At 58.9% G+C, this 56,787-nt stretch carries 51 protein-coding genes and 5 pseudogenes (1 of these 56 running past the window's edge); 41 read left to right on the top strand and 15 right to left on the bottom strand.

The window, feature by feature from the left end:
• Window positions 1-425 precede the first annotated feature (425 nt).
• A protein-coding gene (locus K3759_RS19320; protein ID WP_409202531.1) for an IS3 family transposase occupies window positions 426-1,579 on the bottom strand; the annotation gives its coding sequence in 2 pieces (ribosomal slippage) (window positions 426-1,318 and window positions 1,318-1,579; 1,155 coding nt in all).
• 80 nt (window positions 1,580-1,659) lie between these two features.
• Here K3759_RS19320 and K3759_RS19315 point away from each other — a divergent pair.
• Window positions 1,660-2,145: pseudogene (locus tag K3759_RS19315) on the top strand (transposase); the annotation flags it as partial.
• Window positions 2,146-2,859: 714 nt separating this feature from the next.
• Here K3759_RS19315 and K3759_RS19310 read toward each other — a convergent pair.
• The gene (locus K3759_RS19310; protein WP_259986252.1) at window positions 2,860-3,570 is read right to left on the bottom strand and encodes an IS6 family transposase; all 711 of its coding nucleotides are present in this window, start codon (window positions 3,568-3,570) and stop codon (window positions 2,860-2,862) included.
• Window positions 3,571-3,763: 193 nt separating this feature from the next.
• Here K3759_RS19310 and K3759_RS19305 point away from each other — a divergent pair, with 193 nt between their 5' ends.
• The 3 genes from K3759_RS19305 to K3759_RS19295 all read left to right on the top strand — a co-directional run bounded on the left by K3759_RS19305 (window position 3,764) and on the right by K3759_RS19295 (window position 6,626).
• Window positions 3,764-4,534: an enoyl-CoA hydratase-related protein gene (locus tag K3759_RS19305; protein WP_259986250.1), complete on the top strand. Its 771-nt coding sequence runs from the start codon at window positions 3,764-3,766 to the stop codon at window positions 4,532-4,534.
• Between the two features lie 3 nt (window positions 4,535-4,537).
• On the top strand, window positions 4,538-6,043 hold the full coding sequence (locus K3759_RS19300) for a 3-hydroxyacyl-CoA dehydrogenase (protein ID WP_311199024.1): 1,506 nt from the start codon (window positions 4,538-4,540) through the stop codon (window positions 6,041-6,043).
• A 61-nt stretch (window positions 6,044-6,104) separates the two neighbouring features.
• Window positions 6,105-6,626, top strand: coding sequence for a nuclear transport factor 2 family protein (locus K3759_RS19295; RefSeq protein ID WP_259986248.1), 522 nt, complete (start codon window positions 6,105-6,107; stop codon window positions 6,624-6,626).
• A 55-nt stretch (window positions 6,627-6,681) separates the two neighbouring features.
• Here K3759_RS19295 and K3759_RS19290 read toward each other — a convergent pair whose 3' ends face one another.
• Together K3759_RS19290 and K3759_RS19285 are read right to left on the bottom strand one after the other, a co-directional pair.
• Window positions 6,682-7,482, bottom strand: coding sequence for a flavin reductase family protein (locus K3759_RS19290; protein WP_259986247.1), 801 nt, complete (start codon window positions 7,480-7,482; stop codon window positions 6,682-6,684).
• A gap of 4 nt (window positions 7,483-7,486) precedes the next feature.
• Window positions 7,487-8,557 carry an LLM class flavin-dependent oxidoreductase gene (locus K3759_RS19285; protein WP_259986245.1) on the bottom strand — a complete coding sequence of 357 codons (1,071 nt, stop codon included), beginning with the start codon at window positions 8,555-8,557 and terminating at the stop codon, window positions 7,487-7,489.
• Window positions 8,558-8,663: 106 nt separating this feature from the next.
• Between K3759_RS19285 and K3759_RS19280 the strand changes: the two genes are divergently transcribed.
• Both K3759_RS19280 and K3759_RS19275 read left to right on the top strand, forming a co-directional pair.
• Window positions 8,664-9,572 carry a LysR family transcriptional regulator gene (locus tag K3759_RS19280; RefSeq protein WP_259986243.1) on the top strand — a complete coding sequence of 303 codons (909 nt, stop codon included), beginning with the start codon at window positions 8,664-8,666 and terminating at the stop codon, window positions 9,570-9,572.
• A gap of 80 nt (window positions 9,573-9,652) precedes the next feature.
• Window positions 9,653-10,279 carry a TetR/AcrR family transcriptional regulator gene (locus K3759_RS19275; protein WP_259986241.1) on the top strand — a complete coding sequence of 209 codons (627 nt, stop codon included), beginning with the start codon at window positions 9,653-9,655 and terminating at the stop codon, window positions 10,277-10,279.
• 152 nt (window positions 10,280-10,431) lie between these two features.
• Here the strand turns inward: K3759_RS19275 and K3759_RS19270 are convergent, their stop codons facing one another.
• Entirely contained in the window at window positions 10,432-11,409 is a 978-nt protein-coding gene (locus tag K3759_RS19270; protein WP_259986239.1) for a tripartite tricarboxylate transporter substrate binding protein, read from the bottom strand.
• Window positions 11,410-11,645: 236 nt separating this feature from the next.
• Here K3759_RS19270 and K3759_RS19265 point away from each other — a divergent pair, with 236 nt between their 5' ends.
• From K3759_RS19265 to K3759_RS19175, 18 genes and pseudogenes are all read left to right on the top strand, one after another.
• The gene (locus tag K3759_RS19265; RefSeq protein WP_409202530.1) at window positions 11,646-12,419 is read left to right on the top strand and encodes an enoyl-CoA hydratase/isomerase family protein; all 774 of its coding nucleotides are present in this window, start codon (window positions 11,646-11,648) and stop codon (window positions 12,417-12,419) included.
• 1 nt (window position 12,420) lies between these two features.
• The gene (locus K3759_RS19260; protein WP_259986237.1) at window positions 12,421-14,559 is read left to right on the top strand and encodes an acetate--CoA ligase family protein; all 2,139 of its coding nucleotides are present in this window, start codon (window positions 12,421-12,423) and stop codon (window positions 14,557-14,559) included.
• A complete protein-coding gene (locus tag K3759_RS19255; RefSeq protein ID WP_259986235.1) occupies window positions 14,556-15,740 on the top strand; it encodes an acyl-CoA dehydrogenase family protein in 1,185 nt (394 codons plus the stop codon). Before K3759_RS19260 ends, K3759_RS19255 begins: the two co-directional genes overlap by 4 nt.
• 3 nt (window positions 15,741-15,743) lie before the next feature.
• Complete coding sequence (locus K3759_RS19250; protein ID WP_259986234.1) at window positions 15,744-16,745, top strand: acyl-CoA dehydrogenase; 1,002 nt, start codon at window positions 15,744-15,746, stop codon at window positions 16,743-16,745.
• Window positions 16,735-17,481, top strand: a complete 747-nt coding sequence (locus tag K3759_RS19245) for an SDR family NAD(P)-dependent oxidoreductase (RefSeq protein ID WP_259986232.1) — start codon at window positions 16,735-16,737, stop codon at window positions 17,479-17,481. The genes K3759_RS19250 and K3759_RS19245 overlap by 11 nt, the downstream gene beginning before the upstream one ends.
• Entirely contained in the window at window positions 17,481-18,728 is a 1,248-nt protein-coding gene (locus K3759_RS19240; RefSeq protein WP_259986592.1) for an SDR family oxidoreductase, read from the top strand. Before K3759_RS19245 ends, K3759_RS19240 begins: the two co-directional genes overlap by 1 nt.
• A 41-nt stretch (window positions 18,729-18,769) precedes the next feature.
• Window positions 18,770-19,216 carry a tripartite tricarboxylate transporter TctB family protein gene (locus tag K3759_RS19235; RefSeq protein WP_259986591.1) on the top strand — a complete coding sequence of 149 codons (447 nt, stop codon included), beginning with the start codon at window positions 18,770-18,772 and terminating at the stop codon, window positions 19,214-19,216.
• Window position 19,217: 1 nt separating this feature from the next.
• Entirely contained in the window at window positions 19,218-20,744 is a 1,527-nt protein-coding gene (locus K3759_RS19230; protein WP_259986590.1) for a tripartite tricarboxylate transporter permease, read from the top strand.
• Window positions 20,737-21,621, top strand: a complete 885-nt coding sequence (locus K3759_RS19225; protein ID WP_259986589.1) for an SMP-30/gluconolactonase/LRE family protein — start codon at window positions 20,737-20,739, stop codon at window positions 21,619-21,621. Before K3759_RS19230 ends, K3759_RS19225 begins: the two co-directional genes overlap by 8 nt.
• Before the next feature lie 10 nt (window positions 21,622-21,631).
• Window positions 21,632-22,840 (top strand): CaiB/BaiF CoA-transferase family protein, encoded by a 1,209-nt coding sequence (locus K3759_RS19220; RefSeq protein ID WP_259986588.1) that lies wholly within the window; start codon window positions 21,632-21,634, stop codon window positions 22,838-22,840.
• 8 nt (window positions 22,841-22,848) lie between these two features.
• Entirely contained in the window at window positions 22,849-23,640 is a 792-nt protein-coding gene (locus K3759_RS19215; RefSeq protein ID WP_259986587.1) for an oxepin-CoA hydrolase, alternative type, read from the top strand.
• Entirely contained in the window at window positions 23,637-24,800 is a 1,164-nt protein-coding gene (locus K3759_RS19210; RefSeq protein WP_259986586.1) for an acyl-CoA dehydrogenase family protein, read from the top strand. The genes K3759_RS19215 and K3759_RS19210 overlap by 4 nt, the downstream gene beginning before the upstream one ends.
• Before the next feature lie 2 nt (window positions 24,801-24,802).
• Window positions 24,803-26,419, top strand: a complete 1,617-nt coding sequence (locus K3759_RS19205) for a GMC family oxidoreductase (protein ID WP_259986585.1) — start codon at window positions 24,803-24,805, stop codon at window positions 26,417-26,419.
• Window positions 26,416-27,609, top strand: coding sequence for a 3-oxoadipyl-CoA thiolase (pcaF, locus tag K3759_RS19200; protein WP_259986583.1), 1,194 nt, complete (start codon window positions 26,416-26,418; stop codon window positions 27,607-27,609). Before K3759_RS19205 ends, pcaF begins: the two co-directional genes overlap by 4 nt.
• Before the next feature lie 273 nt (window positions 27,610-27,882).
• Window positions 27,883-28,542: pseudogene (locus K3759_RS19195) on the top strand (IS6 family transposase).
• 534 nt (window positions 28,543-29,076) lie between these two features.
• Window positions 29,077-29,459, top strand: a pseudogene (locus K3759_RS19185) (hypothetical protein).
• Between the two features lie 253 nt (window positions 29,460-29,712).
• Entirely contained in the window at window positions 29,713-30,051 is a 339-nt protein-coding gene (locus K3759_RS19180) for a helix-turn-helix domain-containing protein (protein WP_259986582.1), read from the top strand.
• Entirely contained in the window at window positions 30,044-31,348 is a 1,305-nt protein-coding gene (locus K3759_RS19175) for a type II toxin-antitoxin system HipA family toxin (RefSeq protein ID WP_259986581.1), read from the top strand. The genes K3759_RS19180 and K3759_RS19175 overlap by 8 nt, the downstream gene beginning before the upstream one ends.
• Window positions 31,349-31,637: 289 nt before the next feature.
• Here the strand turns inward: K3759_RS19175 and K3759_RS19170 are convergent, their stop codons facing one another.
• Window positions 31,638-32,321, bottom strand: coding sequence for an IS6 family transposase (locus K3759_RS19170; protein WP_259986572.1), 684 nt, complete (start codon window positions 32,319-32,321; stop codon window positions 31,638-31,640).
• Between the two features lie 77 nt (window positions 32,322-32,398).
• Between K3759_RS19170 and K3759_RS19165 the strand changes: the two genes are divergently transcribed.
• The 6 genes from K3759_RS19165 to K3759_RS19140 all read left to right on the top strand — a co-directional run bounded on the left by K3759_RS19165 (window position 32,399) and on the right by K3759_RS19140 (window position 37,152).
• Window positions 32,399-32,782: a sulfatase/phosphatase domain-containing protein gene (locus tag K3759_RS19165; protein ID WP_259986580.1), complete on the top strand. Its 384-nt coding sequence runs from the start codon at window positions 32,399-32,401 to the stop codon at window positions 32,780-32,782.
• Window positions 32,783-33,097: 315 nt separating this feature from the next.
• A complete protein-coding gene (locus K3759_RS19160) occupies window positions 33,098-33,802 on the top strand; it encodes a CoA transferase subunit A (protein ID WP_259986579.1) in 705 nt (234 codons plus the stop codon).
• Window positions 33,802-34,428, top strand: coding sequence for a 3-oxoacid CoA-transferase subunit B (locus tag K3759_RS19155; RefSeq protein WP_259986578.1), 627 nt, complete (start codon window positions 33,802-33,804; stop codon window positions 34,426-34,428). The genes K3759_RS19160 and K3759_RS19155 overlap by 1 nt, the downstream gene beginning before the upstream one ends.
• A gap of 96 nt (window positions 34,429-34,524) precedes the next feature.
• Window positions 34,525-35,283, top strand: coding sequence for an electron transfer flavoprotein subunit beta/FixA family protein (locus K3759_RS19150; RefSeq protein ID WP_259986577.1), 759 nt, complete (start codon window positions 34,525-34,527; stop codon window positions 35,281-35,283).
• Complete coding sequence (locus K3759_RS19145; RefSeq protein ID WP_259986576.1) at window positions 35,283-36,209, top strand: FAD-binding protein; 927 nt, start codon at window positions 35,283-35,285, stop codon at window positions 36,207-36,209. Before K3759_RS19150 ends, K3759_RS19145 begins: the two co-directional genes overlap by 1 nt.
• A gap of 64 nt (window positions 36,210-36,273) precedes the next feature.
• Window positions 36,274-37,152, top strand: coding sequence for an IS1595 family transposase (locus K3759_RS19140; protein ID WP_259986575.1), 879 nt, complete (start codon window positions 36,274-36,276; stop codon window positions 37,150-37,152).
• A gap of 86 nt (window positions 37,153-37,238) precedes the next feature.
• Here K3759_RS19140 and K3759_RS19135 read toward each other — a convergent pair whose 3' ends face one another.
• Window positions 37,239-37,829 (bottom strand): hypothetical protein, encoded by a 591-nt coding sequence (locus tag K3759_RS19135; protein ID WP_259986574.1) that lies wholly within the window; start codon window positions 37,827-37,829, stop codon window positions 37,239-37,241.
• A gap of 175 nt (window positions 37,830-38,004) precedes the next feature.
• Here K3759_RS19135 and K3759_RS19130 point away from each other — a divergent pair.
• The 10 genes and pseudogenes from K3759_RS19130 to aroQ all read left to right on the top strand — a co-directional run.
• Window positions 38,005-38,541 (top strand): annotated as a pseudogene (locus K3759_RS19130) (IS30 family transposase); the annotation flags it as partial.
• A gap of 177 nt (window positions 38,542-38,718) precedes the next feature.
• Window positions 38,719-39,402: an IS6 family transposase gene (locus K3759_RS19125; protein ID WP_259986572.1), complete on the top strand. Its 684-nt coding sequence runs from the start codon at window positions 38,719-38,721 to the stop codon at window positions 39,400-39,402.
• A 47-nt stretch (window positions 39,403-39,449) separates the two neighbouring features.
• A pseudogene (locus K3759_RS19120) lies at window positions 39,450-41,180 on the top strand (bifunctional sugar phosphate isomerase/epimerase/4-hydroxyphenylpyruvate dioxygenase family protein); the annotation flags it as partial.
• On the top strand, window positions 41,177-41,560 hold the full coding sequence (gene pcaC, locus K3759_RS19115; RefSeq protein ID WP_259986570.1) for a 4-carboxymuconolactone decarboxylase: 384 nt from the start codon (window positions 41,177-41,179) through the stop codon (window positions 41,558-41,560). The pseudogene K3759_RS19120 and the gene pcaC, both read left to right, overlap by 4 nt.
• Window positions 41,557-42,279, top strand: a complete 723-nt coding sequence (gene pcaH / locus K3759_RS19110) for a protocatechuate 3,4-dioxygenase subunit beta (protein ID WP_259986568.1) — start codon at window positions 41,557-41,559, stop codon at window positions 42,277-42,279. Before pcaC ends, pcaH begins: the two co-directional genes overlap by 4 nt.
• A gap of 2 nt (window positions 42,280-42,281) precedes the next feature.
• Window positions 42,282-42,881, top strand: a complete 600-nt coding sequence (pcaG, locus tag K3759_RS19105) for a protocatechuate 3,4-dioxygenase subunit alpha (RefSeq protein WP_259986567.1) — start codon at window positions 42,282-42,284, stop codon at window positions 42,879-42,881.
• Window positions 42,882-42,888: 7 nt separating this feature from the next.
• The gene (locus K3759_RS19100) at window positions 42,889-43,758 is read left to right on the top strand and encodes a 3-keto-5-aminohexanoate cleavage protein (RefSeq protein ID WP_259986566.1); all 870 of its coding nucleotides are present in this window, start codon (window positions 42,889-42,891) and stop codon (window positions 43,756-43,758) included.
• Window positions 43,755-44,534, top strand: coding sequence for a 3-oxoadipate enol-lactonase (gene pcaD, locus K3759_RS19095; RefSeq protein WP_259986565.1), 780 nt, complete (start codon window positions 43,755-43,757; stop codon window positions 44,532-44,534). The genes K3759_RS19100 and pcaD overlap by 4 nt, the downstream gene beginning before the upstream one ends.
• Window positions 44,531-45,592 carry a 3-carboxy-cis,cis-muconate cycloisomerase gene (locus K3759_RS19090; RefSeq protein ID WP_259986564.1) on the top strand — a complete coding sequence of 354 codons (1,062 nt, stop codon included), beginning with the start codon at window positions 44,531-44,533 and terminating at the stop codon, window positions 45,590-45,592. Before pcaD ends, K3759_RS19090 begins: the two co-directional genes overlap by 4 nt.
• The gene (gene aroQ / locus K3759_RS19085; protein ID WP_259986563.1) at window positions 45,589-46,041 is read left to right on the top strand and encodes a type II 3-dehydroquinate dehydratase; all 453 of its coding nucleotides are present in this window, start codon (window positions 45,589-45,591) and stop codon (window positions 46,039-46,041) included. The genes K3759_RS19090 and aroQ overlap by 4 nt, the downstream gene beginning before the upstream one ends.
• Window positions 46,042-46,129: 88 nt before the next feature.
• Here the strand turns inward: aroQ and K3759_RS19080 are convergent, their stop codons facing one another.
• From K3759_RS19080 to K3759_RS19070, 3 genes are read right to left on the bottom strand one after another with little or no spacing between them, the layout of a single operon-like run.
• A complete protein-coding gene (locus K3759_RS19080; protein ID WP_259986562.1) occupies window positions 46,130-46,891 on the bottom strand; it encodes an ABC transporter ATP-binding protein in 762 nt (253 codons plus the stop codon).
• Window positions 46,885-47,952 carry an iron ABC transporter permease gene (locus K3759_RS19075; RefSeq protein WP_259986561.1) on the bottom strand — a complete coding sequence of 356 codons (1,068 nt, stop codon included), beginning with the start codon at window positions 47,950-47,952 and terminating at the stop codon, window positions 46,885-46,887. The genes K3759_RS19080 and K3759_RS19075 overlap by 7 nt, the downstream gene beginning before the upstream one ends.
• Window positions 47,953-48,012: 60 nt before the next feature.
• Complete coding sequence (locus tag K3759_RS19070) at window positions 48,013-49,149, bottom strand: ABC transporter substrate-binding protein (RefSeq protein ID WP_259986560.1); 1,137 nt, start codon at window positions 49,147-49,149, stop codon at window positions 48,013-48,015.
• A 121-nt stretch (window positions 49,150-49,270) separates the two neighbouring features.
• On the opposite strand from K3759_RS19070, the gene K3759_RS19065 reads away from it, so the two are divergent.
• Complete coding sequence (locus tag K3759_RS19065) at window positions 49,271-50,029, top strand: class I SAM-dependent methyltransferase (RefSeq protein WP_259986558.1); 759 nt, start codon at window positions 49,271-49,273, stop codon at window positions 50,027-50,029.
• A 253-nt stretch (window positions 50,030-50,282) separates the two neighbouring features.
• Here K3759_RS19065 and cysG read toward each other — a convergent pair whose 3' ends face one another.
• The 5 genes in view from cysG to nirB are tightly spaced (at most 12 nt apart) and all read right to left on the bottom strand, a layout consistent with a single transcriptional unit that may run on beyond the window.
• Window positions 50,283-51,707, bottom strand: coding sequence for a siroheme synthase CysG (gene cysG, locus K3759_RS19060; protein WP_259986556.1), 1,425 nt, complete (start codon window positions 51,705-51,707; stop codon window positions 50,283-50,285).
• Between the two features lie 12 nt (window positions 51,708-51,719).
• On the bottom strand, window positions 51,720-52,622 hold the full coding sequence (locus K3759_RS19055) for a glycosyl transferase family protein (RefSeq protein ID WP_259986555.1): 903 nt from the start codon (window positions 52,620-52,622) through the stop codon (window positions 51,720-51,722).
• Entirely contained in the window at window positions 52,619-55,249 is a 2,631-nt protein-coding gene (locus K3759_RS19050; RefSeq protein ID WP_259986599.1) for a nitrate reductase, read from the bottom strand. Before K3759_RS19050 ends, K3759_RS19055 begins: the two co-directional genes overlap by 4 nt.
• Window positions 55,249-55,578 carry a nitrite reductase small subunit NirD gene (gene nirD / locus K3759_RS19045; protein WP_259986554.1) on the bottom strand — a complete coding sequence of 110 codons (330 nt, stop codon included), beginning with the start codon at window positions 55,576-55,578 and terminating at the stop codon, window positions 55,249-55,251. Before nirD ends, K3759_RS19050 begins: the two co-directional genes overlap by 1 nt.
• Window positions 55,575-56,787 carry the final stretch of a nitrite reductase large subunit NirB gene (nirB, locus tag K3759_RS19040; protein ID WP_259986553.1) on the bottom strand. It continues 1,217 nt past the right edge of the window, so only the last 1,213 of its 2,430 coding nucleotides appear in the window; its start codon lies off the right edge, out of view — the gene reads right to left on this strand; the stop codon is at window positions 55,575-55,577. Before nirB ends, nirD begins: the two co-directional genes overlap by 4 nt.

Raw genomic sequence — 56,787 nt, 5'->3', positions numbered from 1 at the left:
CAAAAGGATCGAAGGACCACGCCGGCGAACTTGGCAGCGAGAGAAATTCACCGGGCGGTTTATATCGCTCCCGGCAGGCACAAGGTTTCCCGGCTACAAATGTACAAATAAACGCGATCATTTTCTCTCGCCGCAATCAACTCTCCGCGATTTCATGCCGACACGGCAGGGCCGATGTTTCGTATGCAGTCTTTGGAGATTATCGCTACATTTTGGTTTTCGAAGGTAAGTTCGTTACTGAACGGAACGCGGGCAATGGGTAAGACGTTGCCCGTCAATGTTTTTCAGAGGCGTTTCGCCGATGCCCAGTCAGTAGGATTGTCGTTTAGGTTTAATCAATTTAGTAGTAATAAATCATTACTGTACTCAGCGCGGCTATGCAGTTCTGAGCTACTCCCCATCTCTTGGACAGGATCTGGCGTAAATTAAGCTACTCTTTGCACCTGCTGACCGGGGTTGGTTGTTTCGTTTCTCTGCCAATAGACCACGGCAGGCGGTTGGCCGCCAAGAGCAGAATGCGGTCGCTTGTGATTGTAGAACTCGATCCACTTTCTGACGCCAGCCTTAGCTTCTGAGCCGGTTTCCCAAGCATGCAGATAGACGCACTCGTATTTCAGAGACCGCCACAGTCGTTCAACAAAGATATTGTCGAGAAAGCGACCTTTGCCGTCCATCGAGATGCGCACGGCTGATCGCCGCAGCCGAACCGTCCATGCGAACGATGTGAACTGGCTTCCCTGATCCGTATTCATGATCTGTGGCAGACCAAATTTGTGGATGGCCTCGTTCAGGGCCTCGACGCAGAACTCCGCTTCCAGCGTGTTTGATATGCGCCACGCCAACACCTTGCGAGTGTGCCAGTCCATGATGGCAACCAAATACAGAAAGCCTCGCCGCATCGGTAGATAGGTGATGTCAGCGCACCAGACTTGGTTGGGCCGGTCCACGCGCAGCCCACGCAGCAGATAGGGGTAAATCTTATGGCCGTTCGCAGCCTTGCTGGTGTTGGGTTTCTGGTATATCGGCATGAGACCCATCAACCGCATAAGGCGTCGGATGCGCTTTTCGTTCACCAGATGCTGTTCATTGCGCAGGTGCCACGTCATTTGGCGCACACCGTAAAACGGGGTTTCCAAGAACTGCTTATCGATGACGCGCATCAGATCGAGGTTCATCTCGCTCTCACCCTTGGGTTCATAATAAAATGACGACCGCGAGATCGACAGCAGGGAACATTGCTTGCCAACGGACAGACCCGGAATGTTCGGCTCAATCATCTTGCACCTCACTTGCCGGTCCAGGGTTTGAGCTTTCTGGCCAAAAAATCGTTGGCGACGGCCAGCTCCCCAATCTTGGCATGCAGGTCTTTGACCTGCTCTTCATCGACTTCCGGTGCCTTCCGGCTACCTCGCTCGAACACACCAGATGCGCCCTCAAGCAATGCACGTTTCCATTGATGGATCATCGTCGGGTGAACCCCAAACCGACTGGCCAGCTCGCTGACAGTCTCTTCGCCTCTCAGCGCTTCCAACGCCACCTTGGCTTTGAATTCTGGGTGATGTTGCTTCCGTTTCGACATTCCTGATCTCCTTCGTGTTGAAGATCAGCAAACTACAAATCGCAGCTTACGTCAGTGTCCGATGTTCGGGGGGTAGCTCAGTGCTGGGTGCTACCATCCAGCGCTGCCGCGTCCACTTCATGCGCAATGCGCTGGCCTGCGTCGGCAAGAAAGACCGCCCCATTGTCACAGCTGCGCTCAGGGCGGCCTTTGATCAAGACATGCTGGCAGCCTCGAAAGAGCACTGGGCCAAGCTGATCGAGGCCTTCCAGCCACGCCATCCCAAGCTCGCTGAGCTGATGCTGCGCGCTGAAGACGACGTGCTGGCCTACAAGACTTTTCCGCAGGCTCACTGGCGGCAAATCCATTCAACCAATCCGCTTGAGCGCCTCAACAAAGAGATCAAGCGCCGTACCAATGTGGTCGGCATTTTCCCGAATGAAGCCGCCATCAGGCGCCTCGTCGGCGCGCTGATGCTGGAGCAGAACGATGAATGGGCCGTCACCCGTCGCTACATGACACTGGAAACCGTCGCCACCATCTGCGAGGATAACACCATGGACCCGGCGAAAATCGCCGCCCTGTAAACCGGCTCAACACCCAGCCGGAGAACAAATTACACCACCTCTCGGGGCACTATCAGGTCTCCCTGCTGCGTGGTCCAAGCAAGTTCTCGCAGTTAGTTCTAGGACAGCGGGTACCGTGGCCAATGTTTTTGCTGTTTAGAAACAATGCTGTCCATTCGGTCCAGTATGTCCAACATTAAAACAGGAATCTCACCGCGATTTGAGCACACTCTTGCGGGGATTTCCTGTTGCATCGTTATGGAACCTATATATAAATAAAAACATACACATAACCCGTAACAGATTCCATAACGGTGCTGTTACAGCGTTACGGCCCTTTTTCCTTATCAATGAACACTCTTGTCTGAGATAGTGACCGGCGGTCTCGACCGGTCACTACAGTCATTGAGCCTGTCTATAGGATGCGCCTTCGGGCGCGAAGCCTTGGCCCTTCGTGGCACATACACAAACAGATGCGGCCGTCAAAAGGCGGCCGCCCTTATCGCCGTGGACGCCATTTAGCTGATACGCCTGTACAACCGGTATGGCTATCGTCGGATCGCGCCTCTGCAGAGAGATGCGAACGGTAGGTTATTGACAAGAGTGGCGAAAGAAATTCAGATACCAACGAAAGTCTCTATGTCTGACTGCGTGAGGTCTTCTTCGAAAAACAGATCAACCGGGGGGATTGCCAACTTGTTTTCGCCTATTTGAGAGGGGCGAGACCTCTGCCTGTCAGGCGGTCATTACAGCAGCATAGCCTCTCCAGAGGTCGAAAGCATCGGACCTTGCGTGGCGGTATGAGACGACGGAGAGTTGATAGCGTCGTGGGCGAAAAACGATGTTGATCTGATCATGGGCAGCCAGAAATCTTTGTGCCTGCCGGGGAGATTTTAACCGCCCCATCAACTTCTCGCGTTTTCGTGTTGGCCTGTGTGATCCTTCGATCCGGTTGTTCGAGCCCTTGTGCGCGCGATGATCTACGCCTGGTGCCAGGTCCCGGATCGGCCTGAAATAACTGCGCAACTTGTCCGTGATGACGACACGGGGTTCACCGAACCGGTCGATCAGCCTTGTCAGAAAACGTCTTGCAGCCTTGGCATTGCGCTGTGGATGAACGAGAATGTCAAGGACGTCGCCGTTCGCGTCGACCGCCCGCCAGAGCCAGTATTTTCTGCCGTTGATTGGGATGACGACCTCATCCAAGTGCCATTTGTCGCCCGCGGCGGGTCTGTCGCGCCTGATGCAATCGGCAAAGTGGCGGCCAAAGCGGTTCACCCATTTTCGGATCGTTTCCCGGCTGACCATCACACTCCGATCGGCAAGAAGATCCTCGACGTCCGCCGTGCTGAGCGCGAAGCGATGGTAGACCCAGACGGCATATGCAACGATTTCACGAGGGAAACGGTAGCCTTTCAGGCGCGGCATGGAAGATGGTATATTCATATCCAACGCCTAACCAAGTGCCGCACCGCGAACAAGTTGGCAATCCCTTCTTATCGCACCAAGCAGTTTTTCGTTTCTTGATGTAATCGGCCGACCTTAGCCGTTTCGCCCGTGACGGTGCCAATCTATAAATGAAAACAACGCATTTGGCCCGTGTTGGTCAGGCAAGTCGTGACGAAAACAGGAGGGAAACATGTCATTGGTTCTTATCGAAAGAGGCGAAGATCGGGTTGCGATTATCCGTCTTAACCGCCCCGAGCGGCGCAACGCCCTATCCAGCGCCCTGCGCGCGGAAATCGCAGCGGCGGTGGCCGAACTTGATGCCGACCCAAAGGTGCGCTGTATCGTTCTGACCGGCGATGAAAAGGCTTTCGCGGCGGGGGCGGACCTTGGTGAACTGGCGGAGGCGCGGCCCATGGGCGAGGTGTTCGACCGCTTGTCTGCGGCCAAACGCGCGATCGAGGCGGCGCGTACGCCGGTGATCGCCGCGGTGCGCGGGCTGGCGCTTGGCGGGGGATGCGAGCTTGCCATGATGTGCGACATCGTGATCGCAGGGGATACGGCAAAATTCGGCCAACCCGAGATCAAGGTCGGGATCATGCCGGGGGCGGGCGGCACGCAAAAGCTGTTGCGCAGCGCGGGCAAGGCCAAAGCTTTGCGCTATCTGCTGACGGGCGACATGTTTTCTGCCGATGTGGCGATGGATATGGGCATTGTCTCTGAGGTGGTGCCAGATGCCGAGGTGATGTCGGCAGCACTTGGGATGGCGGCCACCATCGCGGCGCAACCTGCGCAAGCCGTGCGGGCGATCAAGGAAGCGGTGCACGAGGGCGGCAACGCGCCGCTCGACACCGCGCTGATGCTGGAGAACCGTTTGTTTCAGATGTTGTTCTCGACCGACGATCAAAAAGAGGGGATGCGCGCCTTTCTCGAAAAACGCTCCCCCGTATTTACAGGAAATTGACTCGTGGCCTATACATTTGAAGACATTAAAACGGTTGGCGTGATCGGCGCCGGTCTGATGGGCGCGGGCATCGCGCAGGTGTTGATGACATCGGGATACGACGTCATTTTGAACGACATGAACGCCGACGCCCTGAGCCGTGCGCGCAGCAGTATCGGGGACCGCATCGACCGTCTTGCGGAAAAGGGCCGGATCACCAGCAAGGCTGCCGCAGCCGCAAAAGGGCGGCTGAAGATTTCCGCCGATCTGTCCACATTGGCCGATGCGCAGTTGGTCATCGAGGCCATCATCGAGCGGCTGGACATCAAGCAAAAGCTGTTCACCGATCTTGAATCCATCGTCGGCGCGCAAACCATCCTGGCATCGAACACCTCGTCACTGTCGATCGCCTCGATCGCCAAGGCCTGCGAAAACCGCGGCCGCGTGGTGGGGATGCATTTTTTCAATCCGGTGCCGTTGATGAAGCTGGTCGAGGTGATCGGCGGCGCATCCACGGATCAGGCGGTGATCGACACCACGATTGCGCTGTCTGATGCGATGGGCAAAGTGCCGGTGTTGGCCAAGGACGGCCCCGGATTTATCGTCAACCTGGGCGGGCGGGCCTATTACACCGAGGCCCTGCATATCGAGAGCGAAGGCGTGGCCGCGCCGGAGCAGATTGACCGGATCATGAAAATGGCGGCGGGGTTCCGTATGGGGCCGTTCGAATTGATGGACCTGACCGGCATGGACGTCAATTTTCCCGTGTCGCGCCTGATTTTCGAAGGCTACCAGAGCGATCCGCGTCTGCGCACCACGGCCGGGCATGGCTATATGGTCGAGGCGGGGCTGTTGGGTCGCAAGAGCGGTCAGGGGTTCTATGATTACGCCGAAGATGGCCCCAAGCCGCCAAGCCCGATGCCGAGCCCGCCGGTGGCCGGACCGGTGACCGCGCTGCCCGTTGTGTTGCCCGAAGCCACCGACCGCTTTGCCGGGCTGGTTGAAAAGGGGCTTGTTGCCGGGACGGATGACGGAAAAATGCCCATTCTGGTCAGCCCGAACGGCGAGGATTGCACGGGCGTCGTCGCGCGTCTGGGTCTGGACCCGAAGCGCACGGTTGCGGTGGATCTGTCGGCGCTTGCCTTGGGGGTGGTCACGATCATGACCGCGCCCGGCGGTTCGGACGTGCTTGAGGATGTCGCGGCGTGGCTTGGCAAGGCCGGACTGCATGTCGAGGTGATCAGGGACAGCCCCGGATTTGTCGCGCCGCGTATCATTGCGATGATCGTGAACCTGTGCTGCGAGATGGCGCAGATCGGGGTCGGTAGCCCCGAAGACCTTGGCAAGGCAATGACTTTGGGTCTGAACTATCCGTTCAACCCGCTGGATCATGGCGATTTGTTGGGTGCGGGCAGGGTTCTGGAGACGATGGACGCGTTGCAAGACACGACCGGGTCCGACCGCTACCGTCCAAGTCTTTGGTTGAAGCGGCGCGCGCGGCTTGGCTTGTCGCTTAGCGCGGACGACTGACCACCGCACCGCCCGCACAGATGTCTGGGCGGTGCATCTTTGATCTTGAGGAGGAAATTCCATGAGCACTGGCATATCGACCGATGATCTGGCCGACCGCGAATTGATCCGGGACTGTTTGTTTCGCTATGCGCGCGGCATCGACAGAGCGGATGAAGCCGCCCTGCAAAGTGCGTATTGGCCCGGCGCATGGGACCAACACGGCGCGACCTCTGGTCCGGTCGAAGAGTTTTATGATCGGGTGCGGGGCGCTTGGGCGCGTGGGGCGCGTAATGTGCATCACATCAACAACATCCTGATTGATTTGCTTGGCGATGGCCGTGCGGATGTCGAAAGCTATTTCCTCGCGCTGCAACGCGGGGAGGGGGTCGATGGTATCACGCGACAAGCCATGCTTTCGGGCCGCTATTGTGACCGTTTCGAGAAGCGGGGCGGCGCGTGGCGCATTGCGCATCGTGTCGTGGTCTATGACTGGGTGGAACCGCAAGCGGTGCCGGAGGAGTCCGAAGTCGACCGTTTTGGCCTGCGGCAACCGATTGGCGGGGTGTTTCCCGATGATCCGGTCTATCGCATCGGGACATGAAAAAAGGCGATCCGTATAAGCGGATCGCCTTCTGGTCGAACCTGATAGGGAGGAATCAGGCTGCCCAGTTACCTTGGCGCAAGGCCCCGTTGTAGTTGAGCAGCGCCCCTTCCGTATTGCCGGAATAAGCGCCGATCACGCGGCCAACCAGAATGGTGTGGCTGCCGGAATGATGCTGGCTGTCGCTTGCGCAGATCAACGCGTGGTGGGCCGTTGTCAGAACCGGTGTTCTCAATGCATCCTGCTGCCAGACATCCCCGAAACGATCCGGCCCGTGGCGACCGCGTTGACCGGCAAACACCATGGCTTCCTCTTCCTGCTCGGCAGAGAGAATATTGACTGAGAAGGTTGCGGCGCCGGTGACGCATTCATGCGATCCGGAGGAGCGGTTGAGGCAGACCAGAACCATCGGCGGTTCAGCCGAAACCGACGAAAACGCCGATACGGTCATCCCGCAGCGGGCATCACCTTCGCCCGCGGCAACAATGCAGACACCCGATGCAAAACGGCGCATGGCATCGCGGAACGCATCCGCGTCCACGGGCGCCGGGGCTTTGATCCGTTCGATATGGGCGCGGATGCGGCCGGCCGCGTCGGTCCAACCCGAGCGTTCGGCAAAGCCGACCATCGCGTCGAACCCTGCCGCCCATGCTGTCTCTCCGGCGTGGGGCGTCAGGGCGCGGATCGCATCGGGGCGAACCCAGACATGCGCGCCATCTTCGGCCCGATCACCGATCGGCGCGACCAGCGCGTCCATGCCGTCCTCTGCCGCGGCCGGAACCGCGACGGAGAATCGTTTGAAGTCGTGGGCGCCCTCAAGCCTGGGCAGGGCACCGGGGGTGAGAACCAAGCGCATGGGTTTACTCCGCAGCGATCAGTTTGGTGCCGGCGCCGACCTCTTTCTGGATCGCCGGGATGATCTTGTCGCCCCAAACTTCCATTTGCTTGAGCATCGTCTTTTGATCGAAGTCACCCAATTGGGTTTGCAAGGCGATGTGATCGGGTTTGAGCACCTCGATCTCGGCCAGCAGGCGGTCGATGACCTGATTGACGCTGCCCACGGGCAGGTTCTTTTTCAGCTCTTCAAGGGTCGGATCGCTGTCGGTTGGCACCTCTTTCATGAGATAGCCATCGTCGGTCTGTTGGGTGCGGTTCTTGAGGCTGAACGACAGGCGACGCTGGAACAGGGCATTTTCGAGATAGTGATCGATTTCCGCCGTATTGTCGGAGGCATAGCCAACCCGCAGGAAGCCGAGGCGTGATTTGGATCCATCGGTGCCCGAAGCTTCGATCGCCTGGTCGACCTGACCGCGCACGTGTTTGATTTGGTCCATACCGCCCAAAAGCGCGGTCACGAACAGGTTCCAGCCTTCGCGGAAGGCGCGTTCGCGCAGTTTCGGGTTGCCGGTGGTGACCCAGATCGGCGGCATCGGATCTTGCATCGGACGGGTCGCAATCGACGACGGCGGGATGTCGAGATGTTCGCTGTGATGCTCGAAAATCTTCTCGCACAGCGCTTTGGGGATCACGTCGAGATATTCTTCGAAGATCTTGCTGGAATCGTCCAGATTGGTGCCGAAGCGCTGGAATTCGAAATCCTGATAGCCCGAACCGATGCCCAATTCGAGGCGGCCGTTCGACAGCGAGTCGACAAAGCCGACTTCGGCGAGAAAGCGCGGCGCATGGTAGAGCGGCAGGATGCAGACGGCCGATCCGAGGCGGATGGTTGTGGTTTTCGCCGCCGTATGGGCCACCATCATCAGGGGCGAGGGCGACAGCGAATAGTTGTTGAAGTGGTGTTCGGCATACCAGGCGTTCGAGAACCCGACCTGCTCGGCCATGACGGTTTGCTCGACCGCATTGGCGATAACCTCGTGCGAGGATTGATGATAGCCGCGCTGCTGCGCGAGAATGAATGCACCGAAATCCATGATAGTTCCTCCCTGATGAATGGTGAAACCAAGATACATTATTGCAATATTCGCGGGAAGATGATGAAAATGCAGTTCAGTTTTTCAAAATGTTGAAAGGTGGAGGATGGACAAGCTGCGCGCAATGGAGCTTTTCGTGGCGATTGCCGAAACCGGCAGTTTTTCTGCGGCGGGGCGGCGGTACGGGCTGTCTCCGGCTTCGGTCTCGCGACATGTCAGCGCGCTTGAAGACTCTCTGGGTGTCGCACTCGTCCTGCGTTCGACGCGGGCGCTGGTCCTGACAGAGAGCGGCGAAATCTTCTTGCATGACGCGGGCGAGATTTTGGCCAACCTCAAAATGGCCGAAACCAATGCCACCGCCCAACAAAACCTGGTTCAGGGTGTTCTGCGCGTGCATTCGCGGACCATGTTCGGGGTCTCAGTCCTTGCCCGGTTGCAGCCGGAATTTCAAAAGGCCAATCCGCAGTTGATCTTGGATTTGCATTTGTCCGAGGGGCCGGTGCGGTTGCGTGAGGACAAATTCGATCTTGATTTTCGCATCGCCCCCCCCGAAGAGGCGGGGTTGGTGCGGCGGCGATTGTTTCATTCGCGCCGCATCCTCGTGGCCTCGCGCGGCTATCTGGATGATGCCCCACCGCTGACCCAACCCGTGGATATTCATAACCATGCCTGTCTGACTTATTGGCTTAATACCGAACCGGTGTTCTGGCGGTTCCGGCGTCACGACGACGGCGCGGCCGAAGAGATCAGCGTGCCGACAGCCTTCATGTCGAACAACGGTCTGGTCCTGCTGGAAATGGCGCGGGCGGGCAGAGGCATCGCCCTGCTGGATGAATACACCGTGGCCGATGACTTGCGCGAGGGGCGGTTAGTGCAATTGCTGCCCGACATCCGCGTCACCAACACCACCTTTGACGAGGGCATTTTCGTGACCTACCTGCAAACGCCCTATGTGCCCGCCAAACTGCGCCACTACATTGATTTCGTCGTCAAAAATTGGGATAAGCTGCGGTAATTTAAGCGGTTTACCCAACTTGACCGGTTGGTCAGTCACGTGCGATGCTCGGTAAGCTGAAATGAGGCGGATAAGAACAAATGACAGATAGGTCCGCCGAAGGCGCCGCAACCGACGTAGATGAGTTGGTAAGCGAAAGGATGCAGTTCATCCTTGATAAGAGCACTTCGCTGTTCGCGGAAAAAGGCTATGACGCCACATCTATGCGCGATTTGGCCACCGCCGCGGGGGTGTCAAAAGCACTTTTGTATCACCACTTCACCAGCAAGGAAGACATCTATGCGCGCATCGCGTTTTCGGCGACGCGCCATTTGAATGCCTTTGTGCGCACACGTATCCCCGAAAACGGCAGCGCCGCCGAGAAATTGCGCGCCTACATGGGCGCGGCGGCGAAGTTCTACGCCGACCATCGCTCGGCGTGGGTGGCGGCGAGCAATGCGTTTTGGTCCGATCCCGACCGGCACCGGATGGAACGCCGATTGGCGCGCCGCCGCGAGTTCGAGAGTATGCTGCGCGAAATCATCAAGGAGGGAGTTCAGTCGGGCGAGTTTAACCCCGTCGATCCGGCGATGACCGGCCGCCTAGTGTTGTCGGGGATCAACTGGATGCACCGCTGGCATGATCCGGATAAATCGCTGACCCCCGAAGATATTGTCGATCAATACGCCGATATCATTCTGGGCGGTGTGCTTGCTAAACCCGGCTAGGCCACCCTTTTGGGCCATGCCCACCGAGGGCACGGCGCGTTGGGTCGATGTCCTTATGCCGTTGAAAACAATTTTGTTTTATCCCATGAAAAAGCGCCCCGTTCAGCAAGGAAGGGGCACTTTTGCGTTGCTATTTCAAATGGTCGCCCGTGTTATTCGAGGGTGATGTTGTTTTCTTTGATGACGCTGCCCCAGAAATCCTTGTCCCAATCAAGTTGGGCCTGCATCGCATCCACACCGCCCACTTCGGGGGTCATGCCAACGTTGTTCATCTTGGTTTGGATCGCTTCGTCTTGCATGGCGTTCTGCAATGCTGCCGACACGCGCACGATTTCGTTTTGCGGCGTGCCTTTGGGGGCTAGCAAACCGAACCAGAAGGACGACACCAATTCGGGATAGCCGAGTTCGGTCGTGGTCGGCAGATCTGGGAATTTCTCGTGGCGTTCGGGCGACGAAATGGCCAGCATCTTCACATCTCCGGCCTGTTGGTATTTCACCAGCGAGATCGGGGTCGAGAAGTTCAGATCGTTCAGGCCGCCAATCAGGTCGACAACCGCAGAGGGGTTGTCGGCGTAAGCCACGTCAACCATTTCAACGCCGAGCTTATCCTGAAGAACCTTGCCGAACAGATGCGTCACCGAACCTGGCCCGAGGGTTGCGTAGCGCAGGGGCTGCCCGAGTTCGATCGCATAGGCTTTCAGCTCTTCGAGTGTGTTGGCTTCGATCGACGCGGGGATGGTGACGGTGAGAGGGCCGCTCATCATGGTGCCAACCGGCTCGAAGCTGTCGAGGTCATAAGTCAACCCCTCGCGCAGCATGACATTGAGCGACAGCGGGCCAGTGGCCCCGATGAAATATGTTTGGCCATCAGGCTTTGCGGCGGCGGCATAGGTCGCGCCGATGATGCCGTTCGATCCGGGCTTGTTCTCGACGATAACCGGTTGGCCGAGATCTTCGGACATCATGTCGCCGATTTCGCGAACGAGGCCGTCAATCAGGCCGCCGCCACCATAAGGCACGACGAGTGTAATGGGGTCGCCCGAGTCGGCAAAGGCGCCGATCGGCGCGATCATTGCGGATGTTGCGAAGCCAACAGCAGCGATCAGGTTTCTTCGTGTGAATGTGGTCATTTCTGGTTTCCTCCCTGTGGGTGACAAAACGGCGTGTTCGGCCGAGTCGCTAGACGCTAGGTAGTGACCGGCCGGTCAGTCAAGACTTAAAACGCCCTAAAAACCCCTTGCGGAAGAAAATTCCGGTGTTTATCTTCTTTCGTGACTGACCGGCCGGTCAGGGGCTGATCCCCCCGATGCGGTAACGGTCCGGAATCGAGATCGCGGCCATGTCGGCGCGAGAGGGAGGATACATTATGATGGGTAAAGAACACGTTCGCGTGGAGATGCATGGTATGGTGGCGCTGGTGACTTTGGCACGCCCGCCAGTGAATGCGCTGAACCGTAAAATGCGTCACGAGATCGTAGAGATCTTTGACGAAATCTCGCAACGTGACGACGTTCGCGCTGCCGTATTGACCGCAGAGGGCAAGACATTTTGCGCCGGTGCGGACCTGAAAGACCGCCCGGATCCCGCAAGCCCCGGTGATTTTCTGGAACACAACCGGATCACCCGTGAAACCGGCAATTCGATTCGCGAATGTGCAAAACCCGTGGTCGCCGCCGTGAACGGCACTGCGCTTGGTGCGGGTCTGGGTCTTATGGCGTCTTGCGACATTTATTACGCTTCTGAAAACGCGGTTTTCGGGATGCCCGAGATCAATGTCGGATTGGCCGGCGGCGCGTCGATGCTTAACAGCCTGTTTGGCCGTTCGACAACGCGGCTGATGTTTTTCACCGGCAAACGCATGACCGCGCAAGAGCTTCTGGACCGGTCGATCATCGAAGCCGTGACCAAACCCGACGACCTTGTCGATACCGCTATGGCAACGGCGCAAGAAATCGCGTCCAAAGCGCCGCTTGCGATCAAATACGCCAAAGAAGCGGCCAATATGGTCGAGAACATGCCGCAGCGCGATGCCTACCGGCTTGAACAGAACTACACGATGGCACTGTCGAAAACCGACGATGCGAAAGAGGCGCGCATGGCGTTCCTTGAAAAGCGTGCACCGGTTTTCAAGGGGCGTTGAGATGAACAAAGCGCGCTCTTTGACCGGGTTGTCCGCAGTTTTCGAGCCCCGCTCTATCGCCGTGGTCGGGGCATCTTCAGATCCGCAGAAAACCGGAGGTCGTCCGATCCACATGCTGCTCAAGCATGGCTATAAGGGCGGCATCCTTCCGGTGAACCCAAAGGTGGATGAGGTTCAGGGGCTTAAGGCCTATGCGGACCTTGGTGCGTTGCCGCAGGTTCCCGACCTGGTTCTGATCCTTGTGCCGGGTGCTGCGGCGGTTGCCGTGCTTGAAAACGCGGCGAAGCTTGGCGTTGGCGCGGCTATCGTTCTGTCGGCGGGCTTTGCCGAAAACGGCCCCGACGGCGAAGCGCTTCAGGCTCCTATCACCGCCCTTGCGGATGCCAGCGGAATGCGGATTGTCGGCCCGAATTGCCTGGGGTCTGTGTCGGTCGCCAATTGTGCCATCGGGACGTTCTCTATTGCGTTGGAAAAGGAAATGCCCCGCGCAGGCGGTATCTCGATCGCCTCGCAAAGCGGCAATGTCGGCTCGGTCACCCTGGCCGGTTTGCGCCGCGAAGGTGCAGGGATCGCGCGGTTCATCGCGACAGGCAACGAGGCGGATATTCAGGCGGCGGACGCTGTTGAATGGATGGCGCAGGACGATGCGACACGGGTGATCCTTCTGGTGCTTGAAACCTGCCGCGACGGCGCGCGTCTGACCCGTGCCCTGACCAAGGCGCGCGAAGCGGGCAAACCCGTTGTGGTCATGAAAATCGGCACCAGCGAGGCGGGCCAGAAGGCGGCGCTGTCGCATACCGGTGGTCTGGCCGGCAGCGACCGCGTGTTCGATGCGGTGTTTGACCGTTATGGTGCGGTGCGCGTGCAATCTCTGGAAGAGCTTGTCGAGGTCGGGGTTGCCCTGGAAACCATGGGCACGCGCCGGATCGGTGCCGATCCTTCGGCGGCCATGGTCGCCGCATCGGGCGGCTTCGGGGTGATGATGGCGGATTCGGCTGCGGCCAACGGCATTGCGGTAAACCCCCTGACCGAAGCCACGCAAGCGCGTATCAAAGAGCGGCTTCCTCTTGCGTCGGCGGTCAACCCGATCGACGCCACAGCGCAGATGTCGGCCAATCCCGATATTCTGGAACATCTGGTGGATGCGGCGTTGTCCGATCCCGAAAATTCGACAGTCTGTCTGATGCTTGCGATGGGCATGGGCCTGCCGCGGCTGCGCTCGGTTTATACCGAAGCGCTGAAGAAAGTCAGCGCCGCGCACCCCGACAAGGCGCTTGTTGCGACGATCGGCGGGCCGCAGGATGCCATTGCCGAGCTGCGCGCCTTGGGGATCGTGTGTTTTTCGACCATCGACGCCACGATGCGCGGGATTGCCGCACTGGCACAGGCCGATGCGCTGCGCGATACCAAAATGGTCGCGGTCGAAGATGTGAGCCCCGCGCCGCTTATGGCGGGGGCTGAACGCAACGAGGCCACGGCCAAAGCGGCGCTGCGCGCGGCGGGTCTGCCCTTTGCCGAGGACGCTGTTGTGACAACCGGCGAGGAAGCGGCACAGGCGGCGGCGCGGATCGGCGGCAAACTGGCCATGAAGATTCTTTCGCCGGACATCCTGCACAAAAGCGACATCGGCGGTGTGGAGCTGAACATTTCCGGCGAAGCCGGTGCCAAAGCGGCCTTCAAACGGCTTGTGATTTCGGTTGAACTGTTCAAGCCCGAGGCGCGCATCGACGGCGTCATCATGGCCCCGATGACCAGCGGCGGCACTGAACTGATTCTTGGCACGACTCAGGATCCGACCTTTGGTCCGGTTATCATGGTCGGCCTTGGTGGTGTGTTTACCGAGGTGTTCGAAGATACCGCGCTGGCGCTGGCGCCGGTGACGGCAGACGAGGCCGAGCGCATGGTGCGCAGCCTGCGCGCCTTTGCGCTTCTTGACGGTGCACGTGGACGGCCAAAAGCCGATCTGGCGACGCTGACGCAGGCGATTGTCGATCTGTCACGCTTTGCCGTGACCCATGCCGCAGATGTGGCCGAAATCGACATCAACCCGATCCTCGTGAGGGGGGAAGGCAACGGCGCCGTGGCGCTTGATGCATTGATTGTGACCAAAGAGACAAATGCGGTGGAGGCGGCAGAATGACAACTCAGAACCCGAGCAAAAGCAGCTATGAGCCGGGCACCTATGCAGCGCAGACCCGCAAATGGATCGAAGCGAACCTGACCGATGCGCTGCGCACGGACCGCGCGTCCATCGAGGCGAGCCTCGAGGAAAAAGTCGGCTTCGAGGCCGAGCAGCACAAGGCCGGTCTTGTCGGTATCACATGGCCGGTCGAATATGGCGGCCACGGCTTGACCTTGCACGAACATCTGGAAGCCAACCGCGAGATCGGACTGTCTCCGATGCCCAATGCGGTGAACTCGATCGGCAAGGAACTTGCCGGACCGATCATCATGACTGTGGGCCGCGAGGACCAAAAGCTAGACCTGCTGCCGAAGATCCTGAACATGGAAAACATCTGGTGTCAGGGGTTCTCGGAACCCGGCGCCGGTTCCGACCTTGCGGCGCTGCGCACCCGTGCCGAGAAAACCGCCGATGGCTGGAAGGTGAACGGTCAAAAAATCTGGACCTCCGGCGCTTCGAAGTCGCAATACTGCCTGCTGCTGGCGCGATTGGGCGTAGCCGAAGACCGCCACAAGGGCCTGATGCTTTTTGCGGTGCCGATGGACACGCCGGGGATTGATGTGCGCGAGATCGTGTCGATCGACGGCGCGCGGTCCTTTTGCGAGGTCTTCTTCAACGACGTTATCGTTTCCGAAGACAATATGTTGGGCGCTCCCGACGAAGGCTGGGCGGCGGCAAGCCGCGTGCTTTCGATCGAACGGGCCAGCAACCGGATGTATCGCTCGTGGCGCTTCGAAAGCGAGATTGATCACCTTGTCGCGGCGTGCCGGTCGGACAATCGCGCCTATGCGGTGCTCAGGGGATACACCCGCGAGATCGCCGAAGCGCGGATTGCGGTCGAGAACCTGAAGGGGCATGTCGAAACGCTGGTCGGGGATATGATCAACGGGCAACAGATCGGCCCGCGCGGATCGCTGCCCAAACTGTATTGGTCCGAAGCGCACCAACGTTTTGCGCAAGTCGCCTATGAAATCGTTTCACGGTTCCCGCTGGACGGCGGGCAGGCTTTGGCCGATGCCCATGCACGTTTCAGGAATATCTACCTGTCGGGCCGCGCCGAGACGATCTACGCGGGCACCACCGAAATCCAGCTCGACATCATTTCGAAACGGATTCTCAACTTGCGAAAGGCGGCCTGAGTCATGGAATTTGATCTCAACCCGAATGAGTTTGAAGCGACGGCAAAAGCCGTCATGCAAGCCTGTGCGGCGGCCGAGCCGGAGGGCCGTGCGGCTTTGCTGGCAGAGGCCGGATTGATTGGCGTCTCTGTTGATGAATCCGTTGGCGGCCTTGGTCTGCCGCTTGATTTCGCGGTGCCGGTTCTGGCTGCGGCGGGGGATGGTCTTTTGGGCTTTCCGTTGATTGACGCGATGTTGATTTCCCGTGCATTTGCGGGCGTTGATACGGCCCTGGCCGAAGCCGTCGTATCGGGGGACAGCGTTGTCACGATCGCATGGCAAGGCGTGGCCGAAGACTGCGTTGTCGGCGCGGCGGCCATGGGCGACAAGGCGGAGCACGTCTTGATGTTCCGCGCCGACGGCAGTGCGGTTCTGGCGCGGACCGGCAACGGCGTTCAGGCCGAACCGATGGCGAGCCTTGACATCGACGCCCCCGAAGCGCGGTTCGTTTTGAACGGCCCGATTGACGGGGTGCAGCTGTCGGCCGATGCGGTCGAGACGCTGCGGTCCGATGCCATGGTGATGCGCTCTGCTTTCGTGCGCGGTTCGGCTGAGAGATGTCTGACACTTGCGGTGGATTATGCGCAGGAACGCAGCCAGTTCGGCAAGCTGTTGTCAGCCAATCAGGTGATCCGGCACCGTCTTTCGCGCGATAAGCTGGCCACCGAAACCATGCGCAACGCTTTGACCCGCGCGCTGACACTAGTGCCGGGCGGCGACGTCGAAATGGCGCGGCAAACCTGTTGGCTGGCCACCGCTGCGGCGGGGATTTCGGTTGCGGAAAGCGCCATTCAGGTCTTTGGCGGCATGGGCTTTACGTGGGAAGTGCCGCTGCACCGTCATCTTCGGCAAATACGCACGCAAGCGCAGGCCGGATCATATGCTGAACAAACCGAAGCCTTGGGTCTGTGGATGATCGAGACTTCGAAAAATCCTTGGTATGGGGAGATTGCCAATGTCGTCTGAAATGAAAACCGTATTGATCACCGGCGCGGGTCACGGGATTGGCGCCGCGACGGCCAAAATCATGGCCGCGCGGGGCTGGATTGTCGCCGTGAATGATTTGAAAGAAGAATTCGCAAACGAAGCCGTTGCCGCCATCACCGAAGCGGGGGGTGAGGCCTTTGCCGTGGTCGAAAACGCAGGCACCAAAGAGGGTATCGAAGCGGCGGTTGCCGCGACCTTGCAGCGTACGGGCCGTCTGGACGGGCTGGTCAACAATGCCGCATGGGTCCGCTATCAGGCCATTCCCGACATCATGCCGGAAACTGTGGACCGGATGCTGAACGTCGGCTTTTCGGGCATTATCTGGGCGACACAAGCGGCAGCGGCGGCGATGACCTCGGGCGGCACGATCGTCAATGTGGCCTCGGCGGCGGCGTTTCGTTCGGCAAAATCCTCTATGGTTTATTCGGGGATCAAAGCCGGCGTCACCGGATTGACCCGGGCCGCGGCCAGCGAGTTGGGCGAACAGGGCATCCGCGTGAATGCGGTCGCGCCCTCGGCCATTCCGACCGAAGGTACGGCGCGCAACCGCAATGTCGAACGCGACGCGGCGCGGGCGGCGGCGACGCCATTGGGCCGTTTGGGCACGGTGGACGATATTGCGCGATCCATCGGCTATTTCCTTGGTGACGAAAGCGAATTCGTAACCGGTCAGGTTCTGTCCGTGGACGGCGGCATCGGGATCGCGATCCGATAATGACGGGTCAAGCCTCTTCGGGCCTTGCGTCGCGTACGGTGCTGGTCACCGGTGCGGCCAAGGGGATTGGCTGGGCGATTGCCCGTGCCTTTGCAGCGCAGGGGCAGCGCGTTGCGCTTGCTGATATTGATGCGCAGTCCGTCGAGGCGTGCGCGCGGGAGCTTGGGCCGGAGCATGTGGCGCTGCCTGTTGATTTGACCCGATCGGGCGCAGGCCGCGCAGTGGTCGGACAAGCCGCCAAGGCGCTTTGCGGGCTTGATGTGGTGATCAACAATGCCGGTATGACCGACAGCACGGGGCGGGCGTTGATTGATATCGAGGGGGCGGCCTTCGAGCGGCTGATCGCCTTGAACCTGATCGCGGTGGAAGAGATATGCGACGCCGCGCTTGAAATATTGCCGCGCGGGGGGGCGATTGTCTCGTTGGCCTCGGGCGCATCGTTCCGGCCTCTGGCCTTGCGCGGGGCCTATTCTGCGACCAAAGCCGGTGTGGTCGCGCTGACCGAAGCGCGGGCAGGTATCGCCGCCGCCAAGGGCCTGAGCATTTGCGCCGTGGCGCCGGGATACACGCGCACTCCGCTGGTCGAAACCCTAGCGCGCGAGGGCCGGATCAACCTGGAGAAAGTTGCGGCCGGCGTTCCGATGGGCGCGATCGCCGCGCCCGAAGATATTGCGGATGCGGTTTTGCATGCGGCGCTTTACGGGGAGGCCTTGAACGGGGTGACCCTGAGCGTGGACGGGGGCAGCGCACTTGGCGCGCCGCAGGCTGGCACCGCGCCAGAACGCGGCAACGTGGCTTCTGGCGCGGTGGTGGTTTGGGGTCATGAGGAACTGGCCAAAGCCATGGGCGCTATCGGGCAGGACGGTAGCGGGCCGGTTTGCGCGCTGACCGACGCGACGCTGTTGACCCCGCCCGCCGAGATTGACTTGGCAGGGGTTCTGGCGGGGCTGCGCGCCCGCGCGGCCCGCTGCGCGCGCGAAATGACCCGTACGCGCGACTTTGCGTTGACCGTGGTTATCGGGGCGCAGACGCAGGACGACACGATTGTTGCGGCATCGGCCGGAATGCTTGTGCGGACCCTGGCGCTGGAATGGGCGCCGTCGGGGCTGCGGGTGAACGCCGTGATCTGGCACCGCCCTGTTCTGGACGGGCTGGCCGATTTGTGCCTGTTCCTTGGCGGGCCGCGCGCAAGAAAAGTGACCGGTCAGGTCATTCAAACACAAACGACATTGCGCCCGCGTAGATAAGTTGCACAGGCACACGAGCAAGAGAACCATGGGAGGAAAACATGCGTTTCGTATTGAACAGACTGGAAGACATCTCCGCCGCGTTGGTGACGGCGGGGGTTGGTCTTTTTGTGATCCTCGAAGCAGGAAGCTATCGAATGGGTTCCCTGACCAGCATGGGACCGGGGTATTTTCCTACCATTCTGGGTTGGACCATGATCGTGCTGGCGGCGCTGATGCTTGTCGCGATGCGGCCCTCTGAATCCCTGCGGTTGCCGGGGGGGCACCAGTTTCGCGGCATGCTCTGTATCGCCGCTGCCTTTGGGTCTTTCGCGCTGACCATCGAACGGTTCGGGATGCTGCCCTCTATCACCCTGGCGGTCTTCCTTGCCAGCCTGGCCAATGATCGCACCAAACCCTGGGTCGGTCTGCTTTTGGGTCTTGGCACCGCGCTTGTCTGTGCCCTGATCTTCCGCGTCGGCCTTGGTCTTCAGATCGAGGTATTCTAAAATGGATGCGCTGCTTTCCAATCTCGCGCTCGGTCTGACCGTTGCTTTATCGTGGAACGGTCTGTTCTACTGCTTCCTTGGCGTTTTCCTCGGCACGCTGGTCGGGGTTTTGCCCGGCATCGGCATCATGGCGACCCTTGCCATGTTGATGCCGATCACCTTCCATCTGGAACCTACGCTGGCGCTGATCATGCTCAGCGGGATTTACTACGGGGCGTCCTATGGCGGTTCGACGGCGTCGATCCTGATGAACTTGCCGGGCACCGCGACCAGCGCGGTCACGGGGCTCGATGGATATCCGATGGCGCAGCAGGGGCGGGCCGGTCAGGCGCTGTTCATGACGGCGATTGCCTCTTTCGTCGGCTCGCTGTTCGGTGTCATCTTGCTGGCGGGTTTCTCGGTGCCGCTGTCGCGCGTGGCGCTTCGGTTCGGGCCTCATGAATATGTGGCACTTATGCTTCTGGGTCTGATTGCCGCCTCGGTGATCGGCTCGGGGCGCTCGCTGCGCTCGTTGATCTCGGTCTCGCTCGGGCTTGCTCTGGGTCTCATCGGTCTTGACCTGAACTCGGGCGTGCCGCGCTTTACCTTCGGGCAGACGGTGCTGTTCGACGGCCTGCCGCTGGTTGCGGTGGCGATTGGTCTTTTCGGGCTTCCCGAAATCATTGCCAGCTCTGGCAGCAAGACTGTTCCGCGCGTCCAAGAGGGCAAAATCCGCCTGCGCGACATGCTGCCAACCCGCGAGGATTGGAAGCGTTCGGCCATGCCGATGGTCCGCGGGTCGGGGATCGGCGGCTTTTTCGGTGCCTTGCCGGGGACCGGCGGTCTGGTTGCGACATTCGTGTCCTATGCGGTCGAGCGGCGGGTTTCAAAACACCCCGAGGAATTCGGCAAGGGCGCGATCGAAGGCGTCGCAGCGCCGGAGGCGGCGAATAACTCTGCTGTTCAATCGGCCTTTATCCCGACGCTCAGCCTCGGCATTCCGGGCGATCCGGTGATGGCGATCATGCTGGGCGTGATGATGGTGCATGGCATCATCCCCGGACCGACGGTGATTCAGGACCGGCCCGATCTTTTCTGGGGTCTGATCGTCAGCTTCATCATCGGCAACCTGATGTTGCTGGTCTTGAACCTGCCGCTGGTGGGCATGTGGGTCAAGATCCTCAAAATCCCCTACAACCTGCTATTCCCTGTCATCGTCGCCTTCACCTGTATCGGAATCTACAGCGTCAACTACCAGATTGTCGACATCTTTGTTCTGCTCGGGTTCGGCTTCCTGGGTCTGGGGATGCGGGCGCTCAAATTCGAGGTGGCGCCCTTGCTGCTCGGCTTTGTGCTTGGCCCGATGATCGAAGAATACTTTCGCCGTGCCTTGATCGTGTCGCGCGGGGATATCGGATCGTTTTTCGACCGGCCCATCGCCGGCACCATCCTTGCGATCACCTTTGCAATCCTTGTCTGGGCCATCGGGTCAAAGCTTTTTGCCGCTTTCCGCGCGCGGGGCCGCAGAGAGGTACAGACCGATGGGTAAGGTGCAGATCGAACGGCTCGACACCGGTTTTGACTGTCTGGGGGAAAGCCCCGTTTGGGACAGCCAGAACCAAAGCCTTTGGTGGATCGACGGGGTGGCTGGCAAAATCCACGAACGCCGCGCAGACGGTAGCGTGCAAACGCTGGAGGTGACGGGCCATGTTGGCGCCATCGCCTTGGTCGAGGGGGCCGGTATCGTGGCCACCATCGACAGGCGCGTCATGTGGCTTGACCCCGACACCAAAGTCGAACAGCTTTTGGGTGGCGTCGAGGATGCGCCGGAGGCGATGCGGCTGAATGATGGCAAACTTGATCGGCAGGGCCGTTTCGTTTGTATCGGAATGGGACGCGGTGGCGAAGCCATTGGCAATCTGCACAGCTTTGGCCTGTCTACAGATCGTGTATTGGCAAAGACCGGTGTGATGATCGGCAATGGCGTTTGCTTCAGCCCGGATGGCGGCACGCTGTATTTTTCGGATACGCGGGCCCGGACATCGTACGCGGCGCAATATGACATCGAAACCGGCGCTGTTGGCCAGATCCGCGCCCATATAGATTGTGTCGCGCTTGGTTCGGGGATCGACGGGGCCACCGTGGATCGCGACGGCAATATGTGGGCGTCCTTGATCCATTCGGCGCAAATCGGCTGTTTCGCCCCTGATGGTACGTTGTTGCTCAGCATCCCTGCGCCGGTCGATTTGCCGTCGAGCCTCGCCTTTGGTGGTGCCGATATGGATGTGTTGTTTTTGACCTCGATCCGCGACAGCGGCACGGGGCGCGCGGTGTCGAAACACCCCGAGGGCGGCGGCGTTTTCGCCATACGGGGCCACGGCGCAACAGGCATAGAAGAGGCCCGTTTTCAGGGTGCGAAGAACTAGGGAGAGACAGATGTTGGATCACGACGAAGGTGGCGGCCCACTGAAGGGTTTGAAGGTCCTCGACATTGCGACCATCATCGCTGCGCCGTTTGCGGCCTCGTTGCTGGCCGATTTCGGGGCCGAGGTTACGAAATTCGAAATGCCGGGGCGCGGGGACGGGTTGCGGTATTTCCCGCCGTTCCGCGATGACAAACCGCTTTGGTGGAAGGTGACGAACCGTGGCAAACGCTATGGTACGTTGGACCTGCGCAAGCCCGAGGGGCTTGAGATCATGAAAAAACTGATCGCCGAGCATGACGTTCTGGTGGAAAACTTCCGTCCCGGTACGCTGGCCAAATGGGGACTAGATCGCGACACGCTTTGGGCGTTGAACCCCGACCTTGTGATCCTGCGCGTGTCGGCCTTTGGCCAGACCGGACCGAAATCGCGGCAAGGCGGGTTCGCACGGATTTTCGAAGCGATGGGCGGGCTGACGTATATCACAGGGATGAAAGACAGCGCGCCGGTGCACCCCGGTTATCCGATTGCCGATGCCTTTGGCGGGGTGTTCGGTGCCTTCTCGATCATGGCGGCGCTTTTCGGGATCAAGGCAAACGGAACGAAGGGCGACGAGATTGATCTGGCCCTTACCGAGGCGACCTTTCGGTTGCTTGAAAATCTTGCGATTGAATATGATCAGCTTGGCCAGGTGCGCGAACGCGACGGCAACAACAACCAATATACAGCGCCGGCGAATGTGTTTCGCACCAAGGACCAGCGTTATGTCACCGTCACCGGGTCGACCGAAAATATGTACGCGGCGAATATGCGTGCCATCGGCCACGGCGATATGATCGACGATCCGCGCTTCAAGGGCAACCGCGCGCGGCTTGCCCACCGTGACGAGCTGGACGCGATCTTTGCCGAGTATATCGAAAACCACATGCTGGACGAGGTGTTGGAAGCTTTCGAGCGCGAAGGTGGCGCAATCGGGCCGATCTATTCCGTCGAGCAGATTTTCGAGGATGCGCAGGTGCAGGCCCGCGATGTCGTGACCGATGTGCCCGACGAGGATTTCGGGTCGGTCCGGATGCAAAACGTTGTGCCGCGCCTGACCAACAATCCGGGGCGGGTGCGTTGGGCGGCCAAAAGCCTGGGCGCGGATACCGATGCGATCCTTGGCGATCTGGGTTTTAACACCGCGCAAATCGCCAAGTTGCGCGACAACGGAATTATCTGAGGGCCATCATGACAACCGTGATCAAGAGCAGCCTTTCGGGCGGCGTTCTGACGCTGACCATGGCGGGGACGAAAACCAAAAACTCCATCGGCCGCACGCAATACGAAGCGCTTGCCGCCGCCTTTGTGGACGCCGCGCACGATTCGGCGGTGGGGGCGATTGTCATCACCGGCGAAGGCGGGTTCTTTTCCTCGGGCGGCAATGTCCGCGGGCTCGAGCAAAGCCGGCTGTCGCCGCGCTCGGAGGTGGCCAAGAACACCGATTCGCTTTTTGCGATGATTATGGCGTTGCGCAATTGCCCCAAGCCGGTGATTGCCGCGATCGAAGGTGGCGCTGCGGGGCTGGGCCTCTCTTTGGCGCTGTCTTGCGATATGGCAGTGGCCAGCGCGGAGGCGCAATTTACTGCGGCCTATGTGAAAATTGGGCTGACGCCGGACGGCGGGGCCACCTACTTTTTGCGCGAGGCGCTGCCGCGTCAGCTTGTCTCGGAAATGTGTATGCTGGGCCGCCCGATCAGCGCCGAACGGCTGTTCGCCGCAGGGGCGTTAAACGAGATCACAGCGCCGGGCGCGGCGTTGGATGCGGGGATTGCGTTGGCCAAGGCCTGCGCGGCGGGCGCGCGCGATGCCATCGGCACCATCAAGGCCGAAATCGCCGTGGCGGGGCAGGCGGCGCTGTCCGATCAAATGGATTACGAGGGCCGCATGATCAACGCCTACCGCTACGGAAACGAGGCCGGTGAAGGCCTGGCGGCTTTCCTCGAGAAACGCAAACCGAACTTTAATGGAGGCGCCGCATGATCCGCGACCAGCACAAACTCGATACGCTTTTGGCGGACGTGCACCGTTGGGTGCGTGAGGTGGCGCACCCCAATGAGGACCGCGTCGATGCCAACGACCGTGTGCCCGACGAGATCGTCGCCGACATGGCGGCGCGCGGTTATTTCGGCTGGTCGATCCCGCAGGAATACGGCGGCCTTGGCCTGACCACCGAAGAGTTGGTCATGGGTGCGATGGAGCTGAGCCAAAGCGGCGTGGCCTACCGCGCGCGGGTCGGCACCAACACCGGCATCGGCTCTGAAGCTTTGGTCGCCGATGGCACCGACGCACAAAAGAGCGCCTATCTGCCGCGTCTGGCAAGCGGCGAGATCACCGGGTCGTTCGCGCTGACCGAACGCAGCGCGGGGTCGGACGCCACGGCGCTGACCACGTCGGCACGCAAGGACGGCGATGATTATGTGCTTAACGGCACCAAATGCTACATCACCAACGCGCCGATCGCCGATATTTTCACCGTCATGGCGCGCACCGATCCGGACATTCCGGGCGCACGCGGCGTGTCCGCCTTTGTCGTCGAACGTGGCACCCCCGGTGTCAGCACCAGCGCGCCCTACAAAATGATGGGTCAGCGCGGCTCTCCGGTGGGCGAGGTCACGTTCGACAATGTACGGGTGCCGGCGCGCAACCTGATTGGCGGCGTCGAAGGGCAGGGGTTCCGCACCGCGATGAAGGTGTTGAACAAACAACGCATCCATCTGGCCGCGCTGTGCACCGGCCCGTCGATCCGTATGCTTGACCTGGCGATGGAACATGCTGAACAGCGCGAGCAATCGGGCCAGAAGATCATCGACTTTCAACTTGTTGCGGCGCTTTTGGCGGATTGCCGTGTTGATGTCGAAGCTGCCCGCGCCCTGGTGCTGCAAACCGCCCGTGCCCGCGACGAGGGGAAGGACATCGCGCTGGAGGCCTCGATCTGCAAATATTTCGCCTCCGAAGCATCGGGACGCGTCGCGGATCGCGCGGTGCAGGTTTTTGGAGGCGCGGGCTATGTCGCCGATCACGCGCCGATCGAACGCTATTACCGCGATGTGCGCCTGTTCCGCCTGTATGAAGGCACTAGCCAGATCCACCAACTCAACATCGTCAAACAGGACCGGCGCCGCCGCGCGGTGACCCCGTAACAATGCGCGATTTTGATGTCATCATCGTCGGCGGCGGTTCGGCTGGCGCCACTTTGGCAGGGCTTCTTAGCACTAGCCGCGACTGCCGCGTTTTGCTGCTTGAAAGCGGTCGCCGTGATATAAGCCCGTGGGTCCACATCCCCGCGACCTTTTTCAAGGTCATTCAAAAGGGGCGTGATGCGGTGATGATCACCGGCGAGGCGGAAGACAATCTTGCGGGCCGCCCCTTTGTGGTGCCGCAGGGCCGTGTGCTTGGTGGCGGATCGTCGGTCAATGCGATGCTTTACCTGCGCGGCCAACCGCAGGACTATGACGGATGGGCCGAGATGGGGGCCGAGGGGTGGAGCTGGCAAGAGGTGCTGCCGGTGTTCAAACGTCTTGAGGCCAATGACAGCTTTGCCGATGCCTACCATGGCATTGATGGTCCGTTGAGCGTGTCGAGCCCGCAGTTCAAGCACCCGCTGTCAAAGGCGTTTGTCGAAGCCGGCACCCAAGCCCAGATCCGGCCGAACCCCGACTTTAACGGCGCGCGGCAAGAGGGCATCGGATTTTTCCAGACCACAACCCGCAAGGGGCGGCGTACCTCTTCTGCGCGGGCCTTTCTTGGCCCTGCCAAACGCCGCAAAAACCTGACAATCCTCACCGGGGCACCGGTGGACCGCGTGCTGTTCGAGGGCACACGCGCCGTTGGTGTCCAGCTTGCAAACGGCGAACGTTTCTCGGCGTCGCGCGAGGTCGTTCTGAGTGCGGGCGCATTTGCCAGCCCTATGATCCTGATGCGATCAGGTATCGGATCCCGTACTGATCTGGAACAGCACGGGGTGCAGGTGGTCGCCGATTTGCCCGGTGTCGGACAGAATTTCCAGGACCACGCCATTGTCCCTGTCGAGGTCAAAACCCGTGGTGCGACCTCGGTCGTGGGCGAGGACAAGATGCCGCGCGGCCTGTTCCATATGCTGCGCTACCTTGCAACCCGAAGGGGTTTGCTGTCGTCGAATATGGTTGAAGCGGGCGGCTTTATTGACGTCGCGGGGCAGGGGCGTCCCGATGTGCAACTGCATTTCATGCCCGGATATAATGCCGCCAAAGGCGTGATGCAGCTGGAAGGTCATGGCGTGACTTATTCTGTTTGCGTCCTGCGTCCGAAATCGCGCGGCGAGGTGCGTTTGCGCTCTGTCGATCCACTGGCGCCCCCGCTGTTTCGCAGCGGCGTGATGAGTGACCCCGCCGATATGGAGCTTTCGTTGCAAGCGCTGCGCCGTGGCCTTGATCTGTTGGCGCAACCCGCCCTGCAAAGCGTATTGGCCGAGCGCAAGAGACCCGCGGCAGATGTGGAGACGGACGAGGACTTGCGCAGCTATATCCGCGCGCACGTCAAGACGGTCTATCATCCCGTTGGCACGGCAAAAATGGGCGCGGCCTCGGACCCGATGGCGGTGGTGGATGCGCAGCTGAAAGTACACGGTGTTGACGGGCTGCGCGTGGCCGATGCGTCGGTTATGCCGTGCCTGCCATCGGGCAATACCAATGCGCCGTGCATCATGATCGGGGCGCGCGCGGCCGATTTCATCCGCGCCAGCGCGCGGCAAAATAACCCCAGGGAGCACGACAATCCATGACCGAGGTTTTCATTTGTGATTATATCCGCACACCGATCGGCCGCTATGGCGGCGGGCTTGCACCGGTGCGGGCCGATGATCTGGGGGCCGTGCCGATCACTGCCTTGATGGAGCGCAACACTGGCGTCGATTGGGCGGCAGTGGACGAGGTGCTTTATGGTTGCGCCAATCAGGCGGGCGAAGACAACCGCAATGTGGCGCGTATGTCGGCCCTGTTGGCTGGGCTTCCTGTTGATGTGCCGGGGTCGACGATCAACCGTCTATGCGGCTCTGGCATGGATGCGATCACCATGGCGGCGCGGGCGATCCGTGCGGGCGAGGCCGACCTGATGATCGCGGGCGGGGTCGAAAGCATGTCGCGTGCGCCCTTTGTGATGCCAAAGGCGCAAAGCGCGTATTCGCGCGATAACGCTGTCTATGACACCACCATCGGCTGGCGCTTTGTGAACCCGTTGCTCAAGGCGCAATATGGCGTCGATTCCATGCCGGAAACTGCCGAAAACGTTGCGGATGATTTTGGCATCAGCCGCGCGGATCAAGACGCCTTTGCGCTGCGTTCGCAGGAAAAGGCGGCGGTCGCGGTCGCCAACGGGCGATTGGCGCGCGAAATCGTTCCGGTCACGATCAAGACCCGCAAGGGCGAAACGGTTGTGGATACGGACGAGCATCCGCGCGCTTCGACGCTTGAAAAGCTCGCAAGCCTGCGCCCCATCGTGCGCGAAGGCGGCACGGTGACGGCGGGCAATGCCTCGGGGGTGAATGACGGGGCGGTGGCGCTTGTTCTGGCCTCGGAGGCGGCGGCGCAAAAACACGGGCTTACGCCGATTGCGCGCGTCCTTGGCGGTGCCACCGCAGGCGTGGCACCGCGCATTATGGGCTTTGGCCCCGCGCCCGCGTCGAAAAAGCTGATGGAGCGTCTTGGCCTTTCGATCGACGATTTTGCAGCGTTCGAGCTGAACGAAGCCTTTGCCAGCCAAGGGCTTGCGACGTTGCGCGATCTTGGCATTGCCGATGACGATATGCGGGTCAACCGGAACGGCGGCGCGATTGCGCTTGGCCATCCGCTTGGTATGTCCGGCGCGCGGATCACCGGCACGGCGATGCTTGACCTCAAATCCGGCGAAAAAAGCCTTTCCACCATGTGTATTGGTGTCGGTCAGGGGATCGCCATCGCGCTGGAGCGGGTCTGAGCAAGACCTTTCGCACGCAGGGGGAAATTGGGATTGCCTAAGGAGGCCATATCGCCACTGATTAGAGTAACTCCGGACATGGATTCTTCTCCTTTGGTGATGGCTCTAGCAACTGTATCTCTTGGCGGGTCAGAGCGGTCCAATTCTGGCGTGATTCACAGCTCAGAAAACGGAGCGGTCACATGGGTTCTGTCGCAAACTTTTTGGAATATGGGCCTGCTCGCCAAGCTGTGATAGATGCCGCCTTTTGAATAGGCGGGCGGGTTTCAGTTCGTGACGATTAACTTCAAAGGCAGCCACTACCCCAAATCCGTCATCCTATACGCTGTGTTTTTCTATGTGCGATATGCTGTTTCCTATCGTGATCTGGAGGAGCTCATGGTCGGGCGCGGGGTCGAGGTAGACCATACTACCCTGAACCGTTGGGTAGTAAAGTATGCGCCGTTGATCGCCGCGACTGCCCAAGCACGAAGCGTCCGACTGCCGTATCTTGGCGCATGGATGAAACGTACATTAAGGTTAAAGGAAAGTGGACCTACTATTACCGAGCCGTCGACAAGACAGGAAAAACCCTTGATTTCATGCTCTCTGAACGTCGCAATCGGGCTTCAGCTCGGCGGTTTTTCAAGCGGGCAATTGGCACCAATGGTGTGCCAGTTCGGGTCGTCATCGACAAGAGCGGCGCTAACCTGGCAGGCCTGCAATGGGTCAACGTCATCCTGAAGTTCACGAACTCAGGGAAGACCATCAAGATCCTCCAAGTCAAATACCTCAACAACATCGTAGATCACGCGCCCTATGCTTGGCTTCAAGGCCTTGCACTCGGCCTACGCAACACTGGCCGGGATCGAGACTGCACACATGATCCGAAAGGGGCAACTCGACGCCATCGGGCTCACCGCATTCCAGAAGTTTGCGGCGCTCGCAGCATAACTGCGCTCGCACAACGGCCGCCTTCAATCGTTAGGATAATTTGCGATTGAACCAGCGCGTATGCTTGAAACACGCCCTCGGATGGTTGTTGCTGTTGCTTTGGCAAACCGCATGGCTCGGAGGCTTTGGGCCATGTTGATGACGGGCCAGATTTATCGCATTCGCGGGGCCGTCGCTTAGCGGCAGACCCACGGATACCGGCAGGTATGTGAGGACGAAAGGATCGACTAAGGAAAGCGGATCGACGAGAACGAACATGGAAAAACCAGTGCAACCCTTCGCGGCTTCGAGCCCGATAAACTGATTTGGAGCCAAGTTCGCGCATCTCCATAAGGGCCAGCAGCCAAGTGTGCTGCACAAACAGGCCGGACACGTGACTGCACCCGATCATGCTATCTAAACGTCGAAACAATCACCCACATAAACCGGGGCATCCACACGTGGGTTGCGACAAATCCCCTATCTTGCTGGAAAGCAAGGAGAACGGACATGGCCCACACAGAGGCACGTTAACGGGTGTGAGGTTGCTGGTGCATCGACATCCCCTACAAGCGCCACCGGTTTCCGCCTCAGATCATCGCTCATGTTGTATGGCTCTATGTCCGGTTCAGCCTGAGCCTGCGCGAGGTAGAGGAGGTGATGCTGGCAAGTGGAGTAGACGTTTCGTACGAGATGATCCGGTGCTGGACCACAAGGGCCTCAATAACTGTGCAGAAAACAGCCATTTCCCTTTTCGAAAACGAGAGCGCGTGATGCAGGTTTTCCGATCGCCGGGTAGTTTACAACGCTTCGTCTCGATGCAATCTGCAACCCGCAATTCCTTCTCCGTACCAGCCCGCCGTCGTTCCGCTCTCACCATCCGCTACCATCGACTCGAAGCATTCGAGGCGTGGAAATCCGCAGCAAACGTCGCTTAATCAACGGTCGGCATGCCAACTTGTAAGCTCGGTTAGTTGGCGTGACAACACCTGCTTCGGTCCATTCCCCAACAACTCACCAGTGTTACATCCAAATTTTGAGTCAAAAGGTCGTTCACGGCCACTTGATCTAAAGATATTGCCACAAGAGGCCATATGAGGCCTATTGACAAGTAAGTCACAAAAGGCCATATGTGACCGACTACGGTAGGTTATCCAGCTTAATCGGCATCTCACGGCCTTTAGGGAAACAATGACGACGTCTCAACAAATCGAACAGGAAATCGGGCTACGTCTCGCGCGTCTGCGCCTCGCGCGCAACGTAACCCAAATTGACCTCGCCGAGAAGGCGGGCATCGGAGTACGCACCCTGCGTCGCTTTGAGGCTGGGGACCCTTCCACCCTGGACACCTTTCTTCGCGTCGCCGCTGCGCTCGATTTGGAACAGGCGGTGCTGTCTGTGTTACCAGAGGGAGATATCAGGCCAATTGAACGCGTCTCACAGAAGGGGAAGGAGCGCAGGAGAGCGAGTCCTGCATCGGAACAACCCCCAAAAACATCATGGACCTGGGGGGATGACGTAGATGACTGACGCGAGCGTAGTATTGTGGGGTCGGCGCATCGGTGCCGTAAGCTGGGATGAAGCGCGCGCACTCGGCATCTTTCAATACGATCCGGCCTTTGTGGGCGCAGGTATTGAGGTCGCGCCTTTGAAGATGCCAGTACGGGATGCACCCTACGAGTTTCCCGCCCTTCCAAAGGAAACGTTCAAAGGGTTACCTGGAACGTTGGCTGACGCATTGCCGGACAAGTTCGGCAACCGGTTGATTGATGCATGGCTTGCGGAAACGGGGCGAAGCGCGGGCCGGTTCAGTCCAGTGGATCGGCTTTGCTACATCGGCAACCGCGGAATCGGGGCATTGGAGTTCGAGCCAACGGTCCGTAAGGCGACCCGGTCCAAAAGGCTGGAAGTGGGCCAGTTGGTGGATCTGGCTAACAGGGTCTTAAGCGAGCGCGAGAACCTTACTGGCAGGCTCGGAGGCGAGGACGACGCAGAGGCGCTCGAGGATATTTTAAGTGTCGGAACTTCGGCGGGGGGCGCGCGCGCGAAGGCGGTGCTTGCCTGGAACCGAGACACCGGTGAGTTCAGGTCAGGGCAAGTCAAAGTCGACGAGGGATATGAGCACTGGCTCTTGAAGTTCGACGGCGTATCCAACAATCGAGATAAAGAGCTTGCCGATCCACAAGGCTTCGGAAAGATCGAGTACGCATATTACCTGATGGCGACGGCGGCGGGCATCGACATGTCGGAATGCAGGCTTCACCACGAAGGCGGACGAAGCCATTTCATGACACGTCGGTTCGACAGGGACGAACGGGGGCGAAAGGTCCACATGCAATCGCTCGGTGCGATGCAGCATTTCGACTTCAATGACCCGGCCTCTTATTCCTACGAGCAGGCCATCATGACGATCAGGGATCTTGGGCTCGGAATGGATGTGGTGGAGCAGCAATACAAGCGCGCTGTCTTTAACGTTGTCGCTCGGAACCAGGATGACCACGTCAAGAATATCTCTTTCCTCATGGACAGGTCCGGAGCTTGGCGCCTGTCTCCCGCGTACGACGTGGCCTATTCCTATAATCCTTCTGGATCCTGGACACGCGACCACCAAATGAGCATGGGTGGGAAGCGGAACGATTTTGCGCATGACGATCTCATGAGATTTGCGTCAAATGTGGGGCTTAAGTCCAACAAGGCGAACCAGGCCATTGAGAACATCGTGGGCGCGGTCGCTAGGTGGCAAGAGTTCGCTGAGCAGGCAGGTGTTGAGCATTATGATGTGAGCCGCATCGAAAAGACCTTTCGCATGAATTTGCTTATCAAATAGCGCAAGATTGCCTGCTATCGTGACCGGAGAAGACAAATAGGTTTGGGCTTATATGTGATACTAAGAAATTATACTTTAAATAGATAATATCATGAAATCAAACGGGCGACCCCGGGTCGAAGAAGATCTTCCCAGTCGACCAGAGCTCATACGGCGTATTGTGGAGGCGTGGGCGGAGACAGGGGTGGCCAGTAGAGGTGGTCCAAATTGTCAGCGCTGACATGAGCACTCAGGTTGGTTCTGTCGCAAATTTTGTTGAAGTTTGAGTGCGGGGATTGGCTGGACACAATTATGCTGCGAGCGCCGCAAACTGCTGAAATGCGGTAAGGCCGTTGGCATGGATCTGCCCCTTTCGGATCATATGCGCGGTCTCGATCCCAGCCAGTGTCGCCTCGGCAGAATGGAAGGCCTTGAAGCCAAGCATCGGGCCCGTGATCCGCTTTACGAAGCGATGATCTTGTTCGATGATGTTGTTGAGGTATTTGACCTGCTGTATCTTGATGGTGTTGCATGAGCCCGTGAACTTCAGGATCACATTGACGCTTTGCAGACCCGCCAGATTAGCGCCGCTTTTGTCGATGACAACACGGTCAGGCACGCCGTTCGTGCCAATCGCGCGCTTGAAAAACCGACGGGCCGCAGCCTTGTCGCGACGCTCAGACAACATGAAATCAAGGGTTTTTCCCGTGTTGTCGACCGCCCGGTAATAGTAGGTCCATTTGCCTTTAACCTTGATGTAGGTTTCGTCCATGCGCCAAGATTCGGCGGTTGGTTTCTTGCGGGACTGCGCTTGTGCCGCCAACAGCGGCGCAAACTTAACCACCCAACGGTTCAGCGTCCCATGGTCAACATCAACGCCACGCTCCTCCATGATCTCCTCGAGATCGCGATAGGAACCAGGGTAGCGCAGATAGAAGAACACGGCGTACAAGATCGCTTCCTTTGGGAAATGTACGCCCTTGAAGTCAACCATCGCTCCGCCCCTCTCGTCCGCCACCTCTGCCGCAAAATTACTGCCGCGTCACGTGACCCGGCGAAAGTCAAAAAAGTTTGCGACAGAACCGCACGATTGATATCGCGGCAACTGTCCTGGGGAGGGCGGGTTTGCAGTCTTGTTTCGGGATGCAGGGTCGAAATCTTTTTGGTGAACCGGGCGATGAAGATATACTGATCGACGATTACGGGATGATCGTACTCGAGGAACCTGATGCGAAAGTCGGTTTGGTCAGTTTGGTGACACCTCGTTGGCGACTGTCCGTTTTCGAGGAAGGCGACTGGGGTCAACTGTTCGATCTCGAAAACGATCCTCTGGAGCTCAACAACCTATGGAAAGACTCTGCGGCTTCGACGGTTAGAGAACATCTGACACACCGGCTGCTTCAAAAGATGGTCTCGTTGCGAGACAGGAGGCTTTCGCCCACGGCCTTGGCCTGAATCAGCGATACGACACCGCGAATAGAGGCTACATTCGTGGATAAGGTATTCGTGTTAATAGTGTTTTTTTGTTTGCATCGCATGATGAACTGATGCTCGATCTTCCGAAGGACTAAATTCGGAAATGAGGTTCTACGCCGGCAGAAAGTGGGGGAAACCGATCTCAGCCTCGAGTTACTCCTCCTTTTGAATAGAGATTGCAAAGACGCCGCGTTATCCATTTTTTCTATCACGAATATCGATCGTTGTCGCTAGCGAATAGACCGCTTCAAATTATAGGTGTCACCTACAAATATTTGCGAAGCATGGTGAAAGATGACCAAAGTTTATGATGCGGCCAAGCATGCACTGGACGGCCTGCTACACGATGGCATGCTGATTGCGGCTGGGGGCTTCGGCCTGTGTGGCATCCCCGAGTTACTGCTGGACGCGATAAAACAGGCAGGCACCAAGGATCTGACCTTTGCGTCGAACAACGCAGGTGTGGACGATTTCGGTATCGGCATCCTGCTTCAGACCAAGCAGGTCAAAAAGATGATCTCGTCCTATGTAGGTGAGAACGCGGAATTTATGCGTCAGTACCTGTCGGGCGAGCTGGAGCTGGAATTCAACCCCCAAGGCACGCTGGCCGAACGTATGCGCGCTGGCGGCGCTGGCATTCCGGGTTTCTACACCAAGACTGGTGTAGGCACCGTGATCGCCGAAGGCAAAGAGCACAAAGAATTCAACGGTCAGACCTATATCCTCGAAGAGGGTATCTTCGCGGATTTGGCGATCGTGAAAGCGTGGAAAGCCGATGAAACTGGCAACCTCGTGTTCCGCAAGACCGCCCGCAACTTCAACGTGCCTGCCGCAACCTGCGGTAAGATCTGCGTTGTTGAGGTGGAAGAAATCTTGCCGGCAGGGTCGCTGGACCCCGATCACATCCACCTGCCGGGGATCTATGTGCACCGGATCATCAAAGGCGAGCACGAAAAGCGCATCGAACAGCGCACCGTCCGCAAGCGGGAGAACGCATAATGGCTTGGGATCGTCACCAAATGGCGGCCCGCGCCGCGCAAGAACTGCAAGACGGTTGGTATGTGAACCTTGGCATCGGTATTCCGACGCTGGTGTCGAACTACATCCCCGAGGGGATCACGGTGACGCTTCAGTCGGAAAACGGCATGCTGGGCATGGGCCCGTTCCCCTATGAGGGCGACGAGGACGCAGACCTGATCAACGCAGGCAAGCAGACCATCACCGAACTGCCCCACTCGGCCTATTTCGACAGCGCGCTATCCTTTGCGATGATCCGTGGCGGCAAGATCGCCATGGCGATCTTGGGCGCGATGGAAGTGGCCGAAAACGGTGACCTGGCGAATTGGATGATCCCGGGCAAGCTGGTCAAAGGCATGGGCGGCGCAATGGATCTGGTGGCCGGTGTTGGCCGCGTGGTCGTTGTGATGGATCACACCAACAAGCATGGTAAGTCCAAGGTTCTGAAGGCATGCACCCTGCCGCTGACTGGTCAGGCTGTGGTTGACCGCATCATCACCAACTTGGGTGTGATGGACGTGGTTGAAGGCGGTCTGAAGCTGGTAGAACTGGCTGATGGTGTGACCGAGGAAGAGTTCCGCACCGCGACCGAGGCGACGATAATCTGAGGTTTGATCGAGCTATAGCTGCGCGTTGCCTGACAAGAGAGCAGCGCCCTGATGCCGATTAATAGTCGACCGCAAAGTGAGAAGGAGAAAAGCGCAATGAAGGTACTGGTACCTGTCAAGCGCGTGATCGACTACAACGTCAAAGCCAAGGTGAAGGCTGACGGTTCGGGTGTTGATCTCGCCAACGTAAAGTTGTCGATGAACCCATTCGACGAAATCGCCGTCGAGGAGGCAATCCGCTTGAAAGAAGCCGGTGTCGCGACCGAAATCGTCGCCGTGTCGATCGGTGTGAAGCAAGCACAGGAAACGCTGCGCACCGCACTGGCCATGGGCGCGGACCGCGCCATTTTGGTTGTTGCCGCAGATGACGTGCACACCGACATCGAGCCGCTGGCCGTCGCCAAGATCCTCAAAGCGATCATTGAGGAAGAGAAGCCGCAAATCGTCATGGTCGGCAAGCAGGCCATCGACAACGACATGAACGCAACTGGTCAGATGCTGGCGGCGTTGCTGGGTTGGAGCCAAGCGACCTTTGCCTCCGAAGTCAAAGTCGAAGACGAAAACGCCATCGTCACCCGCGAGGTCGACGGTGGGTTGCAGACGATCAGCGTGAAACTGCCCACGATTATCACCACCGACCTACGCCTGAACGAGCCGCGCTATGCGTCGCTGCCGAACATCATGAAGGCAAAGAAAAAGCCGCTGGATGAGAAGACCGCCAATGACTATGGCGTCGATGTCTCTCCGCGTCTGGAAATCGTCAAGACGTCCGAGCCCGAGGCGCGCAGCGCCGGTGAGATGGTGCCCGATGTCGATACGCTTGTGGCGAAACTCAAAGAGAAGGGGATCGTGTAATGGCCGTTCTTCTGCTTGCTGAAATCGACGGCGGTGAACTGGCGCAGGACGCCACCGCCAAGGCCATTTCCGGTGCAAAAGCCCTGGGCGATGTGACGGTTCTGGCCGTTGGTGCATCCGCCAAGGCTGCCGCCGAAGCCGCCGCCAAGATCGACGGTGTCGCAAAAGTGCTGGTCGCCGAGGACGCGCTTTACGGTCACCGCCTGGCGGAACCCGTTGCGGTGCTGATCGTGTCGCTGGCTGGTGATTATTCGCATATCGTGGCCCCCGCCACGACCGATGCGAAGAACATCATGCCCCGCGTCGCAGCCCTGCTGGACGTCATGGTCCTGACCGATGTGACCGCCGTTGTCGACGCCGACACATTCGAGCGTCCGATCTATGCCGGTAACGCGATCCAGACCGTGAAGTCGAAAGACGCCACCAAGGTCATCACCTTCCGGACCTCGACCTTCGGCGCCGCGGGCGAAGGTGGCTCGGCTGCTGTTGCGGATGTGGCTGCGGCGGCCAATCCGGGCCTGTCCGAATGGGTCGAGGATGCGATGGCTGCAAGCGATCGCCCCGAGCTGACCTCAGCCGGTGTGGTTGTCTCTGGTGGTCGCGGTGTTGGTTCGAAGGTAGACTTCGCCATCATCGAGACGCTGGCCGACAAGCTGGGAGCCGCTGTCGGTGCCTCCCGAGCTGCTGTCGACTCCGGCTATGCGCCGAACGACTGGCAGGTTGGCCAGACCGGTAAGGTCGTCGCGCCCGAGCTTTACGTGGCCATCGGCATCTCGGGTGCGATCCAGCACCTTGCAGGGATGAAGGACTCCAAGGTCATCGTCGCGATCAACAAGGACGAAGAGGCCCCGATCCTCCAGGTCGCCGATTACGGCCTTGTCGCAGATCTGTTCACAGCCGTGCCCGAACTGATCGAGAAACTCTAAGAACGTCAACTCGAATGGGGGGTATCCCCTTGACATACGGTAGGCGAAATCCTATCTATAGTGCATGAAACAAACAAATGTACGCCAGTTCTTCCAGCAGTTCCCAACCGATGAGGCTTGCCTAGAGCACCTTTTCAACGTGCGTTTCGGTCAGGGTCACACCTGCCCCAAGTGTGAGCGTGACGCCAAGTGGTATCGCTTGCATTCTGAGCAAGCCTATTCCTGCCAGTGGTGCGGTCACCACATCCACCCAATGGTGGGCAGCATCTTTGAAAAGAGCCGCACACCATTGCAGCTTTGGTTCTACGCGATATTTCTGTTCACCACGTCCAAGCATGGCGTGAGTGGCAAAGAATTGGAGCGCCAGTTGGGCGTGACGTACAAGACCGCATGGCGCATGGCTAAGCTGATCCGTGAGCATATGGCTTATGTAGATGGAGAAGCCCCTCTGGGTGGCGCAGGCGAGGTTGTAGAGGTCGATGAGACCTTTGTAGGCGGCAAGACGACTGGCATGGATTGGCGCAAGCGCAAGACCGTCGTGATGGGTATGATGGAGCGGGGCGGTGACGTTATGCTCAAAGTGGTTGAAGATCAGACACGAGGCTCCTTGATGCCCCATATCAACGATAACGTGGCGCACGGCACCGAAATTCACACAGATGAGTTGAAGGCCTACAAAAAGGCCGTGAACGTCAAGCATTATAGCCACAAGACAGTTAACCACTCCAAGGACGAGTATGTCGGGCCAGATGGTGAGACTACCAACTCAATCGAGAATTTCTTTGGTCATCTGAAGCGGTCGTTGAAGGGTACGCACAACAACGTGTCTCCCAAGTACCTTGAGGCCTACGTCAAGGAATTCGAGTACCGCTTCAATCGTCGGACGACCCCTGATGTGATGCTGGGCGAGTTGCTTTCTCGCTTCCCTGAGTTGGACGCTTGATCAGCGCATCCAGCTTGTCGAGATCGCCATCTGGATCGGCCTCATGTTCTTTGATGAATTCTTCAATCTTGCCCTTTCGGGCCTTTTTAAGGTTTGTCATTTTCTTCAATCCTGCGCACTTTTCTCTCAAGTTCGTCTAGTCTATTGAGAGTGTTGAGAAAGCCTTCATTGGCCTGCTTGCAAGCTTGTAGCTGCTCGACTGCTTCAGCAAATTCTCTATTTCTCGACTCTAAGTCCATCCTGAAAAGTGCCGCATCGGTTGCAGCATCATCAGCGCGCTTGAGCATATGTTCAGGCATTCTATTATCGAGAAGGTCTTTCATTTCTGTTTTGTAGTCTTGGACAATGCCTTTAATTTCAGCCCGAAACTCAGACTGAATTTTTCTTGAACTTGTTTCTATCTCCAGTTCTTTCCCGCGCTCTTTCGTTATGGTCGCCCTCACGGCAGACCATATCAAGTAGATCGTAATACCCAAAAGGATTATTTCGCCCAACGGGTGATCAAAGAAGTGCTTAACTGCGGCCCACCATTGGTCGAAGATTAACATGAGCGAGTCGCTCTGTTCGACCAAGCCACGGCCCACGACATCCCAAGCAAACGCCCCAGATAGCCCGCCGAAGAACCACCGGAATGGATGTAGCCATAGCGATAGCATAATGATCTTAAAAGCTTGCATACTCCAATCATCTCACGATTCCTCGCGTGGAGTCGAGCGATAACGTATGCTGAGGGGATACACCCCACTCGAATTTACATAAGAAGTCTTATGCGTTTTTTGGCCAACCCAGGGTGGATTCACAAACGAAGTGCAAATTCTGTACGAATACAGAGAGTTGCATGGAGTATAAAGAATGGGAACCCACTACTGTCACCTGAAGCTGGACGAACGTCGCAAGCTTGCAAAGTGGCTTGAAGCCAAAATGCCGATTTCAGAGATCGCGGATCGACTGGGTCGCGACCCCTCCACGATCTACCGAGACATTAAGCGTAATCGGTACACGGACGGCGAACTGCCTGAGCTAAACGGGTATCACGCGCTCGTCGCTCAGGACAAATATGAGCAGCGCCGCGCGATCCATCGCAAGATGATCATTCACCCTGATTTGAAAGCCGCCATCGAAGACCGCTTGAAGGCTGGCTGGTCGCCCGAACAGATAGCCGGCAGGATGCGGCTCGAACGGCACCCGATCCGCGTGAGCCACGAGACGATCTATCGCTTTGCCTATTCCAAAGACGGTCGCGAGGAACAGTTCTACCGCCATCTCCCTGAGCATCGCCGCCGCCGTCGGCCGCGTGGTTACCGCAGGCACAACAGAGCCCACATATTCGACATTCAAAGCCTGTCACACAGGCCTGAGCGTGTCTCAGAACGCTTAGAATTCGGCCATTGATGGTGTGGATGCCCCACCCCTGAAGCGGCATCAAAGTGTGCCATAACGGTGATGTTGAAAGCACCAAATTGGAGGAGGCATCCAGGTTCTGTCGCAAACTTTTTTGACTTTCGCCGGGTCACGTGACGCGGCAGTAATTTTGCGGCAGAGGTGGCGGACGAGAGGGGCGGAGCGATGGTTGACTTCAAGGGCGTACATTTCCCAAAGGAAGCGATCTTGTACGCCGTGTTCTTCTATCTGCGCTACCCTGGTTCCTATCGCGATCTCGAGGAGATCATGGAGGAGCGTGGCGTTGATGTTGACCATGGGACGCTGAACCGTTGGGTGGTTAAGTTTGCGCCGCTGTTGGCGGCACAAGCGCAGTCCCGCAAGAAACCAACCGCCGAATCTTGGCGCATGGACGAAACCTACATCAAGGTTAAAGGCAAATGGACCTACTATTACCGGGCGGTCGACAACACGGGAAAAACCCTTGATTTCATGTTGTCTGAGCGTCGCGACAAGGCTGCGGCCCGTCGGTTTTTCAAGCGCGCGATTGGCACGAACGGCGTGCCTGACCGTGTTGTCATCGACAAAAGCGGCGCTAATCTGGCGGGTCTGCAAAGCGTCAATGTGATCCTGAAGTTCACGGGCTCATGCAACACCATCAAGATACAGCAGGTCAAATACCTCAACAACATCATCGAACAAGATCATCGCTTCGTAAAGCGGATCACGGGCCCGATGCTTGGCTTCAAGGCCTTCCATTCTGCCGAGGCGACACTGGCTGGGATCGAGACCGCGCATATGATCCGAAAGGGGCAGATCCATGCCAACGGCCTTACCGCATTTCAGCAGTTTGCGGCGCTCGCAGCATAATTGTGTCCAGCCAATCCCCGCACTCAAACTTCAACAAAATTTGCGACAGAACCCTCGAGATCACCCTCTTTCAGCCATTCCGAGATTTCGAAGGTTTGCCAGAACCGCACCGGGCAAAGGTTTTTGATCGGGTAGAACGCAAGTTTGACCTGATGCAAGACCTTGGCACAGACCTTGTTCTTATCTGTTCGAGCTGCCACCCGGAGGCTCTTGGTGGCATCGACCGGTCTGCGGCGGACTTCAACGAGCTCGGCGACAGGGCGGCCAAGCGCGGCCTGCGGGTCGGCTATGAGGCGCTGGCGTGGGGGCGGCACGTCAATGACCACCGGGACGCATGGGAAATTGTGCGCCGCGCCGATCACGGCTCGGTTGGCCTGATCCTCGACAGTTTTCACACGCTGGCGCGCAGGATTGATCCGGAAACCATTCGCCGCATTCCCGGCGACAAGATCTTCTTTGTACAACTCGCCGATGCGCCGGCAATTGACATGGACCTGCTCTATTGGTCGCGCCACTTTCGCAATATGCCGGGGGAAGGTGATCTGGATGTAACCGGCTTCATGAAGGCGGTCATGGCCACCGGGTATACGGGGCCAATTTCACTGGAGATCTTCAACGATCAGTTCCGCGGCGGCCACCCCAAGACCATCGCAAAGGACGGCTATCGATCGTTAGTCGCTTTGATGGACGACGTGCGGCGTGAAGAACCAGCGACGACGCCGACAACTCCCGCTCTGCCAAAACGCTCGAAGGTCGAAGGGGTGTCCTTCGTCGAGTTCGCCGCCCGGGGCGCAGAAGCCGATACCCTGGAGCGATTGCTCGAAACGCTCGGCTTCACTCTCTCCGGCACCCATATCGCCAAAAAGCTGTCCCTTTGGACCCAAGGCGATATACGGATCGTGGTGAACCGGGAGACCACCGGCTATGCCAGCAGCGCCTATACGACCCACGGCACAACCGTCTGCGACATCGGCATTTCTGTCGATGCGGCGACTGAGACCGTAAGCCGTGCCAAGGCGCTTGGTGCCGCGCCCTTTCATCAGCCGATTGGCCCCGGTGAGTTGGATATACCGGCCATTCGCGGGCTAAGCGGCAGTGTCTTGCATTTCATCGACCAAACCAGCGGACTGAATGATGTCTGGTCGGTCGAGTTCAACCAGACCGACGCCGAGCAGACACATGCGGGCCTGACAAGCATCGATCACATTGCCCAGACCATGAGCTATGACGAAATGCTCAGTTGGTCTTTGTTTTATACCACGCTGTTCGACATGGAAAAATCTCCGATGGTCGATGTGGTAGACCCCGACGGGCTGGTGCGCAGCCAAGCTTTGGAAACTCGAGATGGCGCGTTTCGCATCACGCTTAATGGCGCAGAAACTCATCGCACCATGGCAGGCAACTTCCTTGCCGATAGCTTTGGCGCCTCCGTGCAGCACATCGCACTGGCGAGCGAAGACATTTTTGCCACCAGCAGCGCGATGCGGGCCAAAGGATTCGAGCCACTGCCAATATCGGACAACTATTACGCCGACCTCGTCGCGCGGTTCGATCTGGATGCCGACATGCTCAGCGCCCTGAAGGCAGGGAACATACTCTATGATGAGGATGCAAAAGGGGCGTTCTTTCAGTTCTACTCGCGTCCTTATGCAGGGGGCATGTTCTTTGAAATCGTCGAGCGTCGTGGCGGATACGCGGGCTACGGCGCCCCCAATGCCCCCTTTAGAATTGCCGCTCAGAAACGCCTGATGCGCCCGAAAGGAATGCCAAAGATATGACCGACAAACATGACGCTGGAATGAAGGTGCGCCGCGCGGTGCTGGGAGATGCCCATGTGGACCGTGCTCTGGCGGCCGGGACGGAGTTTGACAGCGCCTTTCAGACACTGATTACCGAAGCGGCCTGGGGGACGGTCTGGGCTTCTGATGCGATCACGCGGCGAGAGCGGTCCATGATCACACTTGCGCTCTTGGCCGCGACCAAGAACTTCGCCGAAATCCCGATGCATATCCGCGCGACCGCCAATACCGGCGCCACGCGACAGGACGTGATCGAGGTGTTCCAGCATGTCGCTATCTACGCCGGAGTGCCCACCGCGAACCACGCGATCGCGCTGGCTAAACAGACCTATGCGGAAATGGAGGAGGAACAATCATGAGTAATGGGGACCTCATCCAACGTGACCGCTTGTGGCATCCGCCTGCCCTTACGCCCGATTACAAAACCAGTGTCGCGCGCTCGCCGCGCCATGCGCTTTTGTCGCTGCAAAACTCGGACAGCGAGCTAACCGGACCGACCTTTGGGCAGAACGACATTGCAGAAATCGACAATGATCTAATCCTGAACTACGCCAAAACAGGAGACCCTATTGGGGAGCGCATTATCGTGCATGGCCGCGTTCTGGACGAAAACGCGCGACCGGTTCCGAACACCCTTGTCGAGATCTGGCAGGCGAACGCAGGCGGCCGCTATCGGCACAAGAAAGATAGTTATCTCGCACCGATTGACCCGAACTTTGGCGGGTGCGGTCGCACGCTGACCGATGACAATGGAAACTATGTCTTCCGCACCGTCAAACCCGGCGCCTACCCATGGCGGAACTGGGTCAACAATTGGCGGCCGGCCCATATCCATTTCTCAGTATTCGGGACCGCTTTCGCGCAGCGCCTGATCACCCAAATGTACTTTGAGGGCGACCCTCTCATCGCCAAATGCCCGATTGTGCAATCCATTCCGGAACAACGCGCCGTTGATCAGCTTGTCGCCGCATTGGATCTAAACGCCTCCCTGCCGCTCGATAGCATTGCCTATAAATTCGACATCGTGCTTCGGGGACGCCGCTCGACCTTCTTCGAAAACCGGCCAGAAGGAAACTAATCTTGGTGCAAGCACTCGACTACCTCAAAGAAACCGCATCTCAGACGGCTGGGCCCTATGTTCACATCGGGCTCGTTCCCGGCGACGCCGGCTTCGATATCTACGACCACGAACTGGGGCGGGACATTGCTGGCCCGAAGGCTGCAGGCACACGTATCACCGTCACCGGGACGGTAACCGACGGCACCGGCGCGCCGGTTAAGGACATTTTGATTGAGGTCTGGCAGGCAAATGCTGCAGGCATCTATCCCGGAAAGGGCAAGGTTGAAGACGGCTTTCGCGGTTGGGGGAGGGTCACGCCCGATTTCGAGACCGGGGTATTCAGCTTTGAGACCGTGAAGCCCGGCAAGGTGACGGGGCCCGATGCCCGGCCAATGGCTCCGCACCTCAATCTCTGGCTGGTAGCGCGTGGCATCAATGTCGGGCTCAACACGAGAATGTACTTCGGTGACGAGGACGAGGCCAACGCGGCTGACCCAGTCCTCACCCTGATTGAGCAGCCCCTACGTCGTGAGACGCTGATCGCGCGCGCCGATGGCAATACCTATCACTTCGACATTCGCCTACAGGGCGAGGGCGAAACCGTATTCTTCGATCTATGAGGCCCCTATGACCAACCCGTGTATCATCTGCGTGGCACTCACCGGGTCCCTGCCGACGAAGGACAACAACCCGGCAGTGCCGATCACCATTTCCGAACAGATCGAAAGTGCTCAGGAGGCCTTTGAGGCGGGCGCCTCGATCGCCCATTGCCACGTGCGCGACGATCACGGTCGCCCCACCTCAGACCCGGACCGTTTTGCGCGACTGAAAGAAGGTCTGGAACAGCACTGCCCGGGCATGATCGTCCAACTTTCAACCGGGGGACGCTCTGGCGCGGGTAAGGAGCGCGGCGGTATGCTATCGTTGTCGCCGGACATGGCTTCGCTGTCAGTAGGGTCGAACAATTTTCCAACCCGCGTCTATGAAAACAGTCCCGACTTGGTCGACTGGCTGGCCTTGGAAATGATCGCCCATGATGTCAAACCCGAGATCGAAGCCTTTGACCTTGGTCATATCGTACAAGCCACCCGCATGGCCCAAGATGGTCGGTTGAAGGGGCCCCTTTATGTACAGTTTGTCATGGGTGTGAAAAATGCGATGCCTGCGGACGAGCCGATTTTTGACTTCTACATCGAAACACTCAAACGTCTGGCACCGGACGCCCAATGGTGCGCCGCCGGTATCGGCCCTGCACAGTTGACCATCAACGAATGGTCTATCGCCAAAGGCGGCCACACCCGGACCGGCCTGGAAGACAATGTCCGGCTGGACCGCGATAGGCTCGCGCCCTCCAACGCCGCATTGGTCAAGCGGGCCGTCGCACTTTGCAAGAAATACGAGCGACCTGTCGCGACTTGGCAAGAGGCGCGGGAGATATTGGGGCTGAAGACGAGAGAGAGTGCTGCGCCAAAGTCCGCCTCTGCCGCCACCCCATGATGTTCGCCACCCTCAACGGGATAACACACCACTATCGCTATCGGCCCGGAACCGGCGTGCCTGTGGTGTTTCTGAACTCACTTGGTACGGACTTCCGGATCTGGGACGAAGTCATTGACCGGCTGCCGTCACGAACGCCAGTGCTTTGCCTTGATAAGCGCGGCCATGGGCTGAGCGACGATGGGCCAATTACGATGGACCAGCTCATCGACGATGTTGCTGCCCTTGCTCTGCACCTTGACCTGCCTCCTGCCCTGATCTGTGGTGTATCCGTTGGCGGCCAAATCGCTCAAGGTTTTGCCGCTGCTTATCCGGGGCAGGTGAGCGCGCTCATGCTATGTTGCACCGGAGCCAAGATCGGTGACGCGGGAAGCTGGAATGCGCGCATTGAAATCGTTGGGAAGTCCGGTATCGCTGCGCTCTCGGACGCCATTCTTGAACGCTGGTTCAGCCCAAACTTTCACGCGACACGATCGGCAGAATGGGCAGGCTACCGCAATATGCTGGCCCGCACATCTGCTGCTGGCTATAGCGGCGTTTGCGCCGCAATCAGAGACAGTGACCTCACGACGCGAGCTGGGGCGATCACGGTGCCGACAGTTTGCATCGCCGGAAGTGAAGACCGCGCGACCCCGCCGGAACTCGTCAGGGCGTTGGCGCAGATCATACCGGACGCCTCCTATCGCCTCGTGCCCGGCTGTGGTCATCTACCCTGCATTGAAAACCCCAAGGTTGTCTCAGATTTGCTGGAAGACCTGATGGAAAAGATTTCATGACCTCCCCTTTCGAGCATCCCTGGTTGAGCGGGTTATTTGGCGACGCAGAGGCCACGGAGATTTGGGGCCCCACGCGGCAGATGACGCATATGATCGCCTTCGAGAGAGCCTATACGCAGGGGCTGTGCAAAGTCGGCACTATTTCTGAAGATACCGCGAAAGAAGTCGCGCGTACTTTCGACGATTTCCAACCCGATATGGAAGCACTTCGTTCTGCGACAGCGCGTGACGGGGTGGTTGTTCCCGAACTCGTCCGGCAGATCAGGGGGTCCGCGGGTTCTCATGGTGAAGCCATACATAGCGGCGCGACTTCGCAGGATGTGATTGATACCGCTTTGGTCCTGACTTTGAAGGACTACAGTAACCTTCTGAAGCGGCGCCTTTTGGAACTGACGGAAGCAATAGACGCTTTGTCGGCGCGGTTCGGGAGCCGGAGGATCATGGGGCGCACCCGGATGCAGGCGGCGATGCCCATTGCGGCACGAGAGCGGTTCGTAACATGGTCTCAGCCTTTAGACGACCATCGTCAGCGGCTCACGCAGACCAGGCCCCGCGTCGAGCGGCTTCAACTTGGGGGCGCAGCCGGAGATCGGGCAGCTTTGCCCCATGCTGAATCTCTCGGGGCTGAAGTGGCTTTACGGCTCGGTCTCGCGAACCCGCCAAAGGCATGGCATGCAATGCGCGACGCGGTGGTCGACTACGCTGGGCTGCTGTCGCTGATCAGCGGATCGCTTGGCAAAATGGGACAGGACATTTGCCTCATGGCACAACAAGGCGTCGACGAAATTGCGCTGCTGAATGCAGGCGGTTCGTCTGCGATGCCTCACAAACAGAACCCAATCCTAGCTGAATTGCTTGTAACGCTCGGCCGATTTAATGCCACTCAGGTTTCGGCCATGCACCAAGGCCTTATCCATGAGCAGGAACGCTCAGGCGCGGCTTGGGCGTTGGAATGGATGGTGCTCCCACAAATGGCCCAGACGACAGCGCGCGGCCTCTCAGCATCAATCGAAATCTGCAGAACCATTTCCCGTGTTGGTTCAAAGGACATCAAATGAATTCCCAAAATATTTATGTACTTAACGGCCCTAATCTCAACCTGTTGGGCACTCGGCAACCTGAGGTGTATGGATCGGAAACCCTGCAGGATGTTGAGACCCTCTGCCGGCGCGTCGCTGCTGAGAATGACTTTGCTATTCAGTTTCGCCAAAGTAATCATGAAGGTGAAGTCGTAGAGATGATTCATGAGGCAAGAACCGAGGCGGTGGGTATTGTCATCAACCCCGCCGCCTATACCCATACATCGATTGCAATCCGCGATGCTTTGGCGAGTTGCGATATGCCCATCTACGAAGTCCATATTTCTAACGTACATCGCCGGGAGGCCTTTCGGCATCACTCCTATGTATCGGGTTTGGCGACCGGCGTCATAGCGGGATTGGGGATCGAAGGCTATGCTGCTGCTGTTCGTGCAATCTCTTTATCGAGAGCAAAATTGATTAGGTGAACGAGCTTCTGGATCCCAGAATACGCAGCTATTGGCGGGCTACCTCGGCTCAATTGGCACTGCCGGTTTCTGGGCATAGCGCGTGCCTTCAAATAGCGTGCAGGGCGGCTGGTCCATCCACGATCATCATGGGGCAGCCGCGTGAACAGCGTTCGACGCGACTGTCGATGCCGTAAAGGCGGCGGATGAGATCGGGTGTTAAGACTTCGAGGGTCGGACCAAATGCAAGGGTGTAGCCTTCACCCAGTGCCATCGTCGAGGTGCAGCAACGCATCACCTGATTGAGGTCGTGCAGCGCTAGGATCATTACAGCGCCAGTTTCCTCGGCATAAAAGCGCAGCGATTCCAAAACTTCGTACTGACGATTTAAGTCAAGCGCCGATGTCGGCTCGTCCATGAGTACCACACTGGGACGGCTCACCAGTGTCTGTGCGATTGAAACTGCCTGACGCTGCCCCCCGGATAGTTCGGATAGCTGCTGGTCCGCGAGGTGAGTAATGTTAAAGCGGCGCACAGTCTCATCCACAGCGCTCATTTCCTCGGCATTTAATCGCCAGCCGCCATTGTGCTGTTTCAATGCCAGTATGATGGATTCATAGACTGTGAGGGCAGCGGTCATACCCGTATCTTGGGGCATGTAGCGTAAGTCCTCACTTTCGGCGCCTTCCAGCCGGACGGCACCAGTACCGCGCAGATGACCTGCAATGCGTCGGAACAGCGTCGATTTCCCTGCGGCGTTTGCCCCCACCAAAGCTGTCAATGCACCGCCTTGAAAGCGGGCAGTGACGTCGGTAAGGATTTGTCGCCGCCCATAGCGCGCCCCGATGTTGTCCAGTGCCAGACTTACCATGACTTGCGTCCTTTCGTCAGGATTAGGGCTGCAAAAAAAGGAACGCCTACAAGGGCCGTGATGATACCGATGGGCAGCACGGCACCCGGCAGGATCGCCTTGGAAAGAACCGACGTGGCCGACAGGATTACTGCCCCCGACAGCATCGCGCCAGGCAGGAAAAAGCGTTGATCCTCACCTAGCAACAGCCGCGCCACATGCGGTCCAACAATGCCGATAAAGCCGATAGTGCCGACAAAACTGACCGGCACTGCTGCAAGGATCGAGACCAGCACCAGCGCTTCAAGGCGCAGTCGTTTTACCGGCACGCCCATGGCGGCGGCGCGCACCTCGCCCAGCCGTATCGCCGTCAGCGCCCAGGCGCGGCGGGCAAACAGCGGCGTGCAAACTGCAAGGATGATCGCTGTGATCGCGACTTTTCCCCATGTGGCTTTGGTCAGGCTGCCCATGGTCCAGAAAACCACAGCCGACAGCGCTTGCTCGGAAGCAAAATATTGAAGTAGCGCCAGTGCCGCGTTGAAGGAAAACACCAACGCGATGCCCAGCAGGATGATGGTTTCTGTCGTCACACCCCGCAGTGTCGAAAGGCCGAAGATCAACATCGACGCGGCCATCGCCATCGCAAAGGCGTTGATTGGCACCATCAACGCCACAGCACCGGGAAACAGCGCCACGCCCAGCACCATCGCCAGCGCAGCTCCGAAGCTTGCCGCCGCCGATAGGCCCAAAGTAAACGGGCTGGCCAGCGGGTTAGCCAGAATTGTCTGCATTTGCGCACCGGCCAGCGAAAGGCTTGCCCCAACAGTCACTGCGAGCAGCGCCATAGGCATGCGGATGTCCCAGATCACAACGCGCATTTGCAAATCTGCCGCTTGGGGCGAAAGGATTGTTTGCAGCACATCCCACAGGGCATAGCGTGCAGGCCCCAATGACACGTCCACCGTCACCGACAGCACCAGCGCCACAGTCAACCCCGCAAGGATCACAATGCGGCGTGCCACGAGCCCGCGATAGCTTTGCCCGCTCGCGGTTTCAGGGGTGTGTAATTCTGCGGTCGTCATGGCGGCTCCAATAGCAATTGGCGGCCCTTAAAGGGCCGCCATGGTCAGATGCGTACAGGCTTAGTTGGTCGTGGTGTCGCTCAGTGAGACCCAATAACCCGGGCTGTAGTCCACTGGTAGAAAGCGTGTGTGCAGTTCTTTCAGCGTCACTTCGGGATCAAGATCGGGGAATAGTTCGGGGTGGAGCCACGTGGCCAGCCGCTGCACTGCAATAAAGCTGTAAGGCGAGTTGTAGAACTGGTGCCAGATGCCGTGAACCTGACCGTCTTTTACAGCCTTTATGCCTGTATATGCGGGGCGGTCCATTAAGGCGGTCAACTTGCGCTTGGCCTCAACCATGTCCGAGCCGGGCCCCATACCAATCCACGCTCCACCGGGCACATATGCCTCCCAGTTGCCGCCGGTAACGACAACCTGATCCGGATCCGACGCGATGACTTGCTCGGCGTTCACTGTGCCAAAGGTCCCGGGAATGAATTCGGACGCCATGTTGGTGCCTCCCGCCAGTTCCACGAAGCGACCAAAGTTGCCGTCCCCGAAGGACATGCAGCAATCTTCAGTATAGCCCCCGGCGCGTTCGACGAAGACCAGCGGGCGGTCAAAGTCCTTTTGATCTGCGATGACATCGGTGACGCGAGCAATCTCCTCACTATAGAAGGTGCCAAATTCCTCGGCTCTCTCTTCCTTGCCGAACAGTTGCCCGATGATCTGCATGGACTGCGACGTGTGCTCGAAAGGCTTTTCACGAAAGTCCACATAGACGATAGGGATGCCGACCTTGGCCAGCTTCTCCTCGTAGCCTGCCTCGTCGGTCGCAGCTTTGGATTCGAGGTTCATGATCATCACATCAGGGTTCAAAGACACAGCCTGTTCGATGTCGAACGATCCGTCTTTGAACCCGCCGAAGGTCGGGATATCCTTCATGTGTGGGAACTTCCGCGCGTAGATATCGTATGTCTCCGGCGAGGCTTCCTCGAAATCGTCGCGCCAGCCAACCACACGTTCGAATGGGTCTTCGCTGTCCAGAACGGCGGTGAAAAAGACCTGCCGACCTTCGCCCAAAATCACGCGTTCGACTGGTGCATCGACCGTGACCTCTCGACCCGCAATGTCAGTCAAAGTAATTGGGTCGGCTTGCGCAAGGCTGGCTGCGAGAAGGCTCAGCGCAGCGGCGCCAAAGTAGGGACGAAAGGTCATCGGATGCTCCTAATGAAGTGTCTCGGAGCCCGTCTAGGTTTCCCGACTGTTTTAGTCAACTACCAACTTGACAGTTTCAGTCATCTATATAGAAAGCGCCGATCAGACAGGGGACTGCCTCATGACAACCAGCAACAGAGACTTGCGCGATGATATCCGCGACTATTGGTCTGAGCGCGCCACTACCTTTGACGATGAACCTGGACACCGCATAGATGCTGACATGGCTGCATGGCAGGCCTTATTCCGGCGTCATCTGGGTGATGCCGACGGACGTGCGCTTCTTGATCTTGCATCTGGCACCGGAGAGATTGCGCGCTTGTGTCAGAGTTTGGGCTTTGCGGTGACTGGACTGGATTGGTCCGTGCCGATGTTGGACCGCGCACGCAGCAAAATGCCGGATGTGACCTTTCTGCAAGCCGATGCCGAACGCACAACGCTGCTATCGGCAAGCATGGACGTGATTGTCACCCGCCATTTGGTCTGGACGCTGGTCGATCCCAAAGCTGCCTTTGCCGAATGGTTTCGCGTATTAAAACCTGGCGGAACATTATTGATCGTGGATGGAGATTTCGTTTCGCAAAGCCTTTTAAGCCGGATCGCCAAACGATTATTGCGAAGCGGCACAAACAGGGCCGCCATTTCCCCTCAGGTCGTCCGTCACAATGAAATTCTGGCGCGAGTGCATTTCAGTGCAGGGGCACGGGCCGGTCTTGTGGCAGCAATGCTGAATGCCGCTGGATTCGATCGTGTAAGAATCAACACGGATCTCGCACAAATCCACCGCGCGCAGTCGGCCCAGCTTGGGTGGCGAAAATCGGTTTTGCGCCGCTTGGAACATCGATATGCGATCAGCGCGATCAAGCCGCAGGATATATGATCAATTCTTATGTGGTCCGCGGTTAGGTCCTTGACAACGGTCGAGTGCCGAAAAAGCGTCCTTTGCAATAACAACCACGACAAATTGCCGACTTCTAACTTAGCCAACAGTAACAAGCATTGAGATAATCGTCCTCCTAATTGGATCAAACATGACCCACCTTGATGCCAGAGTGATGTCGGGGGGGGGGACCGGTTACAGCATCGGTCCCTACTATCCGCGCAAACGGCGCTTAGTTCGGATATCGCTCACATCAAGCTCTTTTCGCTACAGTTTCAGTTTGAAGGCTCAGACCCGTTTCGAATGTCTGCATCGCTGATGTTACACCTTTTTCAGAAGGCCACGTGACGAGGAGGATCGCACTGCCCGTCACGAGATGTTCCCGCAAAACATTTGCCATCGTAGCGACAGTCGCTTCTAAATACCGTTGGCCTTGTTTGGTTACCTCAACACAAATATCCACCGAGCAGTCCGGCGGCATCCCTTGTTGCATCCACAGGTCGGACAGTCGGCTGGCTTGAGAGACCGACATATAAAGCGCTGTGGTGGTGCCGGGACCGGACAGGCGGATGCTGTCGGGCAATGGGTCTTCGGCCCTGCCGGTGCCTGTCGCCAGCACAAGGGTATTGGTGACACCCCGCTCTGTCAGGCTGCGGGTAAGCCCGGCTGCGGCAGCACAGGCGGCAGTCACACCGGGCACGATTTCGATTGGAATACCGGCGTCACGCGCGGCCTCCACTTCCTCGGCAGCGCGTCCAAACACCCCGGGATCTCCGGATTTCAACCGCACAACGCGACGCCCCTTCTTCGCCTCGGAGACGACCATGCTGTTGATCCGATCCTGCGGCCAGCGATGGGCGCCGACGTGTTTGCCGACGAACACGCGCTCAGCGTCACGGCGGGCCAATTCCAGAACCTCTGCATCGACCAACCTGTCGTAAAAGATTACATCCGCTTCCTGAAGCCTTTCGACCGCGCGCAGGGTCAACAGGTCGCGCGCGCCGGGGCCAGCGCCGACCAAGGTGATCTGGCCGATATTCTCCCCGGTGGTGCCGCCGCTGGCAATGGCAGCTTTAATGTCACGCGCGGCGTCGCGTTCGGCCCCTCGTACCCATTGTCTGCGTGGAGTCCCCTTGAAGACCCAAGCCCAAAAGGCGCGGCGCTGTGCCAAGGGAATATTGCCTGCGACACTGGGTCTGAGCCGCCCGGCAAAGGCAGCGAGGCCACCAATGTTCTGCGGCAGAAATCGCTCAATCTTGGTCTTAATCTCGCGCGTTAATACAGGTGCGGTGCCTTCGCTCCCGATCGCTACGACGATGGGGTCTCGGTCCACGATGGCGGGCGTGGTCATGTCGCAAAGGTCGGGCTGGTCGACCACATTCACCGGGCAGCGTGCCGCCTTGGCGAGCGCATGCGCCGCTGCATCCAGCGCGGGGCAGCCGGTGCCGACAAAGGCCATGACCGCGTCCTCAAACACCGCCCGCGATAGCTCTGAGATCTGCCCTGCCCGCCCGCTGTTCACCAGATCAGCCAGTTCCGCATCGAGCGCCGGGGCCACCAGAACCAGTTCAGCGTCGGTTTTCAGGAGCAATCGCGCCTTCTGTGCCGCCTGCTCTCCGCCGCCGACGATAACAACCCGGCGGCCCGTCGTACGGATGAACATTGGAAAAGATTTCATGGCAATCTCCTGTCAGGCGGCCTGCTCGGTGGTGTCGGGAATACCCAGCGTATCAAGCGCAAGTGCTTTGGTGCCGGTGATGATTTCAGCCTCGAATGCGGTCGGCGTTTGGTGCGCCCACGTGCGGGCTGTATCAGAAGACAGACGGCGGGTTTCATCACAAAGCGCTGGAAAGGTCGCCTCCCAGCTATGCCCCTGCCGCAATCCGAAGGCCGCAATCTCTTTTGAAGGGTGGCGTTCGAACTCTCCGCCGCCGCCCTTGATTACGGTCAGGCCGTTCAGCCCCAAAAGCGCTGCCGCGTCGGCCTGCAAGAGGCGATAGGACGGGTGAAACACACCCTGCACACAGGCCGACGCAGCGCCCGGGTTCAGCATGCGGCAGACGGTGTTGACGCAGGACCGCAATCCAAAAACCCGCCGCAAATCCAACAGCCGGAACAGAGCGGGATGTGCACGTTCCAGCGGCAAATAGGCGATACCGTCGCGATCAAGCAGCCGTGCAATTTCGTCAGCGCAGTCTCCAACCCCGATCCCCGCAACGGCTAAGCCGTCCCGCACCTGTGCATCGGCGCCGTTCCAGCCATGCAACAAGACGCGGTGGCCCGCCTGCGCGACCTCCTGCGCCGACAGCAGGAACCACGGCGCACCGCGTGTGCGGCCGGCGGCATAGCTGGGCCAATCCAGATCGACGGGCGGCAAGGCGGGCATATGCGCCTGCGCCGCGGCGGCAAACCCGGCAATCTCGGGCGCAGTCTCGCCTTTCATTCGCAAGAGCATCAAAAGCGCGCCCACAGCTTCGGCATCTGCATCCCCCCGCAACATGGAGGACATGGCATCAAAGGCTTCCTCCTGCGTTAAGGACCGTGACCGCCCGGGCCCGCGCCCCAGCGTACGAACATGGGCTGACAAGCTCATTCTGCGGCCTCACGGGTTAAAAGATTGTTCAACAGTTCCGCGATTTCCGGGCGGCAAGAACCGCAGTTAGTCCCAGCCCCCAGTGCTTCGCCGATACTTTCGACTGACATCAGACCGCGCGTTTCGATCGCTTCAAGTATGGTGTTGATCCCCACGCCAAAGCAGGAACACAAGGTTGGTCCGGGGTTCGGGGCGTCGGCTGCAGGGCGTCCCGTTAACGCGCCAGCCGCGCGGGTGCCGGGCAATGTCACGAGGTAATCACGCATGATCGCGACAGGGGTTGGCGACACAAAGAGCGCGCCCAAAAGCACCCCGTCGGCGTGAGCCGCGATCCGTGCAGAGCCGCGGCGCGCATCTATGATCGTGGTCAGCACAGCAGTCGGCGCATCAAAAAGCCGCCTTGCCTCGGCCTCCCAATCGTCAGGCTGCAGGCGGCCAGCCAACTCGGCGCGAAACCCGCGCGATGTCCGCGCCAAGGCCCAGTAGTCGGCGGTCAAGTGCATAGGTTTTTGTGCGACGGCAAAACCGTACCAACCGGCATCGAACCGGCGCAGGTCAACAACGCCCGCCTTGCTTTCGGGCTGGCCGGAAACCGGATCGCAGGCCGCCGCGATCAGCGCGTCGATCCGGGCAGAGGGGGCTGTCTCTGCTGTCCAGTGCATTGGGGCAAAGACCTGCCCTGTCTGCACAGCATCGGTGATCCGCGCGCGCAGGATGCTGACACCCGTGGGGCTGGAGACCTCTACCAGATCGGAGGGGTGAATGCCCAATACCGTGGCATCTTCGGGGTGAATTTCGAGAAAGGGTTCCGCCAGATGGGCCGACAATCGCGGGCTTTGGCCGGTGCGGGTCATCGTGTGCCATTGGTCCCGCACGCGGCCTGTGTTCAAACGAAACGGATAACGCCGCGTCGTCCGGGCCGCTGGCGGCCGCCACGATACGGGCAGCAAACGCGCCCTGCCATCTGGGTGAAAGAACTGCCCATCCGCAAAGAACCGCCCGCCTTGGCGCGCAGCGGTGATTGGCCAGCGCTGCGGGGCGAAATCATCATATTGCTGGTCCGTGATCTTGGCCAAACCCGAGATATCGAAATCCCGTCCGAACCGTCCCGCAATACCTGAAAGGGCTGCATATTCGCGAAAAATCTCTGCTACGCCGTCAAAATGAAATCCCGTTTCGAACCCCATCCGCCGCCCCACCTCGGTCTGAATATGCCAATCCGGGCGGGCTTGGCCGGGTGCGGGCAGTACGCTGCGCTGGCGGCTGATGGTACGGTCGGAATTGGTGACGGTGCCGTCCTTTTCAGCCCATGCAGTGGCGGGCAAAAGCACGTCGGCCAGCCGCGCCGTGTCGGTCTGATCGGTAATGTCGCTGACAACGACGAAGGGGCATTCGGAAATTGCATCCCGCACAGCATCGGCTTCGGGCATGGAGACGGCGGGATTGGTGTGAATGATCCACAGCGCTTTGATCCGCCCGTCGCCCACCGCTTGAAACATGTCGACAGCTTTGAGCCCCGGCTTATCGGGTAGCGAGGGCACGCCCCAGAAATCACGCACGGCAGCACTGTGATCGGCATTCTCAAGATCCAAGTGACAGGCCAACATATTGGCCAGCCCACCGACCTCGCGCCCGCCCATCGCATTAGGCTGTCCGGTCACCGAGAATGGGCCGCAACCGGGCTTGCCAATCCGACCAGTCGCGAGGTGGCAATTCAGGATCGCATTGACCTTGTCGGACCCGCTGGTCGACTGGTTCACGCCCTGCGAGTAGATCGTCACGACCTTCTCATGCTGCATCCAGAGGCGGCAGAAAGCGACTATTTCCGCGTCGCTCAGCCCGGTTGCGGCCCCGCTTTCGATACGAGCCCTGTGCAGGGTTTCATCATAGCCGCTGGTATGGCGCAGAAAATCCGCATCACAGGCACCGCCATCATAGATCTCGCTAAAAAGCCTATTGAAAAGCGCCACATCTGAGCCGGGTTGCAAGGCCAGATGCATATCGGCGCCATCACAGCTCGCGGTCCGGCGGGGGTCGATCACCACAATCTTGGTCCCACGGGTTGCGCGTGCTCCCAGTAGGCGTTGGTACAGTACAGGATGACACCAAGCGAGGTTCGACCCCACAAGCACAACAAGATCGGCCTCGTCGATGTCTTCATAGGTGCCGGGCACGGTGTCGCTGCCAAAGGCGCGCTTGTGACCGGCAACCGATGAGGCCATGCAGAGCCGGGAATTCGTGTCGATATTGGCCGACCCGATGAAGCCTTTCATCAGCTTGTTGGCGACGTAGTAATCCTCTGTCAGCATCTGGCCAGAGACATAAAAGGCGACGCTATCTGGGCCGTGCTGCGCGATGGTTTGCGAGAACCGGTCGGCGACATGCTGCAAGGTCCAGTCCCAGCCCGCCTCCTGCCCATCAACGCGGGGGGCCAGCAGGCGGTTTCCCAGACCCACGGTCTCCCCCAGTGCCGCCCCTTTGGAGCAGAGCCGCCCACGGTTCGCTGGGTGATCAGGATCGCCGCGCACATTCAAACCGCCCGCCCCATTCGCACGCAGCAGCACGCCACAGCCCACGCCGCAATAGGGACAGGTCGAGCGCACCTCTGGCATGGCGGAGCCGTCCATCACGCGGCACTCCGACTTGCAAGCTTGGTCGCATCGATCAGGATGCGCCCAGCCTCTACCCGCGCAGGATATGTGGAGATGACCCCCTTTTCGCCCTGCGCCTGCCCGGTGTTCAGGTCGAACACCCAGTTGTGCAGCGGGCAAGTGACGGATTGACCATGAACGATCCCTTCAGACAGCGGTCCACCCTTGTGCGGGCAGCTATCGGTGGTAGCGAAAACCTCCGCCTCGCCGGTGCGGAAAAGGGCCACGCAGCCAAGTGCCGTCTTGATCTTGCGCGCACCGCGCAGGGGAATGTCGTCTATCGCGCCGATGTCGATCCAGTTCATTCCGCGGCCTCCAGTGTCAGATTGGCGAGGGGCTGGTACCGCTCTGCCGTTTTGGCGTGCTCGGCCCAGGGGTCTTTGCGATAGATGGATTGGCTGAGCTCGAATGCCGCGATCAGCCGTGCGCGTTCCTCGGGGTCGGCGATGCGGGCCTGCACCCAATCGAGCCCAACCTTGGCGACCCATTTATAGGCGCGGTCGAGGTATTTGGCGTGCTCACGGTAAAGTTGGACAAAGGCAATCGTCACATCAATCGCCTCTTGCTCGGTGCCGACATCACAAAGGCGCTCGGTCTCTTTGACGTCCATCCCCGCTGCGCCGGCAACGCTCACCTGATAGCCGCTGTCGACGCAGATGATCCCAACATCCTTGCAGGTGGCTTCGGCACAGTTACGCGGGCAGCCGGAGACACCCAGCTTGACTTTGTGCGGCGTCCATGACCCCCAGAGCGCCTGTTCCAGCTTGATGCCGAGGCCGGTGCTGTCCTGCGTGCCAAAACGGCAGTGGTCGGTGCCGACACAGGTTTTCACCGTGCGCAGCCCTTTTGAATAAGCATGGCCCGAGACGAGCCCCGCCTTGTTCAGATCGGCCCAGATATAGGGCAGGTCTTCGCCCTTCACGCCCAACAGATCAATGCGCTGACCGCCTGTGACCTTGACCGTCGGCACATCGTATTTGTCGGCGGCATCGGCAATGGCGCGCAATTCGGCCGGGTTGGTGATCCCGCCCCACATGCGCGGCACGACGCTGAAAGTGCCGTCTTTTTGAATATTCGCGTGTTTGCGTTCATTCACGAAACGGCTCTGCGGGTCGTCTTGATACTCTAGGGGCCAATCGGCCAGCAGATAGAAGTTCACTGCAGGGCGGCAAATGTGACAGCCGTTGCGGGTTTTCCAGCCCAACTCCTGCCAAACGGCCTCTTTAGACTTCAACTCCTGCGATTTGATCAGCAGGCGGATGTCCTCATTGGTTAGGTCACAGCAGGGGCAGATGGGCTGGGCGGTCGGCATGACGAAGTCATCACCCAGTGTGACCTGCAAGACCTGTTCGACCAGCCCTGTGCAGGTCCCGCAGGACGCACTGGCCTTGGTCGCGGCCTTGATCGCGGCCAAATCAGTCGCGCCGCTTGCGATGGCGTCGGTGATGGTGCCTTTGCAAATGCCGTTGCAGCCGCAAATTTCCGCGTCACGCGGCAATGCTGCAACGGCTGAG

Source organism: Sulfitobacter sp. W027 (genome assembly GCF_025143985.1).
Taxonomy (GTDB): Bacteria; Pseudomonadota; Alphaproteobacteria; order Rhodobacterales; family Rhodobacteraceae; genus Sulfitobacter.
This window is presented reverse-complemented; position numbering and strand designations above follow the sequence as displayed.

What these genes read in the sequence shown, in the direction of transcription:
- K3759_RS19080 (WP_259986562.1), bottom strand. Translation starts at nt 46,891, where the DNA reads ATGGTAAGTCTGGCACTGGACAACATCGGGGCGCGCTATGGGCGGCGA.
- K3759_RS19310 (WP_259986252.1), bottom strand. Translation starts at nt 3,570, where the DNA reads ATGAATATACCATCTTCCATGCCGCGCCTGAAAGGCTACCGTTTCCCT.
- pcaF (WP_259986583.1), top strand. Translation starts at nt 26,416, where the DNA reads ATGACCGAGGTTTTCATTTGTGATTATATCCGCACACCGATCGGCCGC.
- pcaC (WP_259986570.1), top strand. Translation starts at nt 41,177, where the DNA reads ATGACCGACAAACATGACGCTGGAATGAAGGTGCGCCGCGCGGTGCTG.
- K3759_RS19305 (WP_259986250.1), top strand. Translation starts at nt 3,764, where the DNA reads ATGTCATTGGTTCTTATCGAAAGAGGCGAAGATCGGGTTGCGATTATC.
- K3759_RS19175 (WP_259986581.1), top strand. Translation starts at nt 30,044, where the DNA reads ATGACTGACGCGAGCGTAGTATTGTGGGGTCGGCGCATCGGTGCCGTA.
- K3759_RS19090 (WP_259986564.1), top strand. Translation starts at nt 44,531, where the DNA reads ATGACCTCCCCTTTCGAGCATCCCTGGTTGAGCGGGTTATTTGGCGAC.
- K3759_RS19180 (WP_259986582.1), top strand. Translation starts at nt 29,713, where the DNA reads ATGACGACGTCTCAACAAATCGAACAGGAAATCGGGCTACGTCTCGCG.
- K3759_RS19140 (WP_259986575.1), top strand. Translation starts at nt 36,274, where the DNA reads ATGAAACAAACAAATGTACGCCAGTTCTTCCAGCAGTTCCCAACCGAT.
- K3759_RS19240 (WP_259986592.1), top strand. Translation starts at nt 17,481, where the DNA reads ATGACGGGTCAAGCCTCTTCGGGCCTTGCGTCGCGTACGGTGCTGGTC.
- K3759_RS19215 (WP_259986587.1), top strand. Translation starts at nt 22,849, where the DNA reads ATGACAACCGTGATCAAGAGCAGCCTTTCGGGCGGCGTTCTGACGCTG.
- aroQ (WP_259986563.1), top strand. Translation starts at nt 45,589, where the DNA reads ATGAATTCCCAAAATATTTATGTACTTAACGGCCCTAATCTCAACCTG.
- K3759_RS19275 (WP_259986241.1), top strand. Translation starts at nt 9,653, where the DNA reads ATGACAGATAGGTCCGCCGAAGGCGCCGCAACCGACGTAGATGAGTTG.
- K3759_RS19220 (WP_259986588.1), top strand. Translation starts at nt 21,632, where the DNA reads ATGTTGGATCACGACGAAGGTGGCGGCCCACTGAAGGGTTTGAAGGTC.
- nirD (WP_259986554.1), bottom strand. Translation starts at nt 55,578, where the DNA reads ATGAACTGGATCGACATCGGCGCGATAGACGACATTCCCCTGCGCGGT.
- K3759_RS19270 (WP_259986239.1), bottom strand. Translation starts at nt 11,409, where the DNA reads ATGACCACATTCACACGAAGAAACCTGATCGCTGCTGTTGGCTTCGCA.
- K3759_RS19285 (WP_259986245.1), bottom strand. Translation starts at nt 8,557, where the DNA reads ATGGATTTCGGTGCATTCATTCTCGCGCAGCAGCGCGGCTATCATCAA.
- K3759_RS19135 (WP_259986574.1), bottom strand. Translation starts at nt 37,829, where the DNA reads ATGCAAGCTTTTAAGATCATTATGCTATCGCTATGGCTACATCCATTC.
- K3759_RS19070 (WP_259986560.1), bottom strand. Translation starts at nt 49,149, where the DNA reads ATGACCTTTCGTCCCTACTTTGGCGCCGCTGCGCTGAGCCTTCTCGCA.
- K3759_RS19210 (WP_259986586.1), top strand. Translation starts at nt 23,637, where the DNA reads ATGATCCGCGACCAGCACAAACTCGATACGCTTTTGGCGGACGTGCAC.
- K3759_RS19075 (WP_259986561.1), bottom strand. Translation starts at nt 47,952, where the DNA reads ATGACGACCGCAGAATTACACACCCCTGAAACCGCGAGCGGGCAAAGC.
- K3759_RS19255 (WP_259986235.1), top strand. Translation starts at nt 14,556, where the DNA reads ATGACAACTCAGAACCCGAGCAAAAGCAGCTATGAGCCGGGCACCTAT.
- K3759_RS19295 (WP_259986248.1), top strand. Translation starts at nt 6,105, where the DNA reads ATGAGCACTGGCATATCGACCGATGATCTGGCCGACCGCGAATTGATC.
- pcaD (WP_259986565.1), top strand. Translation starts at nt 43,755, where the DNA reads ATGATGTTCGCCACCCTCAACGGGATAACACACCACTATCGCTATCGG.
- K3759_RS19235 (WP_259986591.1), top strand. Translation starts at nt 18,770, where the DNA reads ATGCGTTTCGTATTGAACAGACTGGAAGACATCTCCGCCGCGTTGGTG.
- K3759_RS19100 (WP_259986566.1), top strand. Translation starts at nt 42,889, where the DNA reads ATGACCAACCCGTGTATCATCTGCGTGGCACTCACCGGGTCCCTGCCG.
- K3759_RS19230 (WP_259986590.1), top strand. Translation starts at nt 19,218, where the DNA reads ATGGATGCGCTGCTTTCCAATCTCGCGCTCGGTCTGACCGTTGCTTTA.
- K3759_RS19050 (WP_259986599.1), bottom strand. Translation starts at nt 55,249, where the DNA reads ATGGACGGCTCCGCCATGCCAGAGGTGCGCTCGACCTGTCCCTATTGC.
- K3759_RS19265 (WP_409202530.1), top strand. Translation starts at nt 11,646, where the DNA reads ATGATGGGTAAAGAACACGTTCGCGTGGAGATGCATGGTATGGTGGCG.
- K3759_RS19280 (WP_259986243.1), top strand. Translation starts at nt 8,664, where the DNA reads ATGGACAAGCTGCGCGCAATGGAGCTTTTCGTGGCGATTGCCGAAACC.
- K3759_RS19170 (WP_259986572.1), bottom strand. Translation starts at nt 32,321, where the DNA reads ATGGTTGACTTCAAGGGCGTACATTTCCCAAAGGAAGCGATCTTGTAC.
- K3759_RS19160 (WP_259986579.1), top strand. Translation starts at nt 33,098, where the DNA reads ATGACCAAAGTTTATGATGCGGCCAAGCATGCACTGGACGGCCTGCTA.
- K3759_RS19125 (WP_259986572.1), top strand. Translation starts at nt 38,719, where the DNA reads ATGGTTGACTTCAAGGGCGTACATTTCCCAAAGGAAGCGATCTTGTAC.
- K3759_RS19290 (WP_259986247.1), bottom strand. Translation starts at nt 7,482, where the DNA reads ATGCGCTTGGTTCTCACCCCCGGTGCCCTGCCCAGGCTTGAGGGCGCC.
- K3759_RS19245 (WP_259986232.1), top strand. Translation starts at nt 16,735, where the DNA reads ATGTCGTCTGAAATGAAAACCGTATTGATCACCGGCGCGGGTCACGGG.
- K3759_RS19225 (WP_259986589.1), top strand. Translation starts at nt 20,737, where the DNA reads ATGGGTAAGGTGCAGATCGAACGGCTCGACACCGGTTTTGACTGTCTG.
- K3759_RS19155 (WP_259986578.1), top strand. Translation starts at nt 33,802, where the DNA reads ATGGCTTGGGATCGTCACCAAATGGCGGCCCGCGCCGCGCAAGAACTG.
- K3759_RS19150 (WP_259986577.1), top strand. Translation starts at nt 34,525, where the DNA reads ATGAAGGTACTGGTACCTGTCAAGCGCGTGATCGACTACAACGTCAAA.
- K3759_RS19055 (WP_259986555.1), bottom strand. Translation starts at nt 52,622, where the DNA reads ATGAGCTTGTCAGCCCATGTTCGTACGCTGGGGCGCGGGCCCGGGCGG.
- K3759_RS19250 (WP_259986234.1), top strand. Translation starts at nt 15,744, where the DNA reads ATGGAATTTGATCTCAACCCGAATGAGTTTGAAGCGACGGCAAAAGCC.
- K3759_RS19065 (WP_259986558.1), top strand. Translation starts at nt 49,271, where the DNA reads ATGACAACCAGCAACAGAGACTTGCGCGATGATATCCGCGACTATTGG.
- pcaH (WP_259986568.1), top strand. Translation starts at nt 41,557, where the DNA reads ATGAGTAATGGGGACCTCATCCAACGTGACCGCTTGTGGCATCCGCCT.
- cysG (WP_259986556.1), bottom strand. Translation starts at nt 51,707, where the DNA reads ATGAAATCTTTTCCAATGTTCATCCGTACGACGGGCCGCCGGGTTGTT.
- K3759_RS19145 (WP_259986576.1), top strand. Translation starts at nt 35,283, where the DNA reads ATGGCCGTTCTTCTGCTTGCTGAAATCGACGGCGGTGAACTGGCGCAG.
- K3759_RS19260 (WP_259986237.1), top strand. Translation starts at nt 12,421, where the DNA reads ATGAACAAAGCGCGCTCTTTGACCGGGTTGTCCGCAGTTTTCGAGCCC.
- K3759_RS19205 (WP_259986585.1), top strand. Translation starts at nt 24,803, where the DNA reads ATGCGCGATTTTGATGTCATCATCGTCGGCGGCGGTTCGGCTGGCGCC.